This is a genomic window from Chryseobacterium sp. FW101-FHT12H09 (assembly GCF_058790395.1).
Genome location: NZ_JBYTCP010000001.1, coordinates 1056645 through 1114315, shown reverse-complemented (window position 1 = coordinate 1114315; position 57671 = coordinate 1056645). Strand labels below are relative to the sequence as shown.

Annotated in this window: 58 protein-coding genes (1 of these 58 only partly in view); 35 read left to right on the top strand and 23 right to left on the bottom strand. The window is 34.5% G+C overall.

What is annotated here, in order from left to right:
• Positions 1-8: 8 nt before the first annotated feature.
• Genes AC3WRL_RS05125 through rpmB form a run of 3 tightly spaced genes read right to left on the bottom strand, consistent with a single transcriptional unit; the run spans position 9 to position 611 of the window.
• Positions 9-161, bottom strand: a complete 153-nt coding sequence (locus tag AC3WRL_RS05125) for a DUF4295 domain-containing protein (protein ID WP_214832986.1) — start codon at positions 159-161, stop codon at positions 9-11.
• A 20-nt stretch (positions 162-181) separates the two neighbouring features.
• Positions 182-364, bottom strand: a complete 183-nt coding sequence (gene rpmG, locus AC3WRL_RS05120) for a 50S ribosomal protein L33 (RefSeq protein ID WP_214832984.1) — start codon at positions 362-364, stop codon at positions 182-184.
• Between the two features lie 7 nt (positions 365-371).
• A complete protein-coding gene (gene rpmB / locus AC3WRL_RS05115) occupies positions 372-611 on the bottom strand; it encodes a 50S ribosomal protein L28 (protein WP_007841810.1) in 240 nt (79 codons plus the stop codon).
• 238 nt (positions 612-849) lie between these two features.
• Here rpmB and AC3WRL_RS05110 point away from each other — a divergent pair, with 238 nt between their 5' ends.
• The gene (locus tag AC3WRL_RS05110; protein ID WP_492329855.1) at positions 850-2562 is read left to right on the top strand and encodes a T9SS type A sorting domain-containing protein; all 1713 of its coding nucleotides are present in this window, start codon (positions 850-852) and stop codon (positions 2560-2562) included.
• Positions 2563-2714: 152 nt separating this feature from the next.
• On the opposite strand, the gene lnt is transcribed toward AC3WRL_RS05110, so the two are convergent.
• Positions 2715-4349, bottom strand: coding sequence for an apolipoprotein N-acyltransferase (gene lnt, locus AC3WRL_RS05105; protein ID WP_492329854.1), 1635 nt, complete (start codon positions 4347-4349; stop codon positions 2715-2717).
• Positions 4350-4404: 55 nt separating this feature from the next.
• On the opposite strand from lnt, the gene AC3WRL_RS05100 reads away from it, so the two are divergent.
• Positions 4405-4827, top strand: a complete 423-nt coding sequence (locus tag AC3WRL_RS05100) for a VanZ family protein (protein WP_214832978.1) — start codon at positions 4405-4407, stop codon at positions 4825-4827.
• Here AC3WRL_RS05100 and proC read toward each other — a convergent pair.
• The 4 genes from proC to AC3WRL_RS05080 all read right to left on the bottom strand — a co-directional run bounded on the left by proC (position 4808) and on the right by AC3WRL_RS05080 (position 8451).
• Positions 4808-5611, bottom strand: a complete 804-nt coding sequence (gene proC / locus AC3WRL_RS05095; RefSeq protein WP_492329853.1) for a pyrroline-5-carboxylate reductase — start codon at positions 5609-5611, stop codon at positions 4808-4810. The two genes, AC3WRL_RS05100 and proC, sit on opposite strands and share 20 nt — an antisense overlap.
• A 124-nt stretch (positions 5612-5735) precedes the next feature.
• The gene (gene murB, locus AC3WRL_RS05090) at positions 5736-6749 is read right to left on the bottom strand and encodes a UDP-N-acetylmuramate dehydrogenase (RefSeq protein WP_261511087.1); all 1014 of its coding nucleotides are present in this window, start codon (positions 6747-6749) and stop codon (positions 5736-5738) included.
• Complete coding sequence (locus AC3WRL_RS05085; protein ID WP_214832972.1) at positions 6739-7236, bottom strand: hypothetical protein; 498 nt, start codon at positions 7234-7236, stop codon at positions 6739-6741. The genes murB and AC3WRL_RS05085 overlap by 11 nt, the downstream gene beginning before the upstream one ends.
• Before the next feature lie 9 nt (positions 7237-7245).
• The gene (locus AC3WRL_RS05080) at positions 7246-8451 is read right to left on the bottom strand and encodes a pyridoxal phosphate-dependent aminotransferase (protein WP_214832970.1); all 1206 of its coding nucleotides are present in this window, start codon (positions 8449-8451) and stop codon (positions 7246-7248) included.
• A gap of 376 nt (positions 8452-8827) precedes the next feature.
• Between AC3WRL_RS05080 and AC3WRL_RS05075 the strand changes: the two genes are divergently transcribed.
• The 6 genes from AC3WRL_RS05075 (at position 8828) to AC3WRL_RS05050 (ending at position 14809) form a co-directional block, all read left to right on the top strand.
• On the top strand, positions 8828-10528 hold the full coding sequence (locus AC3WRL_RS05075) for a T9SS type A sorting domain-containing protein (RefSeq protein WP_214832968.1): 1701 nt from the start codon (positions 8828-8830) through the stop codon (positions 10526-10528).
• Between the two features lie 124 nt (positions 10529-10652).
• Positions 10653-11108 (top strand): DUF1801 domain-containing protein, encoded by a 456-nt coding sequence (locus AC3WRL_RS05070; RefSeq protein ID WP_492329852.1) that lies wholly within the window; start codon positions 10653-10655, stop codon positions 11106-11108.
• Positions 11086-11736, top strand: a complete 651-nt coding sequence (locus AC3WRL_RS05065) for a YiiX/YebB-like N1pC/P60 family cysteine hydrolase (RefSeq protein WP_492329851.1) — start codon at positions 11086-11088, stop codon at positions 11734-11736. The genes AC3WRL_RS05070 and AC3WRL_RS05065 overlap by 23 nt, the downstream gene beginning before the upstream one ends.
• Positions 11737-11897: 161 nt before the next feature.
• The gene (locus tag AC3WRL_RS05060) at positions 11898-12209 is read left to right on the top strand and encodes an NIL domain-containing protein (RefSeq protein ID WP_214832962.1); all 312 of its coding nucleotides are present in this window, start codon (positions 11898-11900) and stop codon (positions 12207-12209) included.
• A gap of 113 nt (positions 12210-12322) precedes the next feature.
• Positions 12323-12877, top strand: coding sequence for a LemA family protein (locus tag AC3WRL_RS05055; protein WP_214832960.1), 555 nt, complete (start codon positions 12323-12325; stop codon positions 12875-12877).
• 3 nt (positions 12878-12880) lie between these two features.
• Positions 12881-14809 (top strand): DUF2207 domain-containing protein, encoded by a 1929-nt coding sequence (locus tag AC3WRL_RS05050; RefSeq protein ID WP_214832959.1) that lies wholly within the window; start codon positions 12881-12883, stop codon positions 14807-14809.
• 74 nt (positions 14810-14883) lie between these two features.
• Here AC3WRL_RS05050 and murA read toward each other — a convergent pair whose 3' ends face one another.
• Both murA and AC3WRL_RS05040 read right to left on the bottom strand, forming a co-directional pair.
• Positions 14884-16191, bottom strand: a complete 1308-nt coding sequence (gene murA / locus AC3WRL_RS05045) for a UDP-N-acetylglucosamine 1-carboxyvinyltransferase (RefSeq protein ID WP_214832957.1) — start codon at positions 16189-16191, stop codon at positions 14884-14886.
• Positions 16192-16854 carry a DUF4290 domain-containing protein gene (locus tag AC3WRL_RS05040; protein ID WP_214832955.1) on the bottom strand — a complete coding sequence of 221 codons (663 nt, stop codon included), beginning with the start codon at positions 16852-16854 and terminating at the stop codon, positions 16192-16194.
• Positions 16855-17043: 189 nt separating this feature from the next.
• Between AC3WRL_RS05040 and AC3WRL_RS05035 the strand changes: the two genes are divergently transcribed.
• The gene (locus AC3WRL_RS05035) at positions 17044-18477 is read left to right on the top strand and encodes an alpha-amylase (RefSeq protein ID WP_492329850.1); all 1434 of its coding nucleotides are present in this window, start codon (positions 17044-17046) and stop codon (positions 18475-18477) included.
• Positions 18478-18530: 53 nt separating this feature from the next.
• Here the strand turns inward: AC3WRL_RS05035 and AC3WRL_RS05030 are convergent, their stop codons facing one another.
• Positions 18531-18944, bottom strand: a complete 414-nt coding sequence (locus AC3WRL_RS05030; RefSeq protein WP_214832951.1) for a thiol-disulfide oxidoreductase DCC family protein — start codon at positions 18942-18944, stop codon at positions 18531-18533.
• A gap of 13 nt (positions 18945-18957) precedes the next feature.
• Positions 18958-19419 carry a heme-binding domain-containing protein gene (locus AC3WRL_RS05025; RefSeq protein WP_261511093.1) on the bottom strand — a complete coding sequence of 154 codons (462 nt, stop codon included), beginning with the start codon at positions 19417-19419 and terminating at the stop codon, positions 18958-18960.
• Positions 19420-19705: 286 nt separating this feature from the next.
• Here AC3WRL_RS05025 and katG point away from each other — a divergent pair, with 286 nt between their 5' ends.
• The 3 genes from katG (at position 19706) to upp (ending at position 24452) form a co-directional block, all read left to right on the top strand.
• Positions 19706-21979, top strand: coding sequence for a catalase/peroxidase HPI (gene katG / locus AC3WRL_RS05020; protein ID WP_492329849.1), 2274 nt, complete (start codon positions 19706-19708; stop codon positions 21977-21979).
• Between the two features lie 264 nt (positions 21980-22243).
• Positions 22244-23554 (top strand): ribosome biogenesis GTPase Der, encoded by a 1311-nt coding sequence (gene der / locus AC3WRL_RS05015; protein WP_214832944.1) that lies wholly within the window; start codon positions 22244-22246, stop codon positions 23552-23554.
• A 247-nt stretch (positions 23555-23801) separates the two neighbouring features.
• A complete protein-coding gene (gene upp / locus AC3WRL_RS05010) occupies positions 23802-24452 on the top strand; it encodes a uracil phosphoribosyltransferase (protein ID WP_492329848.1) in 651 nt (216 codons plus the stop codon).
• 1 nt (position 24453) lies between these two features.
• Here the strand turns inward: upp and AC3WRL_RS05005 are convergent, their stop codons facing one another.
• The 3 genes from AC3WRL_RS05005 to AC3WRL_RS04995 form a co-directional block, all read right to left on the bottom strand.
• Entirely contained in the window at positions 24454-25143 is a 690-nt protein-coding gene (locus AC3WRL_RS05005; protein ID WP_214832940.1) for an alpha/beta fold hydrolase, read from the bottom strand.
• Between the two features lie 112 nt (positions 25144-25255).
• The gene (locus AC3WRL_RS05000; RefSeq protein WP_214832938.1) at positions 25256-25906 is read right to left on the bottom strand and encodes a ComF family protein; all 651 of its coding nucleotides are present in this window, start codon (positions 25904-25906) and stop codon (positions 25256-25258) included.
• Between the two features lie 55 nt (positions 25907-25961).
• Complete coding sequence (locus AC3WRL_RS04995; RefSeq protein ID WP_492329847.1) at positions 25962-27458, bottom strand: helix-turn-helix domain-containing protein; 1497 nt, start codon at positions 27456-27458, stop codon at positions 25962-25964.
• A gap of 126 nt (positions 27459-27584) precedes the next feature.
• On the opposite strand from AC3WRL_RS04995, the gene aceB reads away from it, so the two are divergent.
• The 9 genes from aceB (at position 27585) to AC3WRL_RS04950 (ending at position 35698) form a co-directional block, all read left to right on the top strand.
• A complete protein-coding gene (aceB, locus tag AC3WRL_RS04990) occupies positions 27585-29159 on the top strand; it encodes a malate synthase A (RefSeq protein ID WP_214832935.1) in 1575 nt (524 codons plus the stop codon).
• Positions 29160-29303: 144 nt separating this feature from the next.
• Complete coding sequence (gene aceA, locus AC3WRL_RS04985; protein ID WP_492329846.1) at positions 29304-30584, top strand: isocitrate lyase; 1281 nt, start codon at positions 29304-29306, stop codon at positions 30582-30584.
• A gap of 97 nt (positions 30585-30681) precedes the next feature.
• Complete coding sequence (locus AC3WRL_RS04980; RefSeq protein ID WP_492329845.1) at positions 30682-31065, top strand: acyl-CoA thioesterase; 384 nt, start codon at positions 30682-30684, stop codon at positions 31063-31065.
• Positions 31066-31123: 58 nt separating this feature from the next.
• A complete protein-coding gene (locus tag AC3WRL_RS04975; protein WP_261511099.1) occupies positions 31124-31699 on the top strand; it encodes an OmpH/Skp family outer membrane protein in 576 nt (191 codons plus the stop codon).
• Positions 31700-32044: 345 nt separating this feature from the next.
• On the top strand, positions 32045-32491 hold the full coding sequence (locus tag AC3WRL_RS04970; RefSeq protein WP_214832927.1) for a 6-pyruvoyl trahydropterin synthase family protein: 447 nt from the start codon (positions 32045-32047) through the stop codon (positions 32489-32491).
• A 26-nt stretch (positions 32492-32517) separates the two neighbouring features.
• Positions 32518-33309: a UDP-2,3-diacylglucosamine diphosphatase gene (locus AC3WRL_RS04965; protein WP_214832925.1), complete on the top strand. Its 792-nt coding sequence runs from the start codon at positions 32518-32520 to the stop codon at positions 33307-33309.
• A gap of 172 nt (positions 33310-33481) precedes the next feature.
• On the top strand, positions 33482-34471 hold the full coding sequence (locus AC3WRL_RS04960; RefSeq protein ID WP_492329844.1) for a LuxE/PaaK family acyltransferase: 990 nt from the start codon (positions 33482-33484) through the stop codon (positions 34469-34471).
• 61 nt (positions 34472-34532) lie between these two features.
• Positions 34533-35039 (top strand): phosphate ABC transporter permease, encoded by a 507-nt coding sequence (locus AC3WRL_RS04955; RefSeq protein WP_214832921.1) that lies wholly within the window; start codon positions 34533-34535, stop codon positions 35037-35039.
• 113 nt (positions 35040-35152) lie between these two features.
• A complete protein-coding gene (locus AC3WRL_RS04950) occupies positions 35153-35698 on the top strand; it encodes a hypothetical protein (protein WP_214832919.1) in 546 nt (181 codons plus the stop codon).
• A 49-nt stretch (positions 35699-35747) separates the two neighbouring features.
• Here the strand turns inward: AC3WRL_RS04950 and aqpZ are convergent, their stop codons facing one another.
• A complete protein-coding gene (aqpZ, locus tag AC3WRL_RS04945; protein WP_214833218.1) occupies positions 35748-36464 on the bottom strand; it encodes an aquaporin Z in 717 nt (238 codons plus the stop codon).
• A 217-nt stretch (positions 36465-36681) separates the two neighbouring features.
• Here aqpZ and AC3WRL_RS04940 point away from each other — a divergent pair, with 217 nt between their 5' ends.
• The 13 genes from AC3WRL_RS04940 to AC3WRL_RS04880 all read left to right on the top strand — a co-directional run bounded on the left by AC3WRL_RS04940 (position 36682) and on the right by AC3WRL_RS04880 (position 52775).
• Positions 36682-37302 (top strand): DUF5715 family protein, encoded by a 621-nt coding sequence (locus AC3WRL_RS04940; RefSeq protein WP_261511103.1) that lies wholly within the window; start codon positions 36682-36684, stop codon positions 37300-37302.
• A 148-nt stretch (positions 37303-37450) separates the two neighbouring features.
• Entirely contained in the window at positions 37451-38179 is a 729-nt protein-coding gene (locus AC3WRL_RS04935) for a hypothetical protein (RefSeq protein WP_214832915.1), read from the top strand.
• 6 nt (positions 38180-38185) lie between these two features.
• Positions 38186-38809, top strand: a complete 624-nt coding sequence (locus AC3WRL_RS04930) for a hypothetical protein (protein WP_214832913.1) — start codon at positions 38186-38188, stop codon at positions 38807-38809.
• A 32-nt stretch (positions 38810-38841) separates the two neighbouring features.
• Positions 38842-39591, top strand: a complete 750-nt coding sequence (locus AC3WRL_RS04925) for a sensor histidine kinase (RefSeq protein ID WP_261511105.1) — start codon at positions 38842-38844, stop codon at positions 39589-39591.
• Positions 39557-40234: a response regulator transcription factor gene (locus AC3WRL_RS04920; protein WP_214832911.1), complete on the top strand. Its 678-nt coding sequence runs from the start codon at positions 39557-39559 to the stop codon at positions 40232-40234. The genes AC3WRL_RS04925 and AC3WRL_RS04920 overlap by 35 nt, the downstream gene beginning before the upstream one ends.
• A gap of 145 nt (positions 40235-40379) precedes the next feature.
• Positions 40380-41696 (top strand): T6SS phospholipase effector Tle1-like catalytic domain-containing protein, encoded by a 1317-nt coding sequence (locus AC3WRL_RS04915; RefSeq protein WP_214832909.1) that lies wholly within the window; start codon positions 40380-40382, stop codon positions 41694-41696.
• 161 nt (positions 41697-41857) lie between these two features.
• Positions 41858-43795: an ABC-F family ATP-binding cassette domain-containing protein gene (locus AC3WRL_RS04910; protein WP_261511106.1), complete on the top strand. Its 1938-nt coding sequence runs from the start codon at positions 41858-41860 to the stop codon at positions 43793-43795.
• A gap of 82 nt (positions 43796-43877) precedes the next feature.
• The gene (locus AC3WRL_RS04905) at positions 43878-44234 is read left to right on the top strand and encodes a hypothetical protein (protein WP_214832906.1); all 357 of its coding nucleotides are present in this window, start codon (positions 43878-43880) and stop codon (positions 44232-44234) included.
• A 245-nt stretch (positions 44235-44479) separates the two neighbouring features.
• A complete protein-coding gene (locus AC3WRL_RS04900; protein ID WP_261511107.1) occupies positions 44480-46864 on the top strand; it encodes a TonB-dependent receptor in 2385 nt (794 codons plus the stop codon).
• A 46-nt stretch (positions 46865-46910) separates the two neighbouring features.
• A complete protein-coding gene (locus tag AC3WRL_RS04895) occupies positions 46911-47501 on the top strand; it encodes a hypothetical protein (RefSeq protein WP_214832902.1) in 591 nt (196 codons plus the stop codon).
• Between the two features lie 138 nt (positions 47502-47639).
• On the top strand, positions 47640-48974 hold the full coding sequence (locus AC3WRL_RS04890) for a trigger factor (RefSeq protein ID WP_214832900.1): 1335 nt from the start codon (positions 47640-47642) through the stop codon (positions 48972-48974).
• Positions 48975-49088: 114 nt separating this feature from the next.
• Positions 49089-49772, top strand: coding sequence for a hypothetical protein (locus AC3WRL_RS04885; protein WP_214832898.1), 684 nt, complete (start codon positions 49089-49091; stop codon positions 49770-49772).
• Between the two features lie 153 nt (positions 49773-49925).
• Entirely contained in the window at positions 49926-52775 is a 2850-nt protein-coding gene (locus AC3WRL_RS04880; protein ID WP_492329843.1) for a M16 family metallopeptidase, read from the top strand.
• 52 nt (positions 52776-52827) lie between these two features.
• Here the strand turns inward: AC3WRL_RS04880 and AC3WRL_RS04875 are convergent, their stop codons facing one another.
• Positions 52828-53412: a DUF3109 family protein gene (locus AC3WRL_RS04875; RefSeq protein ID WP_214832894.1), complete on the bottom strand. Its 585-nt coding sequence runs from the start codon at positions 53410-53412 to the stop codon at positions 52828-52830.
• A gap of 8 nt (positions 53413-53420) precedes the next feature.
• Positions 53421-54326: a DUF6427 family protein gene (locus tag AC3WRL_RS04870; protein ID WP_214832892.1), complete on the bottom strand. Its 906-nt coding sequence runs from the start codon at positions 54324-54326 to the stop codon at positions 53421-53423.
• Between the two features lie 42 nt (positions 54327-54368).
• On the opposite strand from AC3WRL_RS04870, the gene AC3WRL_RS04865 reads away from it, so the two are divergent.
• Entirely contained in the window at positions 54369-54602 is a 234-nt protein-coding gene (locus AC3WRL_RS04865) for a DUF6341 family protein (RefSeq protein ID WP_214832890.1), read from the top strand.
• 79 nt (positions 54603-54681) lie between these two features.
• Here the strand turns inward: AC3WRL_RS04865 and AC3WRL_RS04860 are convergent, their stop codons facing one another.
• From AC3WRL_RS04860 to AC3WRL_RS04840, 5 genes are all read right to left on the bottom strand, one after another.
• Entirely contained in the window at positions 54682-55119 is a 438-nt protein-coding gene (locus tag AC3WRL_RS04860) for a universal stress protein (protein WP_214832888.1), read from the bottom strand.
• A 59-nt stretch (positions 55120-55178) separates the two neighbouring features.
• Positions 55179-55784 (bottom strand): fumarylacetoacetate hydrolase family protein, encoded by a 606-nt coding sequence (locus AC3WRL_RS04855; RefSeq protein WP_214832886.1) that lies wholly within the window; start codon positions 55782-55784, stop codon positions 55179-55181.
• A gap of 74 nt (positions 55785-55858) precedes the next feature.
• Positions 55859-56257: a DUF2007 domain-containing protein gene (locus tag AC3WRL_RS04850; RefSeq protein WP_214832884.1), complete on the bottom strand. Its 399-nt coding sequence runs from the start codon at positions 56255-56257 to the stop codon at positions 55859-55861.
• A 3-nt stretch (positions 56258-56260) separates the two neighbouring features.
• Positions 56261-57025 (bottom strand): exonuclease domain-containing protein, encoded by a 765-nt coding sequence (locus AC3WRL_RS04845; RefSeq protein ID WP_492329842.1) that lies wholly within the window; start codon positions 57023-57025, stop codon positions 56261-56263.
• 52 nt (positions 57026-57077) lie between these two features.
• Positions 57078-57671 carry the 3' portion of a CDP-alcohol phosphatidyltransferase family protein gene (locus AC3WRL_RS04840; protein ID WP_492329841.1) on the bottom strand. 105 nt of this gene lie beyond the right edge of the window, so 594 of the gene's 699 nt are visible here — the last part of the coding sequence; its start codon lies off the right edge, out of view — the gene reads right to left on this strand; the stop codon is at positions 57078-57080.

Sequence of the window (57671 nt, the reverse complement as noted above, 5' to 3'; positions counted from 1 at the left end):
GTATGAGATTATTTTTTCAAATAAACATCAACTTCGTCTGCATTCATTACTTTTTCTTCGAAAACGTAAGCACCTGATTTAGATGACTTCACCATTTTCACAACTTTAGTCATTTTTTTTGACTGACCGCTTTGTAGGGTTGCTACTACTTTTTTTGCCATGGTAAATTATATTTTATAAATTACTTGATTTCTTTATGAAGAGTATATTTCTTAAGAACCGGATTGAACTTTTTAAGCTCTAATCTTTCTGTTGTGTTCTTTTTATTTTTAGTAGAAATGTATCTAGACATTCCTGCCATACCGCTTTCTTTGTGCTCTGTACATTCAAGAATTACTTGAACTCTATTTCCTTTTTTTGCCATGATTCAATTACTTTTTAATCAATCCGTTTCTTACAGCTCTTTCTAGAGCTTCTTCGATTCCAATCTTGTTAATCACTCTCAATCCATGAGCTGATACTTTCAGTGTTACGTGCTTATCTTGCTCCGGAAGGTAAAACTTCTTCTCCAATAAGTTAATTTCAAAACGACGCTTCGTTTTGTTATTAGCGTGAGAAACGTTGTTACCAACCATTGCACGCTTTCCTGTTATTTGGCAAATTCTTGACATATCTCGATGTTCTTATTTGTATAATATTTGAGGTTGCAAAATAACGAAGAATTTTTTAGATAGGCAAATCTTTTATAAAATATTTGCAAATAACCTCTTGATTAATAATATTGAAGATTGTCCATATAATACTGTATTACTGGTGTGGAGCGAGAACTGATAAATTTCATGTAAAGATAATTAAGAGCGATAAATTAATCTTATATCTTTGTTTTTAATTAATCTAAATAAAAATAATATGAAGAAGGTCTATGTTTTATTGTCTATGTTACCAATTGGTATAATGGCGCAAAATTTTTCTGAAGTTCAGACGGATATGAAAAATTTCTATTATTCTGCAAGTGATGTAGGTCATGTTGATAACAATGGATTTCAGGATATAGTCATTAATGGAGCTGTAGATACAGATGGTGATGGGAGTGCAGATACATCATTTAATGAAGTCTATAAAAATAATGGAAGCACGCTGACTCTGTATGCAGATTTGGGTATGGATGCTACACATTTGGGGGATATTAAATTTATCGATTATAATAATGATGGTCTTGCTGATATTATTTCTACAGGATTGAGTTATATAGATATTGTTAATTATAAGCATTACCGGTTTAGAAATACAGGTTCAGGATTTGTAAAAGAAGCTGAGCTGCCGGGGAAGATTTATGGTTCCATGGAGATTTTTGATTTTAATCATGATGGATTGCAGGATTATGCAATTAATGGAACCCAGTATATTGATGGAACAGGTTTCGTTAATAAACTAGACTATTATCAGAATTCAGCTGTAGGATTTCAACTATTTCAAGGATGGATGGAAGGGACTCAAAACAGTAGTTTTAAAATGGCAGATCTGAACAATGATCATCTTCTGGATATGGTTATTTTAGGGTACGATGTCAATACCAATCCGATTTTTAGAGTTTATTTAAATAATTCCGGAACGCTTACATTATCGCAAACACTTCTTCCTCTTGCAAGTGGAAAAATTGAGTTTGCTGATTTTAATGCGGATGGCTATCAAGATATCGTTGTGGCGGCTCAGGATGAAAATTTTGCTGGGTATCTGGGGATATTAATGAATGATGGAACCGGTCATCTTAATATTCAGCAGGTGAATGTTCCTGAAATATCAGAACCCGCTCTTGCTGTAGGGGATATGAATAATGATGGATATTACGATTTTATAGTGTCTGGAAATGATGATAATAATGATGCGCTTGTTAAGGTGTTTTTATTTAATTCGGCTAATCAGACATTTACTGAAAATACAACTACAGGTTTGCATAGTTTAGGAGGCCCTGGTTTTGTGCATTTACTTGACTATAACAATGATCATCATCTCGATGTTTTATTGTCCGGATTTGATTGGGCAGATCCGGGAATGCCTTCATTAACTAAAATCTTCAAAAATGTTTCTACAGAAACAAATTTAAAGCCTGCGCCTCCTACAAACCTTAGTCTTACAAAAAACGGAAACCGATTTAATTTCTCATGGACTGGTGCTACTGACGATAAAACACCGGTCACTGCTTTGAGCTATGAAATTACGGTAGGAAAGACCCCTGGAGCTTATGATATTGCTAAATATATTGTGACAACACCTTCCTGGTTTTTAGATCTTGATTCTTCGGTGCAGAATGTATATTGGAGTGTAAGATCAATAGATGCTTCTAAAGCATATTCTGATCGTTCTACTGAAGCTACTTTGGGAACTCAGAACATCATTAAGGAACGTGATTTTATGATATATCCGAATCCTGCTTCTGAGAAAGTATTTATAAAAGGAGAGGAAGTAACTGATGTTGAAATGTATTCAATAGATGGTAAAAAACTAAGTATTGATATGAGTGCTGATCACTCTCTCAATGTGTCTCATCTAATTAAAGGAGTTTATCTTCTGAAAGTAAAAATAAAAGACCAATGGACCACCAGAAAACTCATCATTAAATAATTGAACGTTTATCAATGAGAAAAACCAGATGTCCAGCTGGTTTTTCTCTTTTATTGTTTGTATTTTTTTGTGTCGGATCTTCTTGTAATAAACGAAACGACGTACATCGGGAGACTTTTCAAAGTCTCCTTTTTTTAATTAGGAATCACCCTTTATTTTTTTTTAAGTCTGTTTTGAAATCTTTTAATTAAAAAGTAAAACAATAAGAAACCTAAAGCAAAAATTGAAAATCTGGATAAAAGATCACCAGCTCTTGTATAAAAAGTCTGTTGATCATAAAGATTTACCCTGGCAAATAATGTCGTCTGATCCCCATAAAAAGTATCCTCCAAAACTTCACCCTTCGCATTGATATGTGCTGAAATTCCACTGTTGGCAGCACGGACGATTTCTCTTCGTGTTTCAATAGCTCTTAATTTAGCATAAGATAGCAATTGTTTATGGCCCTCTGTAACTCCCCACCATGAATCGTTGGTCATAATGGCCAGGAAATTAGCTCCTTTTTTTACATAATCGGTTACGAATTCTCCATAAATACTTTCGTAACAAATGATCGGTGCAATTTTTCCTTTATTGTACGGGTTTGAAAAAGCAACTCTTTCTTTATCTGTTCCTAATGAAACAACTGATCCGCCTAAATTAAGCATTGCATCGCCTAAAAGGGGTTTTAAAACACTCATATAGGGGAAGATCTCAACACCTGGCACCAGTTTTCCTTTATGATATACTTCCACTTTTTGATTAGGGACAACTTGTATTGCTGAATTATAACTGGCAACCCAAAGCCCTGGATTAATTTGATAGGCTTCTTTAGGGAGGTCTTTTTCATTTAAAAAGAAATGATGTGATGAAATTCCTGTAGCAAAGACAGAACCGGGATGCTTTGAAAGGAATCCTTTAATGTTATTTAAAAGTAAACTTTTTTCAAATGCGGTCTCAGAAATAGAGCCTCTTCCGGGAATTGCTGTCTCCGGAGCGATATAATAATCGATCTTTCCTTTTGAGTTTTTCTCTGCAAGATTTAATAGATCATTTTCGATCGTTAAGCTGTCTTTTGAATATTTTTCGGCATAAGGATCAAGATCAGGCTGAAGCATTAAAACATTAACCTGTCCGATCGGTTTTTCATTAAAGTTACTATACTTGATTACTGAAATGATCATTGGTATGATGATTAAAGCAGCAGTAATTGATGTATTTCGGATAAGATCTTTCTTTTTACGTCCTGCTTCCCAGGTTCTTATGGTATAGAAGATAAATAAATTAATAACTAGGATCCAAAAACTTCCTCCTGTTGCTCCTAAGGTATCATACCATTGAATTAATTTTGGATAATCAGCAAACACATTTCCCAGATTAAGCCATGGCCAGGTTAATTCCCAGCTCATATGAAATTTTTCAAATCCCATCCATATCGCTATAAGAAAGGCAAACCCCCAATAAGTTCCCTGTGCATTTTTATACCAATGATAACATTGAAAAACCAAGGAATACAAGAAAGAATTAACCAGAACAGGAAATACTACAGCCATTAGTGAATGGCTTCCGTCCGGGTTTTTTGATCCATACAGCCATCCGGTTGTTACAATATTCCAAATCACAAAACACAGGTAGGAAAGTCCAAAGACTACCCAGCTCTTTCTTTTGAAACCTGAAAATTTGGAAACTCCATGTTCCATCATCAGAAGTGGAACAAGGGCAAAAAAGATAAAGAACGGAATCCCGTAAGTTGGCCATGATATGGACAATAGCATCGCTGAAATGAGCGTAAGTAAAACGTATTTCATTAAATTAGATTAACACACAAATTTAATGTTTTTGAAATGAATAAATTTGCAATTGATGTTAAAGAAAATTTACAAATTTGTTATTGGCCCTTACAGCCTGATTTTGCTCTACCTTATGTTTTTAGGAATGGGTCGGGTTCAGTATGAGGATAATGTGGTAAGGATGGAACCTGTTTTATCAACCATCTGGTATATAAAAGAAACAATTCTCTGGAAAGATATCATTATGATTGTATTGGGAAATGTTATTATGTTTATTCCTTTTGGCTTTTTAGGATGGATTTTCCCGGGTCTTAATAACCTTAAAAGTCTTTTGTTTAGTTTTTTGTCTGCGATTACAATCGTAGAAGCATTTCAATATTTTACAAGAATGGGAATTTTTGAAGTGGATGATATTATATTAAACACTTTCGGAGTCTATCTTGGTTGGTTAATGCGTAAATTGCTGGAGGATAAATTTAACCATTTAACTCTTTAGCACGTTTCTCAGCATTCAGAATGCCTTTCTTTAAGATTTCTTTGAAATTGTTTTCTTCAAAGGTTTTTAAAGCAGCTTCAGTTGTACCACCTTTTGATGCAACATCTTTTATCAGTTCTTCAATATTTTTTTCAGAATTGTTCATGAGATGATAAGCTCCGAGCATGGTTTGCTTAACAAAAAGTTTGGAAAGGTTTTCATCAATTCCCATTTCAACTCCAGTTTTTATCATTGCATCAACAATATAATAGAAGTAAGCTGGTCCACTTCCTGATAGAGCAGTTACGCCGTCCAATAGTTCTTCATTTTCCAGATAAACAGATCTTCCAGTACTGTTCAGTAGCCTTTCAACATTGATGAGCTGGTTGAAAGAAATACCTTCAGCGGAAGTATAACCTGTAATTCCCATTCCAAGGAGAGTAGGGGAATTAGGCATAGCCCTTACCACCATTGGATGGTTTAACAATTTTTGTATTTTCTCGATTTTAATTCCAGCCATAATGGACAGAACCATTTGGTTATCTTTTAAAGAAAACTGAATATTGTCAACAACATTTTGAAAGTCCTGAGGTTTTACAGCAATGATAATAAGATCAGCATCGAGTTCCTTAACCTCGTTAAAAGTTGAAATTTTAGAATGAGGAAATTCTTCAGAAATTTTAGCGAACTTAGATTCGTTTCTTGTGATCAGGTGAAGATCTTCAGCCTTTATTAATTCATACTTCAAAAAAGATTTTGAAAATGACAAACCCATATTTCCGGCTCCCAGAATAGCTATTTTCATATTGTGTTTTTATAATTTTTAACTAAAATAGTGCTTTTTATTTTAAAAACGAGCTAGAAACTTAAACAAAAAAACAGCCATAAATAAGGCTGTCTGTATTTAAAAATAATCGTCTTCTTTATTTTTAGATAATATTTACCTCTCTTTCCAGTTCAATACTGAATTTTTCTTTTACAGAATTGATAATCTCTGTAGAAAAATCAAAAATTTCCTTGCCTGTTGCATTTCCGGTAGCATTGATAATAACCAGAGATTGTAATTGATGCGATGCAACATTGCCAATTTGTTTTCCTTTCCAGCCACACTGTTCAATAAGCCATCCTGCGGGGACTTTTACCTGATCTCCGGCTGGGTAACCTTGAATATTTTCGAACTTTTCTTTTAGAGCTTCAAATTGAGGTTGAGGAATTGTGGGATTTTTAAAAAAGCTGCCTGCATTTCCAATAATTTTAGGGTCTGGAAGTTTACTTTGCCTGATATTGATCACTGCTTTAGAAACATCCTGAATGGTAGGGTTTTCAATATTTAATTTTTCGAGTTCACCCTTTATCGCTCCATATTCGGTTTTAATAGGATGATCTTTTCTGGTTAATCTGAATGTCACATCCAGGATCACATATTTACCTTTTCCTTCCTGCTTGAAAATAGAATCTCTATATCCGAATCTGCATTTTTCTAAATCAAATGTTTCAATATCCAATGTTTCTAAATTCAAGACTGTACAACTTACGAACACATCTTTTATTTCTGTTCCGTAGGCGCCAATATTCTGCATGGGAGAGGTTCCTACATTTCCAGGGATTAATGAAAGGTTTTCCAGTCCGCCATAATTTTTATCGAGGCAATACATCACAAATTCATGCCAGTTTTCGCCTGATCTTGCTGTTACCAAAATATTGTTTTCGTCTACATTCTCTTCAGAAATTCCTTTTAGATTAATCTGAATAGCTACACCTTCAAAATCTTTAGTCAATAACACATTACTGCCACCTCCTAAAAACAGAATGGGTAATGAATAAGAAGTAGAAAATCGAATTGCTTCTTTTAGGTCTTCGATTGTACTGACTTCTGTGAAATATTTTGCTGTAGCTTCAACACCAAAAGTATTATAGGCTTTTAGAGAAAAATTATCTTGCATAAGGTAGTTGGTATTCTTTGGGCAGAATCTCTTCTATTCTGCTTTTAAGCATTTGAAGTTGTTTATAGTGGACCGTATCATGAAATGAATTAACATAAACATGGGCGTTTTTCGGTGTTCTGATCTGAAAAGTTTCGTCTATACCATCTACTGACTGAGCGCTTGGCGAGCTCTTAATTTTGTTCAATGTCTTTACGTTAATGGTCGAGATCAGATATTGCCAGTTTTTCAGATTGTTTGAAGATCCCCAGTATTTGTGTGTTTTCTTGGCCGTGCTGCCCATCTCTAAAGAGATCGAATCTTTAGTTGCTTTAATGATCCTGTAATCTCCCAGGTCACCACCAATATTCGATACACTGATGAAGGTGATCTCATTAGGGTTTTTGGGAGCGGCTTTTTTTTCTTCTTTCTTATTACAGAAAAAAAATGTCAGCAATAAAAGCATTGAAAATATAATTTTCAAAACAGATTTTCCTATTGCTGACATCTTTATAATTTAGAGATTAAATTCTAATTTGTATTGTTTCAGTGCTTCCTTTAGGATTTCAACACTTCTTCTTAAATCTTGCTCTTTTAGTACGTAAGCAATTCTTACCTGTTTTTTTCCTAGTTCAGGATTGCTGTAGAAGCCACCCGCTGGTGCTACCATAATGGTTTCATTATTAAGAGAATATTTTTCCAGCAACCATTGAGCAAATTTTTCAGTATCATCAACAGGAAGTTGAGCTACGCAGTAGAAAGCCCCTTTTGGTTTTGGGCAAATAACACCCGGAATAGCATTTAATAAATCTACTAATACGTTTCTTCTGTGTGTATATTCTTCTCTTACCGCACGGATATAAGCTCCATCATTTTGGTGTGCTGCAGTAGCTGCAATCTGTCCTAAAAGAACAGGGCTTAATCTTGCCTGAGCAAAAAGCATCGCTGCATCATGAATTTTCTTAGAACGTGTAATCATACATCCAATTCTTACGCCACACATAGAATAACGCTTAGATTCCGAATCAATGATTATACAGTTTTCACTTAGTTCAGGAAAAGCCAGCATTGAAACCTGTTGCTTGCCATCATAAACATATTCTCTGTATACTTCATCTGAAATAACTACGATATCGTATTTTAAAGCAATCTCTGCTAATTTTTGAAGTTCTTCACGGGTATAAAGATATCCTGTTGGATTTCCCGGGTTGCAGATGACGATAGCTCTTGTTCTGTCTGTTATTTTTTTCTCAAATTCTTCAATTGGAGGAAGTGCAAAACCTGTTTCAATCGTTGATGGAACTGCTACAACATTTACATTAAATGTACTTGTAAATCCATTGTAATTAGCATAGTAAGGTTCAGGAATGATTACTTCATCACCATCGTCACATAAAGTTGAAATGGCAAAGTTCAATGCTTCAGAGCCACCATTGGTAACAATGAAATTATCAGGAGTTAAATCAGTAAAATCTAAAGAATGATAGTACTCTGTCAGCGCTTTTCTATATTCAATATTTCCTTCAGAAAGAGCGTACTCCAATACTTTTAAATCAATGTTTTTTAAAGCATTTAGAGCGGTTTCAGGAGTTTCAATGTCCGGTTGTCCGATATTAAGGTGATATACTTTTATTCCCTTTTGTTTAGCTAGCAAGGAAAAAGGAACCAGTTTTCTTACCGGCGATGGCGGCATATGTTGTGCTCTGTTTGAAATATTCGGCATTGTTTAAAAAATTTGTATGGCAAAAATAACATTTAATTTTTCAATATTAAAATTATAAAGGATACTATAAGCTTAGAATTACAGATTTAATTTTTTTTCTGATAAAAATTTTATAACAGACTGATTGTGTAATAAATATTAATGCTTTTTTAATAACTTATTATTGTTTTTAATTTTTTAGGGGTGTTTTATCGAATATATACATTGTAATCTTAAATTGTTGTATTTTATTTAAACAAAATTGTTTTGTGTTGATTTTTTTATAAATTTACAGCACTAATATTAAATTACTATGAATATAAATCGATTTTTTGGTGCATTCAGTGTATGCACTCTTTTTTTCGCGTCAAATGTAGCGGCGCAAAATTTTCAAACAATGCCGGTTGTATCCGGATATACAGCGGATGTTATAGCCAATGGAATAGGTTCATCTATGACTTCTACAACAATAGATGTAGATGGAGTTTCGTTTGCTTTTGTAGCAAAAGACTTCCAGCTAACAGCAGCTAGTACACCTATAACTTATGGTATTCCGGTAAATGGTACAATCAATTCAGTTGTAGCAAGTACACCAGGGTTGAGTTTTCAGTTAGGAGATCTAAGTGCAAATAATTCGCTTAGGCTTGCTACTACTGGAGAAACAGGAACACTGGTTTTTGCTCTTCCAAAAGCCGCTTTTAAACTGTATTTGCTTTCTACCAGTGGAAGTGGTACATCTACTGTAAGTGCAACGGTAACGTTTGCAGATAATACCACTCAGGTATTTTCAGGAATAGCACTATCAGATTGGTATAATGGATCTAATTTTGCAATCCAGGGAATTGGAAGAATTAACCGGACCAATGATGTCTTGGAAGCGAGTGCGAGCAATCCAAGATTGTATCAGTCTGTATTAAATATTGATGCAGCTAACGTAACAAAACCTATACAAAGCATTACTATAGCTAAAAGTGGTGGAACGGGAATCTCTAATATTTTTGCAATCTCAGCAGATGCTTTTACAGATTGTTCTGCCCCAACTTTGCAGCCAGTGGGTACACTTTCTTCTAATTCTGCACAGGTTTCGTGGACTATTCCACCAACAACGACAGCGGCAAGTTATGATTTGTATTACAGCACAACCAATACGCCACCTACAAGTACAACGACCCCAAATATGACTGGGATTACAGGAACATCAACAACGATTGGTAGCTTATCATCATCAACCACTTATTATTACTGGGTAAGAACAAATTGTACCACTGCAACAAGTCAAAGTGGATGGTCAGTTGGTGGTACTTTTACTACTTTATGTGGCGCAATGGTACCTCCTTATACTAATGATTTTACTGCTTTCCCAGGAAATTGCTGGGCTAATGTTTCAGGGGGAACTCCTGCAACAGGATCAACCGGCACCAGTCAATACTGGATAGCAGATGGATTCTTAAATGTTACGGGGACAGGTTCTGCAAGAATTAATCTTTATAGTGTCAATCGCGCAGGATGGTTGAAAACAGTTCCATTTGATCTTTCTGCTGGCGGATACAGGGTGAAATTTGACTATGGAGTGACAGAGTATTCAACTACTGCTGCTTCTCCAATGGGATCTGATGATATAGTACAGTTCCTGGTTTCTAATGATGGCGGAAGTACATGGACCGTATTGCAGACATGGGATGTAAATAATACTCCTTCCAATACATCTACTACCTATTCATATGATTTAACAAGCAATACAAGTCCTAATACAGTATTTGCTGTTTACGGAAATGATGGAGCAGTAAATGATGCACCAGATTATAATTTCTACGTTGATAACTTTATTGTAGAATCTGCACAATTAAGTACTTCTGAAGTTAATGGGAATAAAAAAGCAGTTAGCATTCATCCAAACCCATTCAAAGATGTATTGTATATTTCAGATACAAGAGATCTGAAATCAGTAAGTGTTACCGATGTGTCAGGAAGATTGGTAAAAACTATTGATAATCCAACAAAAGAAATCAATCTGAGTACTTTGAATTCCGGATTGTACCTGATTAATATCCAATTTAAAGATGGTTCAAGAAGTACAGTAAAAGCTATTAAACAATAGATTTTATTGAGAAGATAAAAAGAGGCAGCTATAACATTTATAGCTGCCTCTTTTATTTTAAGTATAATAATATAAAGTTATTTTTAATTTTTGTTAATTTGAAAACTAATAAAACTAAATTAAAATGCAAATCCATGCGGCTTCTGTAGAAGATTATATTTCACAAATTCCTGAGGACCGGAAAGGGGTGTTTAGAAAGCTTTTTGACACTGTAAATGATAATTTACCGAAAGGATTTATCAATAATCCAAGTTATGGAATGGTGGGCTGGGCGGTACCTTTAGAAACTTATCCTGCAGGATATCATTGTGCTCCTGGTTCACCATTGCCATTTATAAGCTTAGCTTCCCAAAAGAACTTTATAGCATTATACCATATGGGAATATATGCAAAACCTGAACTTCTAGAATGGTTTGTTGCTGAGTTTCCAAAACATTCTGCAAGAAAACTGGATATGGGTAAATCTTGTATCCGTTTCAAGAAGATGGAAGATATTCCATTCGAATTAATCGCCGAAGTAAGTAAAAAAATGACTGTTGAAGACTGGATAGAATGTTATGAATCGAATTTTAAAAGATAGGCGTATACACCATATAATAGTTGTCATTCTTTTATTTCTATTATCAGGATGTAAAAGTTGGCAGAGGTCTGACCTTAAAGATGGTGATCTACTTTTTGTAACTGCCAAAGAAACTGGACTTTCAGGAGCCATTAATAACGTTACACAAAAGCAAAAAAATACTTCTTTTGATCATATTGGAATTTTAAAGAAAGAAGGGAATTCATTTTTTGTATTGCATGCTGCACCCAAAGGAGGATCTCAGAAACAATCTCTCAGAGATTTTATAAGAGAGGAGACTGAAGATAAACAGAGAATTGTAGTATATCGGCTAAAAGCAGAATTTCAAAATTCAATTCCTTCTGCACTTGAAAAAGCTGGATCAATGCTGGGGAAACCATATAATTTTAATTATATTTTAGATAATAATTCCTATTACTGTTCAGATTTCATTGAAAGAGCATTTAGAGAGGATCATATTTTTAAATTAGAGCCTATGACATTTATTGATCCAAAAACAGGAAAAGTAAACATATTCTGGGAAGAGTTTTATAAGAAAAAGAACCTGAAAGTCCCTGAAGGAGAGCTTGGTTGTAATCCGAATGGTCTGGCTGGTTCAGATAAATTGGAAAGAATAAAAGAACTATAAAAAACAGAGAGAAGTGAGTGACTTCTCTTTTTTTATGTTAAAATTAAAAAATATTAGTCTACTGATTTGGTGGACTAATATTTTTTTATATTTTTGTGACAGATTTAACGCAATAAGAAAATGTAAAATCAAGAATAGTCTAACCAAAAAAATGTTTAGTGATGATTACACCAAGTCCGAACCTGCAGGTTCTCCAAAATAAGATCAACCTGCCAAAAAAAGAAATGATACTTGAAATAGAATTAAACGGTAAAATGAAGTTTGAGAATATTTTAAATGCAATGTGCAACCAGTTCGGGATCTATCACAGGGTGTTATCTGCTAATGTAGAGTATATTGAAGGACGTAGTTTTGGTTCTGTTCAGTTATATATAAATGCAAATTCAGATGATTGCAAGCAGCTTGAGCTTTATCTGAATAAAAATAAACTTTTAAATACCAGTGTAGAGTATATCTGCAGGAAGTATTTTTAGGGGAGATTCATATAGTTTTAATTACGAAAGTGTTCAGTTTACTGAACGCTTTTTTTTATGATCAGTGGTAACTGAAAAAATAGTACTTTTAGCATATATAAAACCAATAATTTATGATCGCAATTATTATCATTGTCGCTGTAGTTGTTTTGTTTCTTTTCTATGGAGTTTCTATTTATAACCGTTTGGTAAAATTTAGAAACCTTGTTCAGGAAGCCTGGAGTAGTATTGATGTAATGTTGAAAAAACGTCATGATCTTATTCCAAATCTTGTAGAAACGGTAAAAGGATATGCCAGTCATGAACGTGAAACCTTGGACAGCGTTACAAGAGCAAGAAATCAGGCTGTTGGTGCCAATTCTGTTGAGGGTAAAGAGGCAGCTGAGAAAAACCTGAATCAGGCAATGATGAATCTATTTGCTGTAGCTGAACAGTATCCAGATCTTAAGGCAAATGCCAATTTCCAGCAATTACAGTCAGAACTTACCTCTATAGAAAATGATATTGAGAAATCAAGAAGATACTATAACGGAACCGTTCGTGAAAACAATACCCTAGTAGAGTCTTTTCCAAGCAATATCATTGCGAATATGTACAAATTTGAAAAATCGCCATTCTTTGAATTGGAAAATATAGCCGAAAGAGAAGTTCCATCTGTGAAATTTTAGGTGATGAAAAAGTTTTTATTGCTTTTCAACCTTCTGTTTTTTATAGTTGGTTTTGCTCAGGATGAACCTCGACGTGTGGATCAAATGACGATCGTGGAAAGTCCTGAAAAAATTTCTTCCTTTCATTCTGATATTGATGTTGATAAGAATTCCGGGATCACTGTTACGGAAAATATTAAAGTTCACAGTTTGGGGGATCATATTAAAAGAGGGATTTATCGCGCTTTACCGCTTTCAAGAAACCTTAATAATAAGACCAGGAAAGTAAAGTATACAATCATTTCCATTAAAAAAAATGGAGTTGAGGAAAATTACCACGATCAGATAGAAGATGGCTTTCTTAAAATATATGTAGGAAACAAAGATATTATATTAAGTCCTGGCGATTATGAGTATGAGATCAAATATACGGCAGATCATCAAATAGGATTCTTTGATAAATATGATGAGTTGTATTGGAATGTAAATGGAACATATTGGGATTTTGATATAGATTCTATTTCCGCGAAAATTAATCTTCCCGAAGGAGCCCGGATAATTCAAAATTCTTGTTACACCGGAGCTTATGGCAGTAATTCACAAAACTGTAATGCTAAAGTTTTATCAGATCATTCCATAGAATGGACAGCTGCGGATCTTAAGGCAAATGAAGGCCTTACCATAGCTGTAGGGTTTAATAAAGGAGTAATGATACCACCGCCACCACCCACTTTTCTTGAGAAATTTGGAATTTTAATCGGTGGGTTTATTATTTTCTTAGGATTAATTTTTTACTACTATTCAACATGGAGTAAGTATGGTGTTGATCCTGAAAAACCTGTTGTTTATCCGCAGTTCAATGTTCCCGAAGATCTTTCTCCTGCTTCTTTAGGTTATTTAAAAAGTGAGAATTTTAAAAATAAATATTTAACAGCAGCTATAGTTAATCTTGCTGTAAAAGGATATGTTCAGATCATCGAAGGTGAAGATTCTGGTATTCTAGGACTTTTTAGCTCTAAAACATTTACCATTAAAAAACTGAAAGAAGCAGATCAGTCACTTCCGAAAGAAGAAATTAATTTATTAAATACTCTTTTTTCAAACTCTTCTGATTCCGTAAAGTTTGATGGGAAATATGATTCAAAGATTGAAAGAGTAGTTACCAATTTCAAGGAAACTCTGAAATTCCAGCACGATAAATTTTTAAACGAGGGGAATAACAGTGGCAAACTGGTGTTGCCAACTTTATTGATTATGATAGTTTATGCTCTCGGATTATTTCTTAGTTATACGATATATCCTGAGGCTGAAAAAGTGGCTATTGGAATTGCATTATTTGTGGTTCTTTTTGTAGCCTTTATTTTAGTTGGCTTTTTATTTAAGAATCTTTCATGGAAATTCTTAATACCGATCCCTTTTGTCATATTCTTTGGTATAGGAGGTTTAATAACAAATGGTCATGAAATAACTGAGGATAATAACTTTAATATTTGTTACATCTTTATTGCTCTGGCATTTACCTCACTGATGATCTATCAATATCTAATTAGAAGGCCATCAGAAGAAAAGCTGAAGAAAAAATCCTTGATTGAAGGTTTCAAAATGTATATGGGTGCCGCTGAAAATGAACAGTTGAAATTCCATAATCCCCCTCAGCTGACACCACAGGTTTTTGAAAAACTCCTTCCATTTGCAATGGTATTGGGAGTTGATGAAATTTGGGGTAAAAAATTTGATGACTTATTAAAAAGTATGGCAACCGGAACAGAATATGTTCACGCCTGGTATATAGGAAGTTCTATCAATCACTTAAGTTTTGCAAACAGTTTAAACTCAAGCCTTACGAATTCCATAAAGTCTGCAGCTACACAGCCTTCCAGTTCCGGCAGTGGATCTGGTGGCGGAGGTTTCTCTGGCGGCGGAGGTGGTGGCGGTGGCGGCGGAGGCTGGTAAACCGAAGTAGTCATAAAAATAAAAAGCGTTCAGTTTAACTTGAACGCTTTTTTATATTTTGAATAAATTATATATTAAATTCTTTCGATGTCTGCTCCAATTGCTTTTAGTCTTCCATCGATATTTTCGTAGCCTCTGTCAATCTGTTCGATATTGTGGATAATCGATTTTCCTTCTGCAGAAAGTGCTGCTATAAGAAGAGCGTTACCTGCTCTGATATCTGGAGAAACCATAGTCGTTCCACGAAGTGGAGCTTCTTGATTAAGACCAATAACTGTAGCTCTGTGTGGGTCACATAAAATGATCTGCGCACCCATGTCGATTAATTTATCAACAAAGAATAATCTCGATTCAAACATTTTCTGATGAACCAGAATGCTGCCTTTTGCCTGAGTGGCAACTACCAAAATGATGGATAGTAAATCAGGTGTGAAACCTGGCCACGGTGCATCGGAAATCGTAAGAATAGATCCATCAATAAATTTCTGGATTTTATAATTTTCCTGAGCCGGAATATAAATGTCATCATTGCTTTGTTCAAGCTGGATTCCAAGTTTTCTGAAAGTATTAGGAATAACTCCCAATTGATTCCAGTTTACATTTTTTATGGTAAGCTCAGATTTTGTCATCGCAGCAAGACCGATCCATGAACCTATTTCAACCATATCAGGAAGCATGGTGTGCTCTGTTCCATGTAAGTGAGTAACTCCTTCAATCGTTAATAGGTTTGAACCTATTCCCGAAATATTAGCACCCATTCTGTTTAGCATCTTGCAAAGTTGCTGTAGATAAGGTTCGCAAGCTGCATTATAAATTCTGGTTTTACCTTTTGCTAAAGCTGCAGCCATTACGATATTAGCAGTACCGGTTACTGAAGCCTCCTCCAATAAAATGAATTTTCCGTTAAGCTCTTTAGCTTTTAATGAATAGAAGTATTCCTCCTCATCATAATGGAACTCAGCTCCTAATTCTACCAATCCTTGAAAATGGGTATCTAATCTTCTTCTTCCTATTTTGTCTCCACCAGGTGTTGGCATATAAGCCTCGCCATATCTTGCCAGCATAGGACCCATAAGCATGATCGAACCGCGTAATTTTGCACCGTCCTTTTTGAATTCATTTGATCTTACATAATCAAAATTGACACGATCAGCTTTAAAAGTATAATCTCCTTGTCCGTTTTTTGTGATTTTTACTCCAAAGTCACCCAGAATTTCAATGAGTCTATTGACATCGTGAATGTCGGGAATGTTTTTAATTGTTACCTCTTCATCAGTTAGTAAAACTGCACATAAAATTTGTAAAGCTTCATTCTTTGCCCCTTGTGGAGTAATTTCACCTTGCAGTCTCTTTCCTCCTCTTATTTGAAACGTTCCACTCATTTACTTTCTGTTTTTATGATTGTTGTTATTGTTGTGCCTTCTTTTGTTGGTTTGGTTTTTATTATTGCTGTTGCGATTGTTGTTGTTATTGTTGTTGCTTCGGTTGTTGGTCGTGTAATAGATCTTACTTTTCTCCAAAGATTCAATTCCAGTCAGATCCAATCTGTTTTCCGATAGCTCTTTCAAATGACGGAAAATCACATCATCAGTAACATGTTCTTTATTATATACATTATAAGACTTCTTCATGTTGTTGGCAATAACCTCGATAAGAGCTTCTTTTTCATCTCCCGGTTCAAGTTCTATAGCTTTTTCAATTAATTGAAGAATACTTTTCCCGTAAAATTTAAAGTCACCCTGAAGTTTTGGATATTCCATTCTTTTAGGTTTTTCTTCAAGTTGCTCTTTCGTAGGAAAAGGATAAGGAGAATCTACATCCAATTCATGATTGGCTAAAATATATAGATGATCCCAAAGTTTATGTTTATAATTGTCTTCATCACGAAGTTGTGGGTTTCTTTGTCCCATAAAATCGATGATTGCCATTGCCATTTCGTTTCTCTCCTCTTTAGAAGGAAGCTCTTTGCAACGCTCAACCAACTGTTGTATAATTCTGCCATATTCCGGCATATTAAGTTGCGTTTTTTGGGTGTTATATTCCATAATATGCAAATATATGGATTAAAAGAAAAATTGTCTTGATAATCTTTAAAGTTTATGATTTTTTAATGAAAATTTATGATAGTGTTTTTAGAAATATTTTTAATGACAAGCAAATTTATTCACGTTCCTTGGAATTTATTTTAATAAAATTGTACTTTAGTTATTATATTAATAATTAAAATACGAACTATGAAAAAAACACATTTCCTTCTTTCATTAGTAGCTTTAGGTATTATGAATTCCTGTGCTACGAATGATGAGGTGATAGATAAAAGCTCTAATGAATTAGAGGTTCATTCCAAAATAGTGCAGGTTACAAATCATGATGGGAGGCCTTTCAGTACAGGAAAAGAATCGGCTAATGGTAAATTTACTGCAGGTCCTGGCGGTGGAGTTCTGATGCAGGGGTTTTATTGGGATGTTCCCGAAGGTGGAAACTGGTGGAATACCGTTAAAGATAAATTGACCGACTGGTCCAATGCCGGAATAAGTGCAGTTTGGCTGCCGCCAGCATCAAAGGCGCAGAATGGTCCTTATTCAATGGGGTATGATCCTACGGATTATTATGATTTTGGAAATTTTAATCAAAATGGAAGCATAGAGACGCGATTTGGTTCAAGAGCAGAATTAGAAGCATTGATCACTAAAGCTCATGCTGAAAATATGCAGGTTTATGCTGATATCGTTATCAATCATAACAGTGGCGGGCAATCTGAAGCTAATCCTTATACGGGAACCAATACCTGGACTAATTTTTCAGGAATAGCTTCCGGGAAGTTTCCAAGAAGCTACAATGATTTTTATAAGAATGCTTATGGAAATAATGATGAAGGTGCTTTTGGTGGTTTTCCGGATTTATGCCATGCACGTCCTTATGTGCAGGACTGGCTTTGGGGAAGAGATGATTCTGTGGGGAAATACTATAAAAATGTAATGAAGTTTGACGGTTGGAGATTCGATTATGTAAAAGGTTTTGGAGCTTGGGTGGTGAATAGCTGGAATTCTAATGTGGGTGGTTTTTCTGTAGGAGAATTGTGGGATTCCGATGTAAATACATTAAACTCATGGGCAAATAATGCCAACAGTTCGGTGTTCGATTTTGCAGCCTACTATAAAATGGATGAAGCTTTTGATAATGGAAATCTTAATCTTTTGAATGATGATATGATGTGGAAAAGAAATCCTTATAAGGCGGTTACTTTTGTGGCGAATCATGACACCGATATTATCCATAATAAGATGCCTGCTTATGCTTATATTTTAACTCATGAAGGGTATCCCACTATATTTTACAGAGATTATGAAGAATGGTTGAATAAGGAAAGGTTAAATAATCTGATTTGGATTCATAATAATAAAGCGACAGGAACAACTTCTATTCTGTACACGGATAATGATGAATACATTGCGAGACGAAATGGTTATAATGGTAACCCAGGATTGGTTGTGTATATCAATACTTCTTCAAGCTGGCAGGAACGATGGGTTGATACGAACTGGACTAATCAACAGATCAAAGATTTTACCGGGGCATCCACCTGGTATCCGACGACACAGGCTGATAAAAGAGTTAAAATTCAATGTCCGCCAAATAGTTATTCTGTATGGTCACTTAATCAATAAAAAGAAGGCTGTTTCAATTTGGAACAGCCTTCTTTTTTATGATATTTTTTAATTTAAACTTCTATAAATTTTCTTTTCTGATTCTGATCAGGAAGAAAACATTTCTGAGCAGCCAATTTCATTCTGTTTCTTGAGATCAGATCATAAACCTGATCACTTAAAAATGTTGGAATGATTTTTCCAGCAGCAATCAGTTGATAAATACCACCTAATAAACTGGCAATTTGAAGAACTGCCCGGGATTTTACCAGGTAATATTGATTAGGTTTCCAAAGATACATCGTGTTGAATACCGTTGTTTCCAGCCCCCTTTCGGATAAAAATTTCTGACCGAAATCAGATTGTAAGGACGCGAATAAAAATTTGTTTTTTGTATCACGTTCCAGGATCCACTGTACCCAGAAATTACAGACTCCGCATTCTCCATCAAAGAAGACAATATATTTATCCTGCCAATTTTCCTGCATAATCCATTTGTTTTTAAAATACCATCGATCTTTCAGTTTCTTCTTTTACTTTTTTAAAGTATTTTATTAATTCCTTTCTTTGTTCAGGAGTTAATTTTGCACCCTGATGACCAATGAAATATGATTCAAGAGGCATTTCCTCTTTTTCGATCATTTCTGTACATTCCTGCAATTTGTGTGCCTGTCTTTTAGGTTCGTACATTGCAAAGGTAGAGAAATTTAGATGTTTTCTTCCTTCATCAATATGTTTTTTTAAAAACCATGAGGAGGGAGCAATACTGGAATACCATGGATACTTTGTTTCATTAGAATGACAGTCATAACAGGAAGTGTTGATGATCTTGGCGATCTCCGGTGGTGTATTTTTTATTTTTAAAAAATCCATGCCTGGATTTAAAGGTGGATTTGTCTTATCAATTGGAAAAAACTGAATGATAATAAAAGCAACTAAGAGAACGATCAATACTTTTTTCATACTGCTGTTTTTGAGTGTTTGTATGGATAAATGTAGGCATTTTTTTTCTTATCGTAAAAGGTAGAATCATTCTAAATAGAGTGGTTTTACGAGTTTTTTATCTTGATTTGAATGAAATATTGCTAACTTCTTGCATTTAATGAGGCAAAATTGCGAGATCTAAATTATAGTTTTTAACTATTGTAAAAATAATATCAATAGATCAAATTTATTGATCAGGTTGTTGTAAGTTTGTCTTATTCATAGCAAGTAAACTATATCTATCAATATTAAAATTTAAGCAACAATGGAAAAAGATTCAAATGACATCAGTAAGTGCCCGTTTCATAATGGAACGATGAAGCAAAGTGTCGCTGGTGGTGGAACTCAAAATCAGGAATGGTGGCCTAACCAGTTAAGAGTTGATATTTTACGTCAGCATTCATCTTTGTCGGATCCTATGGATAAGGATTTTGATTATGCTGAAGCTTTTAAGAATTTAGACCTTGAAGCGGTAAAAAGAGATCTTCATGCATTAATGACTGATTCACAGGAATGGTGGCCTGCAGATTTCGGACACTATGGTCCTTTGTTTATCCGTATGGCTTGGCATAGTGCCGGTACTTATCGTGTAGGTGATGGTAGAGGAGGTGCCGGAGCAGGGCAACAACGTTTTGCCCCATTAAATAGCTGGCCGGATAACGTAAGTCTTGATAAAGCCAGAAGATTGCTTTGGCCTATTAAACAAAAATATGGTAAAAATATATCATGGGCAGATCTTTTGATTCTTACCGGTAATATTGCTTTGGAATCCATGGGCTTTAAAACATTTGGATATGCCGGAGGACGTGAAGATGTTTGGGAGCCGGATATGGATATATATTGGGGATCTGAAACAACATGGTTAGGAGGAGACCTGCGTTATGCACACGGTTCTGAAGGGGTAGTTGAAAATCATGGCGTCCTTCCTACAGATGATAATGCAGATGGGGATGTTCATTCACGTAATCTGGAAAAACCTTTAGCAGCAGTACAGATGGGTCTTATTTATGTAAACCCTGAGGGGCCTGATGGGAATCCGGATCCTATTCTTGCGGCTAAAGATATTCGTGATACTTTCGGACGTATGGCGATGAATGATGAAGAAACTGTAGCATTAATTGCTGGTGGACACAGCTTTGGAAAAACGCACGGTGCAGGACCGGCGGATCATGTAGGAAAAGAGCCTGAAGCAGCCGGAATTGAGCAACAGGGATTAGGATGGAATAGCAGCTATCGCAGTGGAAGTGGGGCTGATGCCATCAGTAGTGGGCTGGAAGTTACCTGGACCAAAACACCTACTCAGTGGAGTAATAATTTCTTTGAAAACCTATTTGAAAATGAATGGGAACTTACCAAAAGTCCAGCGGGGGCTCATCAATGGGTCGCTAAAAATGCAGATAATACAATACCTGATGCGTTTGATTCTACAAAAAAACATAGACCTACAATGCTGACAACCGATCTTTCATTAAGATTGGATCCGGCATATGAAAAAATATCAAGACATTTTTATGAAAACCCTGATGCATTGGCGGATGCTTTCTCCCGAGCATGGTTTAAACTTACACATAGAGATATGGGACCAAGAGTCCGTTACCTGGGGCCTGATGTTCCCGCTGAAGTATTGATCTGGCAAGATCCTATTCCTACAGTAGATCATGCGTTAATCGATGCTGGTGATATTGAATCATTAAAAGTGAAAATATTAAATTCAGGAGTAAGCTCTTCAGAATTGATAACTACAGCATGGGCTTCAGCATCAACTTTCAGAGGAAGTGATAAGCGTGGTGGAGCAAATGGTGCCAGGATTCGATTAGCTCCTCAAAAAAACTGGCAGGTAAATAATCCTGTTCAATTGCAGAAAGTACTAAATGGATTGGAAAATATCCAGACAGAATTTAATGCACAATCTTCAGGTAAGAAAGTTTCATTAGCAGATTTAATTGTATTGGCAGGAACTGCAGCAGTAGAGAAAGCAGCAAAAGATGCCGGCTATGATATTTCTGTTTCTTTCACACCGGGTCGTATGGATGCTTCACAAGAACAAACTGATGTTGAATCTATGGGATATCTTGAACCTGCAGCAGACGGTTTCCGTAATTACTTAAAAAGAAAATATACCGTTTCCACAGAAGCGTTATTAATAGATAAAGCACAGCTTTTAACACTTACGGCTCCTGAACTAACGGTATTAATCGGCGGAATGAGAGCGCTGGATACTAACTTTGACGGTTCTAAAAATGGGGTATTTACACACCGTCCAGGAGTTCTTACTAATGATTTCTTTGTGAACCTTCTGGATATGAGAACACAATGGAAAGCAACTTCCGCGGATAACGAATTGTATCTGGGAACAGATCGCTCAAGTGGACAGCCAAAATGGACGGCTACCCGTGCTGATTTGGTATTCGGTTCCAATTCAGAATTGAGAGCTATTGCTGAAGTATATGCCAGTGCTGATGCGCAAGGTAAATTTGTTAAAGATTTTGCTGCTGCATGGACTAAAGTAATGAATTTAGATAGATTTGATTTAGTTTAAATCTTAATATCATATAACTTAAAACCATCCTGAGAAGGGTGGTTTTTTGATTTGAACAATTTCAAATTATGAAATAATATATTTGATGTATGGCTATTGTCTGATATACAAAGTCTTAATAATGCCTAGGGTTGTTTTTGAAATCTCGTTTTTTTTATTTCTAAATAATAAAGCCTTATCTTTGCAAAAAATTGAGCTCCAAAAGTTGGAGTAACTCATTAATAACTTGTCCCGAGCGAGTCGAGGGATTATTAAACATTTTTTATGTCAAACATTGTTGCTATCGTTGGGCGTCCCAACGTAGGAAAATCCACATTATTTAACCGATTTCTGGAGAGAAGAGAAGCTATTGTAGACTCTACTGCCGGAGTTACAAGAGACCGTCATTACGGAAAATCAGATTGGAATGGAGTAGACTTTACTGTAATTGATACAGGAGGATATGATGTAGGAACAGAAGATATTTTCGAAGAAGAGATCCGTAAGCAAGTACAGTTAGCAGTAGATGAAGCAACATCTATTATCTTTATGCTGAATGTAGAAGAAGGCCTTACCGATACTGATTATGAGATCCATGAACTTTTAAGAAGATCCAATAAGCCTGTATATATTGTTATTAATAAAGTAGATTCTGCTAAGGAAGAATTAGCGGCTACAGAATTTTATCAGTTAGGAATTGAAAAGTATTTTACACTTTCTTCAGCAACAGGTTCTGGAACCGGAGAATTACTGGACGATATTGTTAGGGATTTCCCAACTACCGATTATCAGGATCCTTTTGAAGGTTTGCCTAAAATTACTATTGCAGGTCGTCCAAATGTAGGAAAATCAACTTTAACGAATGCCTTACTTGATGTTGAAAGAAACATTGTAACCGATGTTGCAGGAACAACGAGAGATAGTATTCAGACCCTTTACAATAAATTCGGACACGAGTTTGTGTTGGTAGATACTGCAGGAATGCGTCGTAAGGCTAAAGTTTCTGAAGATCTGGAATTTTATTCTGTAATGAGATCAATCCGTTCTATTGAATATTCTGATGTCGTGATTATTATGGTAGATGCAACTCAGGGTTGGGAATCTCAGGATATGAATATCTTCGGATTAGCCCAGAAGAACAGAAAAGGAATTGTGATCGTGGTTAACAAATGGGATCTGATTGAAGATAAAAAAACAAATACCATTCGTGATTTCGAAAAAGTAATTAAAGATAAGATCGGACAGTTTCAGGATATTCCAATTTTGTTTATCTCTGCTTTAACGAAACAAAGAATTCTAAAAGCTGTAGAAGTGGCAATGGAAGTTTACGAAGACCGTAAGAAGAAAATAAAAACTTCAAAATTAAATGAGGTGATGCTTCCTATTTTTGAACAGACTCCACCTCCTGCAAACAAAGGAAAATATATTAAAATTAAATATTGTGTTCAGCTTCCTACACCATCGCCGCAGTTTGTATTTTTCTGTAACCTGCCGCAATATGTAAAAGAACCATACAAGAGATTTACTGAAAACCAATTGAGAAAAGAATTCGGATTTACCGGAGTTCCTATTGAAGTATATTTCAGACAAAAATAATAAGAATTTAGTTTCTTGGAACTTTCAAAATATCAAAAAAAGAAAGTTGAAATGAGAAATTATTAATCATAAAATCTGGTAAGAATAACGTTCTTACCAGATTTTTTTTGAGCCGATATAAGGGAATATTGATTTCTTTTTCCTGATCTATTTATTTGGCCTCAGGGATTTCAATATCCCGATTCATTTTTTAATTGTAATTTTGCAGGAATTAAAGCCGATCAACTCTAATTAAAATTTAAAATTCATGCTTACTATTTTATCAGAAAACTTTTCTCTTGTTAATGAATGGATTAATGAACTTCGTAATGTAGAAGTTCAACAGGATCGATTGAGGTTCCGTAGAAATATGGAGCGTATCGGAGAGATAGCAGCTTTTGAGATCAGTAAGGACTTAGAACAAAAAGAGGTTGAAATTCAGACTCCTCTGGATACGATAAAAGGAAAGGAAATTGCAGTCCAGCCTGTTGTTACCACAATTTTAAGAGCAGGAGTTCCTTTATTTCAGGGGATTTTAAATTATTTAGATAAAGCAGATTGTGGCTTTGTAGCTGCTTACAGAAAACATGATGCGAATGATTATTTTTCTATTAAACAGGATTATTTAACTTGCCCAAGTATTGAAGGCAGACCTTTGATTGTTGGAGACCCAATGTTGGCAACAGGAGCTTCTTTAATTGAGGCTATCAAAGATCTTTTAACACATGGAACACCTACGCAATTGCATATAGTGGCAGCAATCGCTTCACGCCAGGGAGTAGAAACTATTGAAAAAGCATATCCCGAAGCAAAAATCTGGGTAGGAGCCATTGATGAACAGTTGACCACTAAAGGATATATCACTCCGGGGCTAGGTGATGCCGGAGATTTAAGTTACGGCGAAAAATTGCAGCGATAATTTAGACTAAATTCCAGAAATCTTTCATGATATCAAATACTAATGTTGAACGTACTTTGTCCATCGGATGCTTCGTGTCTGGAAGTACAGCCAGCCTTGCATTTGGAATGCTATGATAGACCCGGATACTTTCTTCCAATGTTACCATGTTGTCTTTATCTCCAACCATGATCTGAACGGGTGTTGTGATAGCAATTAAACTGCTCTGATCTAATGGTGGATTTTTGCCTAGAGAAATCATCATTTTAGCAATTGCGGGAAGAAGTTGTTTCCATTTACTGCCATGTTGAGCTTCCAGTTGTTCTGCATATTTTGGAATTTTTGAAAGGATTGTCTCAGGATCCAGCATTTTACTTTCCCTTACAGCCTGTTCTTCCGTCCAATCGAATTTTGTTCCTAAAGTCAGAATGGAACTTACGTTATCAGGCTTCCGCAAAGCATAACAAAGACCAACATAACCACCCATGCTGTGTCCGAAAATATAAACGTCTTTTAAATTTTCCTCTTCACAATAATTTTCCAGCTCCTTGGTGTATTTTTCAATGCTAATGTCTTCTTCTGAAATGTCAGTATTTCCATGTCCTGAAAATAGAGGAGTATGTATATTGAAGTGTTTCGATAGTTCCTGTTGATAAGGTTTAAAAATATCGCTATGCCCTAAAGCCCCATGTAGTAAAAGCAGATTTTTCATAATTATTAGTTTGATCGGAAAATTATAAAAAAGATTTGAATTGGAAGAGGTGACAGATTAAATATTCAGGACATAGATCTATTTAGTTATAAAACCTATGTTTCATGATCACCTAATCTATCGCCATTACCAGAATGCTCACTTTGTTATTTCCAGTTTTTAAAATCTCCCAGGCAATAGTAGATACCGTATTTCCGGTGGTGAACACATCGTCAATTAATAAAATGTGTTTTTCTGAAATATTTCGGGTTATTGAAAATGTGTTTTCATTTTTTAGGCGGTGTTTTTTATCTTTCAAAGCCTGGGCTTTCGAGTAATGATTTCTTTTAATTAAATGATGGTCAAATGGAATGTCATAAAAGCTGGCTAATATTTCGGTAAAAAGGTGTAGTTGATTGTAGCCTCTTTCTTTTTCCTTCTTAGGATGAAGAGGGACACTTACCAGAAGGTCAGGCTTTTTGCTTTTAAAATCCAACCTTTCTGTAATCCAATAGGCAAGGATTTTTCCGGTTTTCTCCCGGCTTCTGTACTTTAGTTCGTGAATGATCTTGCGGCTAAGGTTTTTTTCTTCAAACTGCATAAGAGCATAGGTGTTTTCAACAGGAAATAAAAGTTTGCATTTTTCTTTAATGATATTTTCATCAAAATAATCATAATGAGTAAAATGGATATGCTTAAAACAAAGATCACATACCAATATATCGGCATCGATGACCCGGTTGCAATGGATGCAACGGTTAGGGAAAAGTAGATTTAGAATCATTTGTGTGTTTGTTAAGCTAATATAAGATTATTGGCTTAAACAGGAAAGTCTGAAATTAGTTTTTACTTTGCGGTTCTGATTCTATTTCTTTTCGTATTTTTTCAATAGAACTTTTCATACTCAGATTGAAATATTCCTTCTCCAGTCTAACAGGTGGAGCTTGTCTTACTTCGCAATCGGCAATACTGCAGGATTCACAGGTTACACCTACATTGATCGTAGGTAAAGTGGGTGATTTGATAAAGTTTATTTTCTTTATCGTTTGGGAATTCAGTAAAATTCCGAGACAATAGCTTCTGTTGCTGCCATCTGAAAATGGATTTTTCTGAGAAGTGGAAATTACCAGATAACTTATACCCTGATCTTTGTAATGGGAAATTTGGGCATCCGTCACAGTTTCATTTTCTTTTAAATGCTGAAGGTTTTTAACGGCTATCCATCTTCTGCAGTAATGTTCATTTGTGGCATTGGCATGAGGAGCCTGTTGATGATTAAGATGTAGCTCTTTTAAGATCTGTATTCTATCTGAACCTTTCTTTTTAACCAGACATAAGTAAAACAGATCTTTAATTCCTAATTCCGATGACAGGATATTGGTCAGTCTGTAATAAAATGTTTCAGGAGAATTGGTGAAGCTTTCAATGAGATCGGTAAAGTTTTTTGGCTTCCATGTATTTTGTAAAAAAAAGTCGGAGGTATTTTCAATGATCTGCTCCTTTGAGATGAGTAATGCACCGGCAAAATAAGAGGCGTAAAAATTATTCAGAATTTCTTCAAAACTTCCAAAGTCCAGCCACGAATAGGTGTTAGGGCGATTTTTTAATTCCAGAACGTTAAAGCCTATCTCTTTAGCCAGGATAAAAGTCTTCTGATCCTTCTCCAGCTTAATATTAAGAAGTAAGAGTTTTTTTTCGGGAATAAATAATGATCGCAGATGAGTTGAAGTTCCATAAGGTTCAAAATCTCTTGATTGGATGGTATAATTAAACTTCTCAATAAGAATACTTTGTAAAACATCAGGATTCATATTTTTATTGAATTCCAATTGATGTTCCTTTGCAAATAGCAATACTTTTTCTTCAATGTCAGGGAAATAATTGTCATAAAGCTCCTGAAAAGAACGCAATACAGCAAAATAAAAACGTTCTTTCCCTAAATTATAATTCTGAGATATTTCAATCAAAGCATTGATAAAAGCTGTTACTTTTTTAGGAGCATCACTGATAATACTGATCAGGTTATTTTTATTGATCCCGAAAAGATCTAATGGAACTTCTTTAAAGAAATCTGATTGTAAAATTTCATTGAATGGAGCGAGGCTCTTATCAAGTTTGGTAGACACCAGATCATCAAAAGTACAATTCAAAGATTCTGACAGTTGAATTATTTTATCATGTTTCGGATATTTTTTTCCATTCTCAATTTCGTTCAGATAAGATTTTGATAGACCTGTCTTTACAGCAAGATCCTGCAGAGACCAATTTTTCTTTTGTCTCTGCTGTTTCAGCTTCAGTCCGAATACCGTTTTAATAAAGTCACTTTCTGTATTCATTACTCAAATATAAATATTTGATTGCGATTATTCGCATAATAAATTTTAAAAATAATTAGCGAACGTTCGCTAATTGTGAAAATTTTTATTTATGTTTGTAATATCAAATCACAAAATCAATGAGTTATGGAAACCACAACCCAATTAAAAATAAAGGCTCAAAGCCAGTTTAAAGAAATTTTTAATCCTGAGTTAGTAGAATTTCTGGTTGAACTTCATCAGAATTTCAATACCAAGAGACTGGATCTTTTAGAAGAAAGAAAAGAAACTCAACTGGATTTTGACCGGAAACATCTTCCCAGGTTTTTACCACAAACGGAAGAAATAAGAAATGGAAATTGGGTGTGTTCGCCACTTCCTAAAGATCTGCTCGATCGCAGGATTGAAATTACAGGACCTGTGGACCGGAAGATGATCATTAATGCACTCAATTCTGGCGCTTCTACTTTTATGGCGGATTTTGAGGATAGTAATTCTCCAACCTGGAAAAACTGTATGGAAGGTCAGATTAACCTTTCTGATGCTATTAACAGAAACATCGATTTTACGAACGAGCAAGGGAAATCCTATACGCTTAATAGTAAAACAGCTGTTTTACTGATTCGTCCCAGGGGTTTGCATCTTTCTGAAAAACATATTGAGATCAATGGCGAAGAAACTTCAGGTTCGTTGGTGGATTTTGGAATTTATTTTTTTAGAAATGCCCATCAATTGCTGGAGAATGGAAGTGGTCCCTACTTTTACCTTCCAAAATTAGAACATTATAAAGAAGCCCGTTGGTGGAATGAAATTTTTGATTTTGCTCAGAATTACCTTCAGATCCCAAAAGGAACTATTAAAGCAACGGTTTTAATAGAGACGATCACGGCATCATTTCAGATCGATGAGATTTTATACGAATTAAAAGAACATAGTTCAGGATTAAACTGTGGCCGATGGGATTATATTTTCTCATTTATTAAAAAATTCAGAAACCTTCCGGAATTTATTATTCCTGACCGGGATCAGGTAACGATGACCTCTCCATTTATGGCCGCTTATTCAAAAAGAGTCATTGAGATCTGTCATAAGAGAAATGTCCATGCGATTGGTGGAATGGCAGCACAGATTCCTATAAAAAATGATGATCAGGCGAATGATGCAGCTTTTGAAAAGGTAAAAGCTGATAAAGAACGTGAAGTAAAAAATGGGCATGATGGAACCTGGGTTGCACATCCCGCTTTGGTTTCAGTGGCAAAAAATATTTTTGACCAGTACATGCCTTATCCCAACCAGATTGATAAAAAAGTGGATTATCAGATCAAAGAAAGTGACCTGTTAGAAATTCCAAAAGGCGAGATTAGTGAAAAAGGAGTCCGTAAGAATATTAATGTCGGAATCCTGTATCTCGAAAGCTGGTTGATGGGAGTGGGTGCTGCAGCGATTTATAACCTGATGGAAGATGCGGCCACTGCAGAGATTTCACGAACACAGATCTGGCAATGGCTAAACAATGAAGCGGTATTAATTGATGACAGAGTATTAACCAGAGAAATGGTTCTTCAATGGGAAAAAGAAGAAATGGAGACTATTGAAAAATATGTTGGTGAAGAACGATTTAAGAACGGAAAATTCAACCTCGCGAAAGAACTTTTTAATGAACTGATCTTCTCAGAGAAGTTTGAGGAATTCCTGACGTTGAAAGCGTACCCTTTTATCTAAGCAGAAAGTGCATGAGTTTTGGGTGTTATGATGGAGGGATTTAAAATAAAACCGTAACATACAAAATGATTTTATGGAAAACCGTTTCACTCGAATCCTATAACTCGCAATTGAAAATATTAACTAAATACAAATCAAAATATTATGAAAACGAAACAAGAAAAAATTCAGGCTTTAGAGCAGGATTGGTTGAACAATCCTCGTTGGAATGATGTACAAAGACCTTATACTGCTGAGGAAGTATTGAAACTCAGAGGTACTTATACCATTGATTATACGATTGCTACTGAAATGTCTAAAAAGTTCTGGGAGAAACTAACGACTCAGGATTTTGTAGCCGGATTAGGAGCATTAACCGGAAATCAGGCGGTACAGGAAGTAGATGCCGGTCTGGAGGCAATTTACCTTTCAGGATGGCAGGTGGCTGCTGATGCTAATTTATCAGGGGAAATGTATCCTGACCAGTCTTTATATCCTGCGAATTCAGTGCCTTCTGTAGTGAAGAAAATTAATAATGCTTTATTGAGAGCTGACCAGATCCAATCCGTAAGTGGAAATGGAGACAGAGAATATCTGGTTCCTATTATTGCAGATGCAGAAGCAGGTTTTGGAGGTAATCTAAATGCTTTTGAACTCATGAAGCAAATGATAGAAGCCGGTGCTGCGGGAGTGCATTTTGAAGATCAGTTGTCATCAGCAAAAAAATGTGGTCACCTGGGTGGTAAAGTATTGGTTCCAACTCAGGAGGCTATCAATAAATTAGTTGCAGCCCGTTTGGCATCAGATGTAACAGGGGTTCCAAGTGTGATTATCGCAAGAACAGATGCTGATGCTGCAGACTTACTGACTTCAGATATCGATGATCGAGATAAAAAATTTGTAACCGGAGAAAGAACATCAGAAGGTTTTTATGTGGTAAAAAATGGAGTAGAGCAGGGAATAGACCGTGGTTTATCTTATGCTCCGTATGCAGATCTGATCTGGATGGAAACTTCTAATCCTGATCTGGAACAGGCAAGAAGATTTGCAGAAGGAATTCACGCCAAATTCCCAGGAAAAATGCTGGCTTACAATTGTTCACCATCTTTCAATTGGGCAGCAAAATTAAGTGTTGAAGAAATGACTACCTTCCGTGAGGAATTGGCAAAAATGGGTTATAAATTCCAGTTTATCACATTGGCAGGTTTCCATGCGTTGAATACTGCGATGTTTGAATTGGCTTTGGCATATAAAGAAAAAGGAATGGCTGGATATTCCGAATTACAGGAACGTGAGTTTGCTTTACAGCAAAAAGGTTTCAGAGCAGTAAAACACCAGTCTTTTGTAGGAACAGGATATTTTGATGAGGTTCAGAATGTGGTGACTGGTGGTTCTTCAGCTACGGTAGCAATGAAAGACTCTACTGAAATGGCACAATTTCATTAAGATTCATTTTTCGCATTATACATATTGTTTGAAAGCCTCCTCAATTTTGGGGAGGTTTTATTTTTAAGTATTATTTTTGAATAAATTTTTCAAAAGGATGAGTTTAGTATATCAAAAAGAAATAAAAGTAACAGAAGAAAATATAGATCAGAATAAGCATGTCAATAATGTGCAATATGTAAGCTGGGTGGAAGAAATAGCCACAGAACATTGGGATTTTGTAAAGCATAGAACTGAGTATCCCGAAGATATCTGGATGCTTCTGGATCATCATATTCAATACAAAAAACAGGTGTATCTGAATGATGTAATAACTGTAAAAACCTACCCCAAAAATCCGGAAGGCATCAAACAGCCCAGAAAAGTTGAGTTCTATTGTAATGGTCAGCTTGTGGTAGATTCCCTGACGCTGTGGGTTTTAATTGATTCTAAAACACAAAAAATTCAAAGATTGAAAAGTGATTGGCTGGAAAAGCTTTAAATATATTATATTTGGAAACTAAAAAAAACTACAAAAGTTTTAAAATAATTATAAAAAAATGAAGTTAATTAAAGTGTTTTTTATTGCAGCAGGATTGACGCTGACTGCTAATGTCGCAAATGCTCAACAAAAGATAGGGAATGTAAATTCTGATGATATTTTTGCAAGTATGTCTGAAGTGAAAACAGCAAATGCAACCGTCGATAACCTTACTAAAGCAAAGCAAACTGAAATTGAAAAATTAATCAGTGATTACCAGGCTAAACTGAAAGTAGCACAGGATAAAGAAAAGACAATGAATGAGGCTAATAAAGAAGCCGTAACTAAAGAACTGATAGCAGCACAAACAGAATTACAAGGTTTGGGTAAGAAAATAGAAGAAGCGAGAACAACCGCAGCTAAAGATATTTCAGCTAAACAAAATGAGCTGTTTACTCCTTTACAGCAAAAAATACAAACTGCTATTTCTGCTGTAGCTAAAGAAAGAAGTCTGAATTATGTATTTGATACTTCATCAGCACAAGGTGCTAACAATCTTGTGTACACAGATGGAAGCGAAGATATCACAGCTGCTGTGAAAACTAAATTAGGAGCAACAGCAACAGCAACTAAACCAGCTGCAAAATCTAAATAATAGTTTCTGTAAATTAAAATATTCTAAACGGAATCGGATCAAAAGTCTGGTTCCATTTTTTTTATACATATAGCTCCTGGAAAATATAATAATACTATTGTATATTGTTTCCTTGACTGTCAAAAATGAAAGAATTTATTTAAGTCCTTATTTTTGAAAAAATTGGATAAATAACAGAGGAAATTAACTTTTGAACTATTAGAAGAGTCTTGCAATGATTACAAATATTTTGTCGGATCATTGATGGAATTTTTATCAGAAATAGATCCCTATTATTTTTTTATTATCATATCATACTGCTCAGCAGATGTCCCAAACTCACCCCAAATTCCTTATCTTTGCACCATGATACGTATTACAAAAATTTTTACATTCGAAACAGCGCATGTGCTGTATAATTACGATGGAAAATGTAAAAATATGCATGGACATTCCTATAAGCTCTTTGTAACAGTGAAGGGAAAACCTGTAAATGATTTGGAGAACCCTAAAAATGGGATGGTAGTGGATTTTGGTGATATCAAAAGTATTGTAAAATCTGAAATTGTAGATGTTTGGGATCACGCGGTCTTAATTAACGGATTGTCTCCACATAAAGAATTGGGAGAAGATCTTGAGGGAAGAGGTCATAAAGTGATCTATTGTAATTTTCAACCGACTTGCGAAAATATGCTGTATGCTATTGCAGCTAAAATAAAATCTAAGCTTCCGGCTGAGGTTTCTCTGGCTTATCTTAAACTTCATGAAACTGAAAACTCTTATGGAGAATGGTTTGCTGAAGATAATTCTTAAATTTACTCAACAAAAAACTCAAATAGGTGTTAAAGACAACCATCAATTTAGAACCTGGAAAAAAAGTGTATTTTGCTTCCGATCAGCATTTTGGAGCTCCTGACCCAAAGGAAAGCAAAGTGCGTGAAGAAAAGTTCATCCGCTGGATGGACGAGATAAAAGAAGATGCTCAGGTTTTATTTTTAATGGGTGACCTTTTTGATTTCTGGCATGAATGGAAATATGTGATTCCGAAAGGATACGTCCGTGTATTGGGAAAGATCGCAGAATTAAAGGATAGAGGTATTCATGTTTACTTCTTTGTAGGCAATCACGATCTATGGATGAAAGATTATCTCGAGGAGGAAATCGGCTGTACTGTATTTTATAAGAAACAATATTTTGAAATGGGTGGTAAACAGTTTTTACTCGCTCATGGAGACGGTTTAGGGCCTGGTGATAAAGGCTATAAAAGGATGAAAAAGTTATTCACAAATCCTATTGCACAATGGGCTTTTAAATGGCTTCATCCGGATATTGCAATGAAGATCGCATTGTATCTTTCACAGAAAAATAAAATGATTTCTGGTGAAGAAGATAAAGCATTTTTAGGGGAAGATAAAGAGTTTTTGATCATCTACTCGAAAGAGAAACTGAAGACTGAGAAGATCGATTATTTTATTTATGGACACCGTCATCTTCCGATGGTTTTAGATCTGGAACAAAATGCCAAATATATCAATCTTGGAGATTGGATTTCCTATTTTACCTACGGTGTTTTTCAAGAAGATTTTGAATTAAAGACCTTTGAGGAAAAGACAAAAAAAAATTACCCCTAAAAGAGGTAATCTTCGAATGAATAAATTCACTCTGTTTTTAATCCATATTCCGCATACATCATTGCAATAACTTGACCAAAAATTTCAATTTATATTAAAAAAATATTAAAAAGGGTTGATGTTGGGTTAATCGATTAGAAATGAGACGATAAGAATATTAAAAATTTAGAAATTGGAAAATATATTCAACATACAGACTGAGCAGGATTTTTTAAATGCTTCATTGAAAACATTTCGTTATCAATACGAGAATGTTGAGATATACAGGAAGTTTGTAGATTATCTTAAGGTGAATCCTGAAACAGTTAGTGAACTGTCAAAAATTCCATTTCTACCAATAGAAATGTTTAAGAATCATCAGATCCTGGACAAAAAAGCATCTGCAGATCTGTATTTTCAAAGTTCGGGAACCACGCAGATGAACTTATCTAAGCATTTCATTGCGAATGAAAACCTGTACCGTGAAAGTGTTTATAAAAGCTTTGAGCAGTTTATCGGAAAGCCTGAGGATTTTATTTTCCTTGGATTGTTACCAAGTTATCTGGAAAAACAGAATTCATCATTAATTTATATGGTAGATTATTTGATGAGCACTTCCGCAAAACCTGAAAACGGATATTTTTTATACAACCACTCCGATTTATTTGACCTTTTAAATACATTGAAAGATAAAAAAGTGATACTATTCGGTGTTTCTTTTGCGCTTTTGGATTTTCTGGATTATTGTCATTCCGAACGAAATGGAGAATCATTAAATTTTATGGAAAACTTAGTGGTGATCGAAACCGGTGGAATGAAAGGCAGAAAGGAAGAAATGACAAAAGATGAATTGCTGGTAATTCTTCAGGAAGGTTTTAAAACAGATAAGATCTATTCAGAATATTCAATGACAGAATTGTTATCTCAGGCATATTCCCTTGGAAATAATGAATATAAGTGTCCAAATTGGATGCGTATTTTAGTGAGAAATGTAGAGGATCCATTGACGTATGAGAAAGAGGGTAGAACCGGGGCTGTTAATATTATAGACCTGGCGAATATTCATTCCTGCTCTTTTATTGCAACACAGGATTTAGGAAAAACACTTGCTGATGGGAAGTTTCAGATTCTCGGAAGAATAGATCATTCTGATATTCGTGGATGCAGCTTACTGGTTTCTTAAATCAGAAGTCAGGTTGAGCAGGAAAATGCGATCATCTAAAACATTGTAAAAGATTAAAAATATGGATGTGATTAAAAAATTGTTCTTATACTCTCTTTTGATTGGATTATCCAATTTGGTGTCTGCTCAAAAAGATGTGAAATCTGATATTTGGTCTGGAATTTATGTTGTACGTTCGGTAAATAAAGAAAGTTCAGAAATTGTTGATACTTTAATAATTAATAGAACAAAAGATGCCGATCCGAAAAAAGTTGCTGCCCGCTATGAATCGGATTTAGCCCGATGGACAATTTTTTCTAAAAAAGATGGTGATAAAGGAAAAGCTGTTATTAAGAGATTTTTATTTGATATAAAAAATAAAGAAGACGGATATAAAGAATTTGGTTGGACGGATTTACATGAGAAAGGGAAGATGAACTGTATTGATGGTGGACATTTTTTTATTTGTCAGACAGAACCGGATACTAAGGTTTCCTTTAGTAAAGATGAAGCCTATCCTACTAAAACAGGTATTTTTGGGATATGGTTAGATTACGGAATAGCCGAACTGGAGAAGATCGAAAATTGAAGTGAGAAACAATAATGACGATCTTTGTTTTTATAAGTCGTGAATTTTAATATAATACGAATTCCCCCAATCCCCGAAGCTCCCCCACCTAAAGACCTCTTAAATAAGAAAACATGCTTAAAATAGAAGAACTTGTTCACGCATATATCCATTCTCATTGTGATTTTGAGAAAGAAATTGTTTTAACCAATCATTTTCATTCTGATTGGGAAGCTGATATATTGATCATAAATACTTTGGGGCTGAGTCATGAAATTGAAATTAAGCTGTCTAAAAGTGATTTTAAAAATGATTTCAAAAAATCCTATATCAATACTGCTACAGGAGAGAAATTTTTAAAACACGATAAAATTTCCTGTGGAGATTATGTGTGTAATGCATTTAGTTTTCTCCTTCCTATGGGTATGATTGATCATAATGTGATTCCTGAACATTGTGGGATCATCGAATTTTATCATAATGTGGATACGTGGGAAACTGAATTTTATCTCATAAGAAAGCCTATTCAGGTACATCAGGATTCCTATTGGAAACTAAAAGATAAAGATCTTTTTATCCGAAAAATAGCACTTAATTTACTACAGCGAAAAATGGAGATCAAAGGAAAACACGAAGAACTTATCTTTAAAAATCCTTTTGATATCAAAAAAAGAAAATAAAAAATCCTGCCAATTTAGACAGGATTTTTTTTAGATATATATTTTTTTATTAAGCAGCTACCTCGGTATCTGTTCGTTGAAGTAAGAATTTGTAGATCAATCCGCCAGCAATTCCACCAAGAATAGGAGCTACCCAGAACAACCAAAGTTGAGACATCGCAGCACCACCTACAAAAAGAGCCTGGGAAAGGGATCTTGCAGGATTTACGGATGTATTGGTAATAGGAATTGATATTAAATGTATCAATGTTAAAGCAAGGCCAATGGCAATTCCAGCGAATTTTCCGTTAGCCCATTTATCCGTTGCTCCCATAATAATGATCAGGAAGAAAGCAGTTAACAAAAACTCGGCTAAGAACGCTGCCCCCATCGAATAGCTTCTGTTATGATAGCCGGGCATATCATAGAAGTTGGTGGCAAAAGCTCCTGGTCCTTCTGTAGTAAATGCTCCAGCACCGTTGAGGATAAAATAAAGGCAGGCAGCTGCTGCGATTGCACCCAGACATTGGGCGGCAACATAAGAGATCAGGTCTTTGAAAGGAAATCTTCCTCCGGCTAAAAGACCAAAAGTCACAGCAGGGTTAAAGTGTCCTCCTGAAATATGACCCACAGCATAAGCCATGGTGAGAACCGTAAGACCAAATGCTAAAGCAACACCTAAAAGTCCAATTCCAATGTCGGGAACTCCGGCAGCGAAAACTGCACTTCCGCAACCACCGAAAACAAGCCAAAATGTGCCGAAAAATTCAGCAAAAAGTTTTTTTATCATAATGTTTATTTTTATATTGAAACCAAATTTATAGTTTAAATTTCAAATTTTCAAATTAATTTTTAAAAAGAATGAAATTAAATCGAATAACAGGTGTGGATATGGCAATGTTATTCAGTATTTAATGAAGAATATATTTTATGAATACTTCTCTTATAGTTGAATTGTATCACATAAATGTTTATTTTTCGTTTTTTAATTAAAAAGCTTGCGAATGAAAAAGTTTCTGTGTGTAATTTTTGGATGTTTTATTTCTCATTTTCATTATGCCCAATCCTCTAAAAATACAGGATCCTGTTATGACCTTAATGAAGTTTTAAAAGTGGAACCAACACCTCTTTATAAACCTCACCTGGATGCTTCAAAAAGTTTTGGGGTAAAATTACTGAAGGATACTAAAATCATTCAGAAATATATCAACAGCGGAAAGTTTCATAAAATTAAAAAAACGGGGAAAGGATACCGGGTTCAGAAATTGAATTATAGCAGAGCTTATATGGTTTCTAAAGCTAAAACAACCCTTGAAAAAATGGGCGCCAGATTTAGTAAAGAGACAAAAGGACATACTTTTACGGTTTCATCAATTACAAGGACGCTTGAAGATCAGTGCCGATTAAGAAGAGTGAATTCCAATGCGTCCTTAGGAATAAGCTCTCATAATTATGGAAACTCTTTCGATATTTCTTACGTACGGTTTAATGATGTTTTAAAATATAATCCTAAAATGGAAATTGCTTTAGAAAAAGTATTGAAATATTACGCTAATGCCGGCCGGATTTATTACATAAAAGAAAGACAACAGAGCTGTTATCATATTACCGTGAGGAATTATTGATCATTGTAATAATTTGATGATTTGAAAAGAAATAAAAAGGATATTGTTTTATCTTTAATGAAGATTAATAAATCCTCAATTATAAGTGAGATATTTGCATAAGTAGTTTAGTTTATATAATTTTATACGACTAAAAAACCATGAAAATATGACAATTCTTAACAAAGATGAATATACCGCCGCAATTGCCGCGTGGGATACCAGTTCCAAAGATTATTCAACAATCCAAAAGTTAATCCCCTCCAACTTTGTTTTTACCCTTTCGCTGGATCAAATTGACTGGCTGAAAAGAAATAATAAATGTGAAGATTTCTGTACTGAAATAGGAGTGTATAAAAATCAACTTGTATTGATCCTTTGTGCACTTGATGCAAACGGACAAAAAATTGCAGTTAATGAATACCCTTATAGCATTCTTGCAGAGTTAACAACAAACCTTACTTTGGTAGAAACAAAAGAGTATACCTTAGTGAAAAATGCTGTTCTTTCTAAAGAATTACAGCAGGTAGATCGTACTGCGGATATGTATTTACCCGTAGCTAATATGCCGATAATGGAACAGGATAAAGCTGTTGCTGCCATAGAACTTTGGAGAGATGAAGGATCAACATGGTTCTATAGAGAGTGTGAGGAATTTAAGGGAGCAAGGATTTTTAAAAGATTCTATGTTCCTGTAGAAGACCTGAATCCACCGAAAGAGGGACTTAGCTATATCGTATGTTCATTTGGAATCAAATTTTCTGAAATCTATCAGAGACCTTTGGTAACATTGATCTTTATCTCTTTCTTTCAGGATTTACAAAATACAGGAAGTGTAGAGGTAATTTCCAATACATACGATTGGTCAAGACCATGTCCTCCGATTTGTCAATTATAGAAATATATGCATAGCTATTTTATCACTACGTGGGGTATCACAAATATTCTGCTTCTCATTTCTTTTATTTTCGGAATTGCAAAATATTCTGTTTTAAGAAAAGAAGAAAAACAATATGTGTTCTATATTGGATTTCTTTTATTTATAGAAGCCGCAACTAATTTTTTAACAGTTGTTCTTCATTATAAAGACACCTCATTTTTGTATCCGATTTATATAGCTGGCGAATTTTTCCTGTTAACAAGTTTATTCATTAGAAAACTGGGCGTACTAAAATATGGGCTGATCCCAATATTGATCCTTACGGTAGGTTTTTTAATTGTAAATAAATTTTTTGACACCTATTTTAATGATGATGTTGTAAAAGTGACTTCCAACATCATCATTGTATGTTTTGCAGGGTATACTTTATTACAGCAAATTAAGAATAACAAAAGTGTTAATCGCTTTACATTAGTGGATGCCTGTATTTTTTTCTATTATTCTGTCTCCGTTTTTATTTTTATCATCCAGCATCAGATAGCCACTTTGTCAGAGGATAATTATTATGCAATTTTAGGAACCAATAATATTCTGTCAAGTATTTTATATGGTTCTTTTATATATACATTTATCAAATTAAAGAAATAACCCTACATATTGATTTTTTAATATTGATAATTGTGATCCTGGCAGTTATCGTATTATTTATTCTACTGGCTTATAAAACTTTTGTAGATAGGATTATTAAAGAAAAGAATGCGCAACATGAGGCTGAAGTTCTTCATCAGAAAAAATTAGTATTAGAAAATATTAAGGCTCAGGAAGAAGAACGGAAACGAATTGCCGTCATGATTCATGATGATATGGGGAACAGGCTCAATATATTGTCTTTGTGGCTTAATAATCTCGATACCAAGGGAGATGAATTAATTAAGAAAAACATTTATGGACAGATGTCTGCTTTAATTGATTCTGCGAGAACGATATCCCATTCTTTGTATCCGGTAAACCTGGAATCGGTGGGTCTTGTTTTGTATATTGAAGAATTAATTGCAAATCTATCTCATAAAATTAATATCTCATTACAGGTAGCTCCAGGTTATGAACAGAAAGATGTTTTTATAGAAGTTCAGCTGTACAGGATTATACAAGAGTTTACTACGAATGTTATTAAACATTCAGAAGCTACAAAAATCTGGATCTATATAAAAGACTATTCACAGTATACAGCCGTAGTTATTTCAGATAACGGACAGGGTTTTGATTATGATCTGGTGAAAAAAGGAATGGGTATTAAAAATATTGAATCCAGGATCAAATCTATAAATGCTGTTCATAAATGGAAAAATGTACCCAATAAAAGAAGTCGTTTAATCATTAAAATTCCTCGTAATAATGAATTCCAAGATCAAAATAGCGCTAATAGATGATGAACAGTTAATTCTGGAGGGTGTCAAATTATTATTATCAAATGAGCAGAATATATCCGTAAACCTTACAGCGGATAACGGACCAGATTTTATAAAAAGTTTAGAAGACCTACCTGAGAAAGATTTTCCGGATATTGCTTTAGTGGATGTACAGATGCAGCCAATGAACGGTTTTGAACTGGTTGAAATTCTTAAAGAAAAATACCCTAATCTGAAAATTATTATTCTTTCTTCCCATTATAAAAGCTCCATTCTGGGTTATATGGTTAAACTGGGAGTTTCTGCTTTTCTGCCTAAGAACTCAAATAAGAAAACATTTATAGACGCTATTACAATGGTTTTTAAAAATGGTGTTTTCTTTACAGCTGAAGATCATCAGATGTTGTTTACCTACATGAACAGTTCCAGTAAGAAGAAATCTTTGTTTGAAATGGAAGATGAACTTTCAGAACGTGAAAAGGATGTGGTAAAACTGATATGTCAGGAATATACCAATAATGAAATAGCTGAAAAGCTTTTTATAAGCCCGAGGACGGTGGAAAGTCACCGACAGCGCGTTCTTGAAAAGATAGGTGCTAAAAATACAGTCGGTATTGTAATCTATGCGATTATTAACAATATCTATTCTCTTGAAAAAATATAATTCCGTAGAAATACGGAATTTTTAATTTAGTATCTTTTACTCTATTATTCTCTCCCTTTTCATGGTTACTTTGAAATGATTATCTAACGGAGCTATAATATAAAAAAAGCGACGGTAGATTATTGATCACTTAAAAATTGTTACCATGGGAAATGATATAGTATCTGTCGGAATTTTTTTTGATGGAACAGGAAATAACGGATTCAATGCAACTTCAGATAAAAAGCCACTGATTAACCATGAAAGCTATCATGCAGCACCCACAAATGTTTTTAAGCTCTTCGAATTGTTCAATGGAGATGAAAAAATATATGTTGAGGGAATAGGAACGATAACCGGAGCCGAAGACAGTGATTTTGCGAAAGCAACCTGTAAAAATCCGATAGGATGTTCTGGGTATTCTTCCGATGATAAGCTTCGGAAAGCATACTCTTTTATTGAACAGAAAATGCAGGATAAGACCAAAGAATATCAGTTTTATGTATATGGATTCAGTAGGGGATCTATGCTGGCTAGAAATTTTTGTTATGAACTATTAAGTCCGGGTTCTGTATTATCAGGAAATATTAAAGTAAAGTTCTTAGGCGTTTTTGATACCGTAGAATCAGCTCCTTTTAACGATTATAATGTGAGTTTATCAGCAGGCGTAGAAAATGCACTTCAATTATGTGCGGTGAATGAATGCAGATATTTTTTTCCATTGACCGGATTTTTTGAAAATTCAAAAAGTATGGAAGATTCAGAGCTTTCTACCGGAAATTCTGTATGGAAAGAGATCTTTGTTCCGGGTGTTCATGCTGATGTAGGTGGAGGTTATCTGGAAACCTCACAATCGGTGTATGTTTCTTCAAATCACCTGCAGGTTTCAGAGATAAATTCCTACGTTTCAAATATAAGAGATGTAGCGAAAGATCCTGAGGGAAATAGAATCTGGAATCCTATTTTACAGAATTATCACATAGATGAAGGTGAAATTCTCTCTCAGGCATATGTAGAAAGAGAAATAGTTTACAATGACCTTTCAAAAGTTTACGGAAAATTAATGTTGATGCAAACTAATGCTATAATTTCAGTTTTTAAGACAGATTTTAATGAATCTGATTTCAAAATTGGTCAGGAACATTTGTTTTTAGAATCATTTTATACCGAACTCGAAAGCTATGCCAACAACCTTACCCCGAGTATGAAACCCTCGTATAATTATGAAAAACTTGCAGATTATACCCATATTTCAGCCAATTTTGGTTTATATAAAAAGGGGCAACTTAAAAGATCTCCAGAATTAATAGATGCAGAAATAATAAATAATGGATTAAATGTTCCCAGCAGATCGTTAGCTAATAATCTTCATCCAGTTCTTCAGGCTGAAATGCATATCCTGGAGGATACAGTGGTTACAGATTTCGCATATGGAGCGAATGTTCCTAATAATGATAACTGGATGCGCTCTATATTAATTTAAAATAAAACTTACATTATTAAATGTTCGTATTTTTCAGTTTTAGCTTAGGTAATGGAGCTCCTCAAATGGGGAGCTTTTTTTATTTATCGTCTATTCATTTCTTTTTCCGTATTTTTGCACCCGAAAAATATTCAGTATTAATTCTTAAATTATATCATTAAATGCTTTCGGTTCAAGGTCTAGGATTACATCATTCGGGAAACTATTTGTTTCAAAATGTGAATTTCACTATTAAAAAGGATGATAAAATTGGTTTAGTAGGAAAAAATGGAGCGGGAAAATCCACTTTATTGAAGATGCTTTCCGGAGAAATTACATTCTACGAAGGAAGTGTTGTACCTGATGGAAATATTACTATTGGTTTCCTGAAGCAGGATTTGGACTTTGTAAAAGGAAGAACGGTTTGGGATGAAACGATGCAGGCTTTTGAGCAGATCAATGCCTGGAAGAATGAACTTGAAGAAGTGAATCACCAAATGACTGTAAGAACTGATTACGAAAGTGATGCTTACACGGATTTGATCAATAGAATGACTGAATTAAATGATCTTTTAATGCACCATGATGCCTACAATTTGGAAGGTGACATGGAAAAGGTATTATTCGGATTAGGATTTAAAGCTGATGATTTCCAGAAAATTACTGACGAGTTCTCCGGAGGTTGGAGAATGAGAATTGAACTGGCAAAACTGCTTCTTCAAAAGAATGACGTAATGCTTCTCGATGAGCCTACCAACCACCTTGATATGGAATCCATCATCTGGCTGGAAAATTTCCTTAAAGATTATCCTGGAGCTATTGTATTGGTAAGTCACGATAAACAATTCATGACAGCCGTTTGTAACAGGACTTTTGATGTTAACAATAAGAAAGTTGATGATTATAAAGCGGATTACACCAAATATCTTGAACTTAGAAAAGATAGAAAAGAAAAACTGATCCAAGCTAAAAAGAATCAGGATGCAGAGATAAAACATACTGAAGAGTTAATTAATAAGTTCCGGGCAAGTGCTTCTAAAGCCGCGTTTGCACAATCTTTAATCAAAAAACTTGAAAAAGTTGAACGTATTGAAGTAGAAAATGATGACGTTTCAAAGTTTAATATTCGATTCGTTCAGTCTGTTGTTCCCGGAAAAGTTAATTTTGAAGCTGAAAAACTGGGTAAAGCATATGGAAAGAAGCAGATCTTTGATGATGTAGATTTTATTGTTCAGCGTGGAGATAGAATTGCCCTGTTAGGACAGAATGGACAGGGGAAAACAACTCTTGCGAAAATATTGGCTGGTGAAATTAAAGACTACAGTGGAACCTGGAATCTTGGTCATAACGTGAATATCGGATATTTTGCTCAAAATCAGGAAGAAGTATTAACACCAAATAAAACGGTTTTAGAAGAGGCGGAAGATGCTGCAACAGAAGAAACCAGACCAAGAGTAAGAGATTTATTAGGATCTTTTTTATTTCAGGGTGAGGCTGTTACAAAGAAAACCAAAGTATTATCGGGAGGAGAAAGAAACCGTCTTGCGCTTTGTAAATTATTATTACGTCCTTTCAATACATTGATTATGGATGAGCCTACCAATCACCTCGATATTCAGTCTAAGGAGATTATCAAATTGGCATTACAGAAATTTGAAGGTACACTGATCGTGATCTCTCACGACAGGGAGTTCCTGCAAGGGCTTTGTGATAAGATTTTTGAATTCCGTGATGGTAAAATGAAAGAGTTCCTTGGAGATATCAATGAGTACCTTGAATACAGGCAGAAAGAAACGATCAGAGAGATCTCAGCTGAAAAGGCAAAGCTTCATGATGAGGTCAAAGTAGAGGTTAAACCTAAGGTTGAGGTTGTGGAGAAAGCAGAACCTATTGTTCAGCCAAAGTCAGGTTTTGTAAGTAAGGAGCAAAAAAATATTCAGAATAAAATAAAAAAAGTGGAAGAGAGAATTTCAGAATTGGAAACAAAATCTGAAGAAATGGAAGTCTCTTTTGCAAAAGAAAATCCTTCTGATGGAATGTTAGAAGAATATAATAAAGTAAAATCTGATTTGGAACTCGCTTTACAAGAGTGGGAGCATTTGGCTTCTCAACTTGAGTAAAAATTTATTCGTTAGCAGATGTTTTAATTTCGATTATTATTTTTATTTAGTAATTACAAATTATTATTGTTATTTTTGATGCATGATTTTTAGGGAAAGTAGACAATTTAAGAATTTTATCTCAAGACTTTTGTTTGGGATTTATTTTCTTGCGCTGTTTTCTCAAAGTTTTCACCATCATGATCCTATAGATGGCTTCAGAAATTTTAATCTTAAAAAATCTGAAAATACAATTACAAAAAATGTAGCTAAGGAAAAAGCCGGCGATTGTTTGGCGTGTCACTTCTTAGCTACCGGCCATACCTTGGTGCCTGAAGAATTTAATTTTTCTTTTGAGGGCTATACTCAGGAAATAAAACAGATTATTGCCGTTCAGGAGATTATCTGGTCTCAGACTAAATTTACTTTTCAGCTTCGGGGTCCCCCCACAATTTCATAATTCACATATTTTATCGGATTTGTCTTAGATCTTTATTGTTTAAAGGTTGCTTAATATTGGAAAATTAGTCCATTAAGTCGTCATTAATTTATTAAGATGGTTAAGATTAAATGTATTTGTAGAGATGTAATTTACATTCAATAGACTATACATTTTACTTTGTACACCTTAAGCCGTACAAAAAATCCAAAAAAACAAATTTTTTGAAAATGTACTTTTTAAAGTACTCAATCTATCTATTTACAATGAAATTGATATATAGTTTATTGCTGATCTTTTGTGGATTAGTACTAACAAACGCACAAAAAACTTATACCGTTGAAGGTACCGTTCAGGATTTTCATGATAAAAGCACATTGCAAAATGCTATAGTACAAATTGGAAACTTTACGACTAAAACGGATAAAAAAGGTAAGTTTTTATTTAACAAAATTCCTGCGGGAGCTTATAATCTCATTGCAAAGCATCCTGATTGTCATGATTATACTGAAAATATAGGAGTTAATCAGGATCTTCACTTAACCATTATCCTTGAACACCATGTTCAGGATATTGAAACAGTGACTATACATGGGAGCCATAAAAATAATGGTTCTTTGATTGTTAAGACAATTGATAAATCGGAAATAGAGAAAAACTCTACTGATAACTTAGGTAACTTATTGTCTAAGATTTCTGGTGTTACTGCTTTAAAAACTGGAAATAATATTTCAAAGCCAATTATTCATGGACTATATGGAAGCCGAATTGCCATTATGAATAATGGAGTTAAGCTGGCGGAGCAAGAATGGGGAGTGGAACATGCTCCAAACGTAGATATTAATAATTTCCAGCATATAGATGTAATTAAAGGAGCTTCTGCTTTGAAATATGGGAGTGATGCAATTGGTGGAGTTATAGTTTTGGAACCGGAAATTTTCCCTAAAAAAGATACGGTAAGAGGTTCTGTAAGTCTTTCAGGTATTTCTAATGGAAAAGGTCTGGGATTAGATGTAAATGTTGCCAAAACATGGAAAAATGGATGGGCTGTAAAATCGGGGGGATCAATTAAAAAACTAGGTGATCAGCATACTCCGGATTATAATTTGATGAATACAGGAATGGATTTTTCATCTTTTAATTTTACAGTTCAGAAGAATTCATATGAACAGGGGATTTCCTTCGATTATTATCTTACCAATCAGAATATTGGAATTTACAGAGGTTCACACGTAGGAAATAATAATGACTTTTATAATGCTATGACGTTGAATATTCCTGTTTACACTGGAACTTTCAGTTATGATATTGATAACCCAAGGCAGGTAATAGAACATCATATTGCTAAAATTTCGGCTTTTAAAAGATTCGAAAATATTGGTAAAGTTTCTGCAACCTATAGTTTTCAATATAACCATAGACAAGAATATGATATTAGAAGAGGAGAATTAAAAGATATCCCCTCTTTGGATTTAGCATTAATGACTCATCAGTTTAATCTTAACAATTTACTAGAAAGAGAAAAATGGTCATTGGAAACAGGTATTGATGCTAGTTTTCAAAATAATTACTCAGATCCAGCTACAAAAGCCAGGCGTTTGATCCCTAATTATGACAAATACTCAGCTGGCGTTTATTCTATTTTTAAATATAAAATTTCTAGTGAATTGAATGCTGAGGCAGGGGTAAGATATGATTTTAATCGTTATGACGTAACAAAGTGGTATGATAAGAGTGACTGGGATAAATTATATAAGGCAACTTATCCGCAATTTTATGTAAAAACAGATCAAAACAGAATACTAACCCGTCCGAAGCTTAATTATGGAAATGTTTCTTTCAATGCTGGGCTGGAATATCATCCAAGTTTAAGTTTTAATTTAAAATTTAACTATGCCAAGGTAGGGCGTACACCCAATATTGCTGAATTGTTTTCAGACGGATTACATCATTCAGCTGCTGTAATAGAAATTGGTGATATGGGTTTAAAAAATGAACAGGGACATCAGTTGAATTTAGTTGCGGATGCGAAATTCAATGTTCTTAAGGGATTGAATGTTTCTGTGAACCCTTATTTTTTTATTACCAAAAACTATATCAACGAAATTCCGACTGGTGTACAAAATACAATTAGAGGAGTATTTCCGGTATGGGCATATCAACAGATCGACGCAAGAATGTATGGGGTAGATCTAGATATCAATTTAAAGATTACAAACAATCTTACCTATATTGCAAAGGGAAGCTATGTAAACGGCCAGGATGATACCCACAACGAACCATTAATCTTAATGATGCCTCCCAATTTTTCTAATGCTTTGCAATTCAAAAAAGAAAATTGGAATCAATTCTATTTCAGTCTTGAGAATCAAACATTTTTAAAACAGAATAGATTTCCTATTCATAATGCTCCAGTGACTATTTTTGAAAATGGTGCTGAAGTAGATAAGATAGTAGATTTCAGCACTCCACCAAACGGATACTCACTTTGGAATATCCAGACAGGTATCAATATCAGTAAAAACCTTTCTGCAGGACTTATTGTCAATAACCTGTTTAATGTTTCATATAGAGATTATCTTAATCGCATGAGATTTTTTGCAGATGAGGCAGGAAGAAATTTCATTCTGAATGTTAGATATCGTTTCTAATATTCAACAATTACAAATCAAGATTTTAAAATTTAAATTAAAAAAAATGAACAAATTATTTAGTACTAAAAATATTATCAGACTATTAGCCATTTTATTCATCACTTTTTCTATTGTTTCTTGTCAGAGAGACAATTCGGCGGAAGAAGATGATCTTCCTCAGGAAGATCTTACCAATATTATCTTATTGGTAAAAGATGTTGCCACACAGGTAACAGTGCCTTATAATTATAGTGTTGGTGCTGGAGGGGCGCAAACTATTAAATTAGTGGATGGAAAAACATATGAGGTAGAAGTGCAGTTTAAAAATGGTAATGAGGATGCAACCCAAGAAATTAAAGACGCGAAAGATGAACACTTTTTAGTTTATAATTTCCCTAATTCTGATCTTACTTTAACCCGTACCGATGATGCAGCTTCTACTAGAGCAGATGGTAAACATGTAGGACTTAAAACAAAATGGGTGGTGAGTAAAGCTGTAAAAAATACATCTACAGAAAGTCAACTTATTCTTACTTTGTATCATGAGCCTGCAACGGTTTCTGAAGTTTCTGCTGTGAGTGGAAATGGAGTTGTATATGGAGCTCAAACCGGAGGTGAAACAGATGCACAAGCTACGTACAAGATCAGTAACTAAGAAGATTACAAGATAAATAAAACCACTGAAAATTTCAGTGGTTTTTTAATTATAAATATTTGATGCCTAAGAATTTATCTTTAGTAGTTTATTTTGATAAAATTTTCATATTTTTGCAACCTAAAATTTTAATCAATAATGAAGGTTACCGCACAAAACCATGATGACGTAAGTGCATTACTTACTGTAACATTGGAAAAATCTGACTACAAAGACAAAGTAGAAAAGCAGTTGATTAATTATGCTAAAAATGCGCAAGTTCCTGGATTCAGAAAAGGAAAAGTGCCTTTAAGTATGGTTAGAAAACAATATGAAGCAGGTATTGCATTCGAGGAGATCAACAAGCAAGTTTCTGATGCTTTAAATAGCTATGTAAATGATAACAAGTTAAGATTAGTTGGCCAGCCTGTTCCTCAGCCTGTAAATGATTTCAATCATAATGCTGAACAACTTGAAGTTGCTTTTGAAGTAGGGTATGAGCCTGAATTCACAATAGATTTAGCTAAATATGAAGCTCCACATTATAAAGTAGAAGCTTCTGATAAAGAAATCACAAAGAGCATTGAAAACATGCAAAAGCGTTTCGCTGAGCAGGTTCCTCAGGATAAGATCACTAAAGATTCTTATATTGCTTTAGAAATTTCTCAGGTAGTGGAAGAAGATGCTGAAGGAGAGCACCACCACCATCCAAAGAATGCTACGATTACAGCTGAAAACAAAGAAGCTTTCAAATTAGTTAAAGCTTTAAAAATGGATGGATCTGTAAAAGTTTCTAAAGAAACTCTTGCTGGTGATGAAGAATTAGCTAAAGAATTAGGTTTCTCTAAAGAAGAAGTTGAGCATTTACACCACGCTGAAGTTGAAGTTAAAGTAAAAGATTTCTATAGCTTAAACTTAGCTGAACTTAATCAGGATTTATTTGATAAAGTATATGGAGAAGGAAATATCAAGTCTGAAGAAGAGCTTAAAGAAAAAGTAAAAACTGAATTAGACGAATATTTCCAACAAAATGCTGATGTTCACTTCGTAAATAAAGTATTGGAACAAATTACAGAGAAAGAAGAAGTAAAACTTCCGGAATCTTTCTTAGTAAAATGGTTATTATTCTCTAATCAGAATATCCAATCTGAAGAGCAGGCAAAAGAAATCTTAGAAGCTGAGAAAAAACAATTGGGCTATCAGATCATCGAAGGTAAATTGATGAGTGATAACAATATTCAACTGGATTATGCTGATGTTCTGGCACAAGCTGAGCAATTAGTAAGAAACCAATTGGCAATCTATGGAATTCACCATTTAGGAGATGAAGAGGTTCAAAAATATGCTGTTGAGATGTTGAAAGATCAGGAGCAGGTAAAACAAATTTCTTCTGAAGTTGCTATGACTAAATTAAAAGATGTAATTCTTGAAAAAGCGAGCAAAAAAGAAACTGAAATTTCGCATGACGAATTTTTAGAAGAGCTTAAAAAATAATCTTTTCTAAGATAAATATTTTAAAACCACCATTTTTATGGTGGTTTTTTGTTGTAAGATTCTTAGATTTTATATCGATCAATATTGCTATATTTACGCAATAAATTAAAATATATGAAAAAGATAATCATTCCATTTTTCTGTGCAGTGCTTTTTTCCACTTCAGTAGCAGCACAGCAAAAAACGGCTGCTGTAAAAACAGAAGCAACCAAATCGAAACTGACATCTAAAGAAGTAATTGATAATTATCTTAAAGCTTTGGGAGGAAAAGACAAATTAGAAGCTATAAAAACCGTTATAACTGATAACACACTTAGTGTACAGGGAATGGAGATTTCTATGAGTACCAAAAAGATGGGAAATAAGTTCAAATCTGTTCAAAGTGTAATGGGACAGGAAATGACTCAAATGTTTGATGGTGAAAAAGGAACTTTTGATCAGATGGGAAAGAAAATGGATATTCCTGCTGATAAAATTGCTGATCTTAAAAAAGGAAAAACGGTTGATGCATTAGGATATGACCCTACTACTTTCCAAACAGTGACTGTAGAGAAAATAGATGGTAAAGACTTTAATGTACTAACTTCAGATAAAGGAAAATACTTTTTCGATGCAGCAACTGGTTTATTATATAAAACAGAGTCAAAAGAAGGAACAGCTATTGTAAATAGCTATATGACTGTAGATGGATTAAAGTTTCCTGGTGAAATAAATGCTGAAGGAAACGGACAAAAAGTAGTTATTAAAACAACTAAAATTGTACTTAATTCTGGAGTAACAGATGCGGATTTTAAATAATCTGTCAATAACATAATCTAAAAACAAAAAGGTTGAGCTAGCTCAACCTTTTTGTTTTTAGGTATTTAACTCAACTTTAACTTAATTACAGGTTGATAAATTTCCATAGTTTGTGAATAATTTCTACTTTAGGAGCTAAGAAATTATGACCTTATGAAAACAATTTTATCATCATTTGCAGTAGTCTTTTGTCTGACTGCAAATGTATTTGCACAGAATATTCCAATGGATCCTTCCGTAAAAACCGGGACTCTTCCAAATGGAATGAAGTATTATATCAAGAAAAATACTCTTCCCGAAAAGAAAGTGGATTTTCGGTTAGCAATTAACGCCGGATCCATTCTTGAAGATGAAAACCAAAGAGGACTTGCCCATTTCATGGAACACATGAACTTCAATGGGACTAAAAATTTCCCGGACAACAAATTGGTAGACTTCTTACAATCTATAGGAGTGAAATTCGGACAACACCTGAACGCATATACAAGTTTTGATGAAACGGTATATATGTTACCCGTTCCCTTAGATAAACCCGGAAACTTAGATGCTGGTCTTAAAGTGATGGAAGATTGGGCTTTTAATGCCACACTATCTGATGAGCAGATCAACAAAGAGAGGGGTGTGGTTCTTGAGGAACTGAGATTAGGATTAGGACCGGACAAGAGGATGATGGATAAATATCTGCCTAAATTATTGTATAATTCTCAATATGCAAACAGACTACCAATTGGTAAAAAAGAAGTGCTTCAAAATTTCAGTCCGGATGTCATCAGAAAATTTCATCAGGATTGGTACAGACCGGATCTGATGGCGATTGTAGTAGTGGGAGATATTAACGTGGATGAAGTTGAAAAGAAGATAAAAGATAACTTTAGTTCTTATAAAAATCCAACTAAGCCAAGAGAAAGGAAAACCTTTGACTTACCAAACCATAAAGAAACTTTAGTTGCTGTTGAAACAGATCCAGATGCAACAAATTCGATGGTGCAGTTTATCATGAAAGATTCAGAAGCGTATCAACCGGATGTTACAGTTGAACAGTATAATCAAAGTGTTTTAGAGAATGTTACCACTACAATGCTTAATAACAGGCTTAGAGAATTGATCAATTCTAACAATCCTCCTTTTACATTCGGTTCAGTTTATCATGGTGGCACGTACGCCAGAAGTAAAGAAGCTTTTCAGGGGTTTGCTATGGTAAAAGAAGGAAATCAACTGAATGCACTAAAAATTCTATTAGAAGAGGTTGAAAGAGCTAAAAGATTTGGATTTACACAAACCGAATTAGACAGAGCAAAATCACAAGTTATATCGGACATTGAAAGAACATACAACAACCGGGATAAAACGGAAAGCCGCATGTTGGTAGATGAATATGTAAGAAACTTTCTGGAGCAGGAGCCCATGCCTGGAATTGCTTGGGAATATGAAGATACCAAGAAATTTTTACCTACAGTAACACTGGCTCAAACGAATGATGTTATTAAGAAGTTTGTAAAAGATGACAGCAGAGTAGTAATTCTTACAGGACCTAAAAAAGACAATGTCACAATGCCTACAGAGGCAATGGTTCTTACTACTTTTGAAGGAGTAAAAATGGCTGATCTAAAACCATATCAGGAAAAAGCAACAATTAAAGGTTTGGTAAAACCCTTCAAATCTGAAGGAAAAATTGCAAAGACTGAAACAGATGCCAAGTTAGGAACAACAACCTGGACGTTAAGCAATGGCGCGAAAGTTATTTTTAAGAAAACAGATTTCAAAGATGATGAAATCGTGTTTTCGGCAAAAAGCTTAGGTGGAAGTTCTTTAATTCCTGATGCAGAGTTTAATAAAACTCAGTTTGCTTACGCTGCATTAAGCGAAGCCGGAGTGGGTGGATATTCAAAGTCCGATCTTACAAATTATCTTGCAGGAAAACAAGTAAGTGTGAATCCTTCAATAGGACCAATGACTGAAGGTATTTCAGGAAGAACAACCCGAAAAGATCTGGGAACGGCAATGGAGTTGATTTATGCTTATTTTACCAGTTTAAATTACAACCCGGATGCTTTCAATGCCTATAAAGAAAAACAATCCGCCATGTTGAATAACCTGAATTCTAATCCGCAGTTTTATTTTTCAAATGAGCATGCTAAATTTATCAATCAGAAAAATCCAAGATTTATAGGATTTATTCCAATGGAAAAAGATTGGGCAAATACAGATTATAAGAAAGCTTATGATATCTATAAAGAGAAATTTACCAATGCAGGGAATTTTCAGTTTTATTTTGTAGGAAACATTGACGAAGCTCAATTTAAAAATGAGGTCTTACAATATATTGCAAGTCTTCCTTCAACAGGAAAATCAACTATGTTTAAAGATACAGGATACAGACCTATGACTGGAGACTATACCAAAATTTATAAAAAAGGTAAAGACCCTAAGAGTATGGTAACCATTGCCTATAGTGGTGAAGCCTCGTATAATGAAAAAGAAGCATTAGCTTTAGAAGCATTGGGACAGGTAGTGACCATTAAAGTTATTGAAAAGCTAAGAGAAGATGAAAGTGGAATTTACGGAGGTGGTGCCAGAGGAGGCATGTCTAAAGTACCTTATGGAACTTATAATTTCAGTATCAGTTTTCCATGTGGACCGGAAAATGCTGAAAAGCTTACGAAAAGTGCTTTAGTTGAACTCCAGAAACTAATTGATAAAGGACCTGAGCAAAAAGATCTGGATAAGTATAAAGAAGGGGAATACAATGATAATAAAACCAATATGAGGGATAATGGCTATTGGATGAATTCATTAACGAAAAATCAGTTGGATGGAAGTGATAAATACGAAATCCTGAACTATCAGGAGAAAGTAAAGGCTCTGACGGTGAAAGATGTACAGGATGTTGCTAAAAAATACCTGTCAAAAGGTAGAATTGTGGCGACGCTAATGCCTGAAGACGGTTGGGAAAATGCTAAAAAAGAAGAAACTAAACCAGTAGCTGTTGGAGCTGGGAATTAAATAATAACCATCTATAAAAAATAAACCGCAGAGCAATCTGCGGTTTTATTTTTTAATTTCCATATTCTTTTTTCCATTCATCAGCAGCGTCACTTAAAACCGCATAGAACTCTTCACCATACTTTCGTATTAAAGGTGTTTTTAAGAATTTGTATACTGGGACATGCAGTTCTTTTCCAAGAGCACATGCATCATCACATACCGACCATTCATGGTAGTTTAAAGCTGTAAAAGAAGAATACTCTGTAACACGAATCGGATACAGGTGACAAGAAATTGGTTTTTGCCAATCAACAGCACCATCTTCATAAGCCTTTTCAATTCCACATTTTGTAATTCCTTTTTCGTCAAAAGTAACATAGGCACATTCACGATCTTCAACCATAGGTGTTACATACATACCATCAGAAGGATCTGTTGTCCATGTTCCCTGTTCTTCAAGGGCTTTTATCCCATCTTTTGTAAGGTAGGGCTTTATCTTGTCAAAAATGCCATCTAGAATTTCAAGCTCATTTTTATCTAACGGAGCACCTACATCTCCTTCTACACAACATGCACCCTTACATTTTGTAAGGTTACAAACGAAATCTTCGGAAAATATTTCCTCAGAAATTAATTTATCGTCTATCTGAATCATAATCTTTTTTAAAATAAATTAAAATAAGTACCTATTTTAAAGGTAACCAAACTAATAATAATCAGCCATAAGCCGACTTCCTGCATCCAGTATTTGGGTAAAAAACGCATCATCCTGCTCAGTATGATACTGGAAGGAAATGCCAGGAGCAGTAAATACTCGTAGCTCTTATTCATATACAGAATAATGGTAACCAATTGAGCTAAAGAAAAGACAAGCAGGAACGTATATTTATATCTGCTTATCGGACTTTTTTTGTTATAATTTTTAAAATGGTCATATACTGCATATACAAGCATCAGGGCAACCGGAAGTAAAGGAATTATACCTTTGTAATCAGTTATAATTTTCATTTTTCCAAATGGAAAATAATCCAGGTTCCAGGTAGTAAAATCTAAGAAAAACATTACTGAAAAATAACTGAAAACAATAAGAACGATTCCAAGCAGAAATCTGAAGATATTTAAACTTATTCTTTCAGAAGTTGCAATAACATGAATAACCACGAAAACAGCCATTGGCCAGGTGGTCGGTAAAAAAATAAAATTTAATGCAACAATAGCTCCGACCAGAACATATGATTTTTTTCTGACATCTTCATTTGCACTTGTAAGAAGAAGTAAAAGAAAAGAATTTGTAAGAAGTGAAACCGCAATTCCAATATCCAGATCTCCCGGATAAAGACCAAAAATGAAAAATGAGTATAAGAATAATGGGAGATGAGTCTGATAATTCAGTGCAATACTATGAAAACAGAAATATCCTAAGGCAATTCCTAAGAATGTAATTCCGGCAACAATTGCTTCATAAGTGTTGAAATTCAGTATGTTAAATATTATTACTATTAAAAGAAGAAAACCAATATAAACAGGAATTGAAAAAATATTGCTTTCTTTTGAAAGTAATTTAAACATTTTTTATAAATTTGTACAAAGTTAATTTAAAAAAGGAAAATAATGACGTCTTTCTTTCTATTCTTAAGCAAAGTTTTCAAATGGTCTTTCGGCTTTTTTGATACCTTTGGAAATGTTTTAAACTGGATTCTATTTGTAGTTTGCTGTGTACTGTTCACTTATTGGTGTTATGTACTTGTGGTTACACTTGGAAGTAATAAAGATAAAGACTATTATTCTCCTACGGAGGGTAAACATCCTTACTATGATCCTAGTATCTATAAAAAAGAAGGTTAATTAATTGGTTATATAGTAAAAAGCCGATCAAATTTAATATTTGATCGGCTTTTTTATAACGATTAAAATTTAATTTCTCTTATTCATGTATTGGAAGTACCAAAACAGGGATCGTTGAGTTTTTTGTTAATCCTTTCGTAAGGCTTCCAACAAAGACATCATAAATTCCGCTTCTTCCATGTGAGCCCATTACAATATAGCTGGCATTTTTTGTTTTGGCATATTCAAGGATGATATCCTTGGCAATACCTTGTTTTAAAAGATGTTCACATTCTACGTCATGGGAGAGAATTCTTTGTTCAAGCTTGTTAAGCTGTACCAATTCCTCTCTGATTTCATTTTCTTCAACTTCAGGAAAATATTGGAATCCCATATCGCCAATGGCAAAGCCAATGTCTGTAGGTGCAACATGGATAAGGTTGATTTTGCCATTTACTTCTTTAGCAAATTTTATAGCACCATCTACAAGTTGTTCCGTTTTGTCCCCAAAATCTACGGGCAATACAATGTTTATCATAACCTTTAATTTTGTTATCTAAAGATAAGAAAAAAATGATAAAATGCTCTGTTAAATACTTATAATATTCGGATATCCATAATTTTTTCATCCTCAAGGAATGCTTCCAAGATGTCATTTTCTTCAACTTTTCCAACCCCCTTTGGAGTTCCAGTAAAGATAAGATCACCTACGCGTAATGTGAAATATTGTGAAGCAAATGCTATAATATCATCAAAGCTGAATATCATATCTTTTGTATTGCCATTCTGAACTTCCTCTTTATTTTGTAATAATGAAAACTGTAAATTTTCCAGGTTATAATTTTCTTTTTTAAAGAAATTTCCCACTACAGCGGAGCCATCAAAGCCTTTAGCCAGCTCCCAGGGTAAACCTTTAGATTTAAGTTCTGTTTGGAGATCCCTGGCCGTAAAATCTATTCCCAAACCGATCTCATCATAATGTTTATGTGCTGACTCTTTCTGGATGTATTTTCCACCTTTTGAAATTTTCAATACAACCTCAAGTTCATAATGCACATCTTTAGAGAATTCCGGAAGGTAAAAGTCATTACCTTTTAAAACGGCAGTGTCTGGTTTGATGAAAATAACTGGTTTCTCAGGGATTTCATTTCCCAATTCCTTAGCATGTTCACTGTAGTTTCTTCCGATGCAGATGATTTTCATATTCTTCTTATTTTGTCATTGCGAGGTACAAAGTAATCTTTAATTATTGATACCTCCTTTAAATGAAATTATTTTTAATGTGTAAATCTATTCTCACAATAATAACAAACAAATTTATGGCTTGTTAAAATTGAAATTCCAAAAAAGCTGGTCGCACTGTCATCCCTGTAAATATGATTGGAACCACACTTTGGACATACAAAGTCAAACTCAGAATCTTTAATTGTATGTTCCACTTCAAGAGCATATTTTTCATTCTCTTTATAATCTTCCAAAGTCTGTTTTGCTTTTTCTATATCTTCTTCAAAGACCTGTAGCTGAATTCCACCCACAGCCTGAGAGAGTAACCAATCCGATTGAATAAGCTGCTCATTGGCAATGAAACTCTGGATGCCTTTTTCGGCAAGGATCTGTTTGTCCCTGTTAGCTTCAAGAGCGGTTTCGTAAAATTTGAATCGAATTAGATCAGACATTTTTTAAAATTTACTGGATAACTGAATTTTTGTGAATACCTTCTTCGTGTACAATGGGAAATCAGCATTTTGCAACCAACCGTAGTAACCAAGGTCTTTTTGGAAAACAGCTTTTACCCCCTGTCCTTTATATTTTCCGAAGTTGAAAACTTCTTCTGTTTTTTCATTAAAACCTATAAAACCAGCTAGATCTGCATGTTTGTTATGGAATGTAAACTCACTTAAAGCAGCAATCTCATTAGGAACATCTTCATATTTTCCAACCTGAGCATCCAATACCTCAAAAGTAGCCATCACATCTGCCTCTGCTGAATGTGCATTTTCCAAAGTTTTTCCACAGTAGAACTGATAAGCGGCTCCAAGGTTTCTTGGTTCTTTTTTATGGAAAACGGTTTGCGCATCCACAAGTTTGAATTTACTAAGATCAAAATCGATTTCTGCACGTAAAAGTTCTTCCGCCAAAAGAGGGACATCAAACCTATTGGAATTAAACCCACCCAGATCTGTACCGGAAATCATCTCCATAACTTTAGAAGCAATTGATTTAAAAGTAGGTGCATCCTTGATATCAGCATCATATATACCATGGATTAAACTTGACTCCAATGGAATAGGCATTTCAGGATTGATACGCCATGTTTTACTTTCTCTTGATGCATCAGGATTTACTTTTAAAATACAGATTTCCACAATTCTGTCTTTTCCGATATTAGTTCCTGTGGTCTCCAGGTCAAAAACACAAAGTGGTTTATATAATTTTAAATTCATTGATTTATTATTTGATAATGGAATGGTAATTTGTTAGATACAAATCTAGTTTCTATTTAAGTTGTTTCTGAAATAAGAGTGAAATTAAAATATAGTAAATAATAACCATTGGAATTCCAACAGTTTTAAATATAATTAAAATAACAACCGCTCCGATCAATAAAGCCAGTTTTGGGTAATTATCTTCCAGTTTCATCGATTTGAATTTCATTGCGATCATTTTAACAGGACTCACTAAAAGCAATGAGAGAACCACCGTTAGAACAATCATTAAATAGGTATTATGAAATAAAAATTCAAAGCCTTGGGTTTCCCTGAAAGCATAATACAGTCCGAAGATTAAAATAGTATTGGAAGGGGTATTCAGTCCTTTAAAATAATATTGCTGATCTTCATCCAGATTAAAAATTGCTAATCTCAGACACGAAAAAGCAGTGATCAAAAAGCCTAAATAGCAATACCATGGAATATCTGTATAAGCGTTATTTGCAAGAGCTACAAACATTGTTAGACCTGGAACAAAGCCAAAACTTACCATGTCAGCAAGTGAATCCAGTTGGACTCCAAGATTTGAATTAGCCTTTAAAGCTCTGGCGATAAACCCATCAAAAAAGTCTAAAACCAGCGAGAGAATAAGGCAGATAGC

Bases quoted from the DNA above. Each gene is read 5' to 3' on its own strand.
- AC3WRL_RS04855 (WP_214832886.1), bottom strand. From the start codon at position 55,784: ATGAAAATCATCTGCATCGGAAGAAACTACAGTGAACATGCTAAGGAA.
- AC3WRL_RS04860 (WP_214832888.1), bottom strand. From the start codon at position 55,119: ATGATAAACATTGTATTGCCCGTAGATTTTGGGGACAAAACGGAACAA.
- aceB (WP_214832935.1), top strand. From the start codon at position 27,585: ATGGAAACCACAACCCAATTAAAAATAAAGGCTCAAAGCCAGTTTAAA.
- AC3WRL_RS05125 (WP_214832986.1), bottom strand. From the start codon at position 161: ATGGCAAAAAAAGTAGTAGCAACCCTACAAAGCGGTCAGTCAAAAAAA.
- aceA (WP_492329846.1), top strand. From the start codon at position 29,304: ATGAAAACGAAACAAGAAAAAATTCAGGCTTTAGAGCAGGATTGGTTG.
- AC3WRL_RS04905 (WP_214832906.1), top strand. From the start codon at position 43,878: ATGATTTTTAGGGAAAGTAGACAATTTAAGAATTTTATCTCAAGACTT.
- AC3WRL_RS05050 (WP_214832959.1), top strand. From the start codon at position 12,881: ATGAAAAAGTTTTTATTGCTTTTCAACCTTCTGTTTTTTATAGTTGGT.
- murB (WP_261511087.1), bottom strand. From the start codon at position 6,749: ATGCAAGATAATTTTTCTCTAAAAGCCTATAATACTTTTGGTGTTGAA.
- AC3WRL_RS04895 (WP_214832902.1), top strand. From the start codon at position 46,911: ATGAACAAATTATTTAGTACTAAAAATATTATCAGACTATTAGCCATT.
- AC3WRL_RS04975 (WP_261511099.1), top strand. From the start codon at position 31,124: ATGAAGTTAATTAAAGTGTTTTTTATTGCAGCAGGATTGACGCTGACT.
- AC3WRL_RS04930 (WP_214832913.1), top strand. From the start codon at position 38,186: ATGCATAGCTATTTTATCACTACGTGGGGTATCACAAATATTCTGCTT.
- AC3WRL_RS04850 (WP_214832884.1), bottom strand. From the start codon at position 56,257: ATGTCTGATCTAATTCGATTCAAATTTTACGAAACCGCTCTTGAAGCT.
- AC3WRL_RS04865 (WP_214832890.1), top strand. From the start codon at position 54,369: ATGACGTCTTTCTTTCTATTCTTAAGCAAAGTTTTCAAATGGTCTTTC.
- AC3WRL_RS05110 (WP_492329855.1), top strand. From the start codon at position 850: ATGAAGAAGGTCTATGTTTTATTGTCTATGTTACCAATTGGTATAATG.
- murA (WP_214832957.1), bottom strand. From the start codon at position 16,191: ATGAGTGGAACGTTTCAAATAAGAGGAGGAAAGAGACTGCAAGGTGAA.
- AC3WRL_RS04980 (WP_492329845.1), top strand. From the start codon at position 30,682: ATGAGTTTAGTATATCAAAAAGAAATAAAAGTAACAGAAGAAAATATA.
- AC3WRL_RS04915 (WP_214832909.1), top strand. From the start codon at position 40,380: ATGGGAAATGATATAGTATCTGTCGGAATTTTTTTTGATGGAACAGGA.
- AC3WRL_RS05100 (WP_214832978.1), top strand. From the start codon at position 4,405: ATGTTAAAGAAAATTTACAAATTTGTTATTGGCCCTTACAGCCTGATT.
- katG (WP_492329849.1), top strand. From the start codon at position 19,706: ATGGAAAAAGATTCAAATGACATCAGTAAGTGCCCGTTTCATAATGGA.
- AC3WRL_RS04955 (WP_214832921.1), top strand. From the start codon at position 34,533: ATGGATGTGATTAAAAAATTGTTCTTATACTCTCTTTTGATTGGATTA.
- AC3WRL_RS04950 (WP_214832919.1), top strand. From the start codon at position 35,153: ATGCTTAAAATAGAAGAACTTGTTCACGCATATATCCATTCTCATTGT.
- AC3WRL_RS04940 (WP_261511103.1), top strand. From the start codon at position 36,682: ATGAAAAAGTTTCTGTGTGTAATTTTTGGATGTTTTATTTCTCATTTT.
- AC3WRL_RS05070 (WP_492329852.1), top strand. From the start codon at position 10,653: ATGCAAATCCATGCGGCTTCTGTAGAAGATTATATTTCACAAATTCCT.
- rpmB (WP_007841810.1), bottom strand. From the start codon at position 611: ATGTCAAGAATTTGCCAAATAACAGGAAAGCGTGCAATGGTTGGTAAC.
- AC3WRL_RS04900 (WP_261511107.1), top strand. From the start codon at position 44,480: ATGAAATTGATATATAGTTTATTGCTGATCTTTTGTGGATTAGTACTA.
- AC3WRL_RS04870 (WP_214832892.1), bottom strand. From the start codon at position 54,326: ATGTTTAAATTACTTTCAAAAGAAAGCAATATTTTTTCAATTCCTGTT.
- AC3WRL_RS04970 (WP_214832927.1), top strand. From the start codon at position 32,045: ATGATACGTATTACAAAAATTTTTACATTCGAAACAGCGCATGTGCTG.
- AC3WRL_RS05065 (WP_492329851.1), top strand. From the start codon at position 11,086: ATGAATCGAATTTTAAAAGATAGGCGTATACACCATATAATAGTTGTC.
- proC (WP_492329853.1), bottom strand. From the start codon at position 5,611: ATGAAAATAGCTATTCTGGGAGCCGGAAATATGGGTTTGTCATTTTCA.
- AC3WRL_RS05085 (WP_214832972.1), bottom strand. From the start codon at position 7,236: ATGTCAGCAATAGGAAAATCTGTTTTGAAAATTATATTTTCAATGCTT.
- AC3WRL_RS04875 (WP_214832894.1), bottom strand. From the start codon at position 53,412: ATGATTCAGATAGACGATAAATTAATTTCTGAGGAAATATTTTCCGAA.
- upp (WP_492329848.1), top strand. From the start codon at position 23,802: ATGCTTACTATTTTATCAGAAAACTTTTCTCTTGTTAATGAATGGATT.
- AC3WRL_RS05040 (WP_214832955.1), bottom strand. From the start codon at position 16,854: ATGGAATATAACACCCAAAAAACGCAACTTAATATGCCGGAATATGGC.
- der (WP_214832944.1), top strand. From the start codon at position 22,244: ATGTCAAACATTGTTGCTATCGTTGGGCGTCCCAACGTAGGAAAATCC.
- AC3WRL_RS04910 (WP_261511106.1), top strand. From the start codon at position 41,858: ATGCTTTCGGTTCAAGGTCTAGGATTACATCATTCGGGAAACTATTTG.
- AC3WRL_RS05055 (WP_214832960.1), top strand. From the start codon at position 12,323: ATGATCGCAATTATTATCATTGTCGCTGTAGTTGTTTTGTTTCTTTTC.
- AC3WRL_RS05060 (WP_214832962.1), top strand. From the start codon at position 11,898: ATGATTACACCAAGTCCGAACCTGCAGGTTCTCCAAAATAAGATCAAC.
- lnt (WP_492329854.1), bottom strand. From the start codon at position 4,349: ATGAAATACGTTTTACTTACGCTCATTTCAGCGATGCTATTGTCCATA.
- AC3WRL_RS05005 (WP_214832940.1), bottom strand. From the start codon at position 25,143: ATGAAAAATCTGCTTTTACTACATGGGGCTTTAGGGCATAGCGATATT.
- AC3WRL_RS05000 (WP_214832938.1), bottom strand. From the start codon at position 25,906: ATGATTCTAAATCTACTTTTCCCTAACCGTTGCATCCATTGCAACCGG.
- AC3WRL_RS05080 (WP_214832970.1), bottom strand. From the start codon at position 8,451: ATGCCGAATATTTCAAACAGAGCACAACATATGCCGCCATCGCCGGTA.
- AC3WRL_RS05025 (WP_261511093.1), bottom strand. From the start codon at position 19,419: ATGAAAAAAGTATTGATCGTTCTCTTAGTTGCTTTTATTATCATTCAG.
- AC3WRL_RS04880 (WP_492329843.1), top strand. From the start codon at position 49,926: ATGAAAACAATTTTATCATCATTTGCAGTAGTCTTTTGTCTGACTGCA.
- AC3WRL_RS04935 (WP_214832915.1), top strand. From the start codon at position 37,451: ATGACAATTCTTAACAAAGATGAATATACCGCCGCAATTGCCGCGTGG.
- AC3WRL_RS04885 (WP_214832898.1), top strand. From the start codon at position 49,089: ATGAAAAAGATAATCATTCCATTTTTCTGTGCAGTGCTTTTTTCCACT.
- AC3WRL_RS05030 (WP_214832951.1), bottom strand. From the start codon at position 18,944: ATGCAGGAAAATTGGCAGGATAAATATATTGTCTTCTTTGATGGAGAA.
- AC3WRL_RS04920 (WP_214832911.1), top strand. From the start codon at position 39,557: ATGAATTCCAAGATCAAAATAGCGCTAATAGATGATGAACAGTTAATT.
- AC3WRL_RS05035 (WP_492329850.1), top strand. From the start codon at position 17,044: ATGAAAAAAACACATTTCCTTCTTTCATTAGTAGCTTTAGGTATTATG.
- AC3WRL_RS04995 (WP_492329847.1), bottom strand. From the start codon at position 27,458: ATGAATACAGAAAGTGACTTTATTAAAACGGTATTCGGACTGAAGCTG.
- AC3WRL_RS05075 (WP_214832968.1), top strand. From the start codon at position 8,828: ATGCCGGTTGTATCCGGATATACAGCGGATGTTATAGCCAATGGAATA.
- AC3WRL_RS04845 (WP_492329842.1), bottom strand. From the start codon at position 57,025: ATGAATTTAAAATTATATAAACCACTTTGTGTTTTTGACCTGGAGACC.
- AC3WRL_RS04890 (WP_214832900.1), top strand. From the start codon at position 47,640: ATGAAGGTTACCGCACAAAACCATGATGACGTAAGTGCATTACTTACT.
- rpmG (WP_214832984.1), bottom strand. From the start codon at position 364: ATGGCAAAAAAAGGAAATAGAGTTCAAGTAATTCTTGAATGTACAGAG.